This window comes from Methanoregula sp. (assembly GCF_052325125.1).
GTDB lineage: Archaea > Halobacteriota > Methanomicrobia > Methanomicrobiales > Methanospirillaceae > Methanoregula.
Genome location: NZ_JBKQWO010000032.1, coordinates 1 through 41,256, shown reverse-complemented (window position 1 = coordinate 41,256; position 41,256 = coordinate 1). Strand labels below are relative to the sequence as shown.

Sequence of the window (41,256 nt, the reverse complement as noted above, 5' to 3'; positions counted from 1 at the left end):
GAGAAATGACAAAGACGGTCTGTTCAGACTGTGGAAAAGAGTGCGAAGTCCCCTTCAAGCCAACTGAGGGAAGGCCGGTTTACTGCAGGGACTGCCTGCCCAAGCACCGGAAACCCCGGTTCTGATTACACAAATTTCATTCATTTTTTTCTTTTTGGGGTTTTTATTTTCGAGCGGATGCTCCGGCTCACTATATATAATACCTCAGGTGCTGCAATACTCCAATCATGGCAGGATCATGGCACGAGGCACTCGCCTGCGCCAGAGAGAAGAATCTCCCGCAGGTTTACCATGACTACGATACTGAGACCTATGGCGCATGCCGCACAGGTGAACCGCAGGGTAGTTTTGTGGCCGGTGTCTTTACCGAACACCGGTGTATCTGTATGCCGGCCCATCTGACAAACGAAGAACTTGCGGCAAAAGAAAAAAAATTCCGCGAGGAAAACCCGGACTGGTAAGCGGTGATAATCCGCACAATGCCCCCTCCTTGCAGCCCGGGCTCTCCCGCCCATAATGACTGCAGCCCAGGAATGCTAACGTTTCCGGATCTCTTCGCGGAACCGGTGGAGAAGATCGTACAGCATCATCCGCAGTTCAGCACCGACATCATCCCAGGATTTTTGGGACGATGATGATACGGGGAGGTCGGCTGCATATGCATGGACAACGGTATCTGACTCGTCGCGTATCTTCGCTTTGGCCCAAAGGTCGCAGATGATCTCGTAATATCCGCTCACAAGAACCATGATAAAAACTATCGGGACGATCACAAAGGAGAGCAGCCAGAAGTAATGGTAGATGTCATTTCCCGTGGCTGAATCAACCCATTGAAATACCCTGAGCACAAATGCGATGATAAAAACGCTGCCAATCGCCTTTATGATCGGGGCCGGCAGGTTCAGCGGGAAGGGAAATGCCCCGAATATGTCAGCGACAAATATGATAATACCGATGAGAAGCAGCAGCCAGAAGTTAGAGTTGAGGAATCCCACTCCTGATTTATAGAGATCATTGCTGATGTAATTGAGAAGGATATTTGCCAGTACGACCACGATCAGAAAAGAGATGATCCCGATCATCCGCGAGACAAAAACCCACCCGAGCGATTGCTGCTTGTTCGGCCACATAGATCCTCACGTCACGTGTAGTTCCTAATATTTATCCGGCGGGGTATAAAGTCCTCGTGCCGTTTGGGGCTGCTGGCACAATCGCTTTAACCCACCGTTCCGAAGATCCCTGTATGCGGATCAATTTCAAACGGTATGCACTCTACCTCCTCCGGTGGCAGGCAAGCACCCCGATTCTGGCCGGGGTCGGTATCCTCCTTGCCGCAATGGGGCAGATCGTGGCCGCCGTTGTTGCAAACCTGATCGGCGGATTGATCTTTTTCTGGGTTGACCAGTTTATCTTCACATCACAGTCGCTTGCTGCGCAGTGGGAGGTCAAAGAGAACATCACCTGCGTGGACTGCGGCAAAGTCGCGCGGGGGTACCGGCTGGTACGCTCGGGGGACTATGATAAAAGCGGGGATACCGCTCCCGAGTTCCGGTGCGAAGAGTGTTCGAAGAGGAAAACTGAAGCGCTCCGCAGCAAGGGTATAAAAGTGGAGTGAGCTGACCCGGAGGGGCGAACTTAGGAAACGCCGGGTCCCTGCCCTTTTCTGCACTGGTGCCAAAGCCTTTGATCACCCCGGTATCGATTTTTTATGGCCGTTTAATATTCCCGGATTATCTTCACTCTCACCGGGACCGGACACGGAAAACATTGATTTTACCTTTACATCAACTTACAGAAAATAACAATAATGTATAAATATGTACAATAACAACCGAATATAAGCATTTTAGCAGGAGGCCTGCGGAGATTGATCGCATCTTCGCATGATGCCTGTACCGGTGCTGATTGTTCAGGCAGGAACCTTCACACACCTCGTTCCTGCCCGGGGTACATTCATACAAACCGTAGGTTGGTGATGCCGATGGGATGGAGAAGGATACTATTCAAAACGCACTGAACCTGAATCTTGGGCCTGATGAATTCCTTACTGCGGTGAGCGACCAGCCAAAACCGCTGGTGATACCGCTCTGCGCCGAACTTTCGCTGCCGCACTGCTCGCCACTGGACGTGTTCCTGAAAACCCGGAAGGGAAACGGGTTCCTCCTTGAATCCATGGAAGGGAGCGAGAAGATCGCCCGGTACTCGTACGTCGGGATCGATCCCGCGTGCGTGGTCACCTTGGGCCGGGGCGTGACCATAACCGGCAGCGACATCTTTGTCGCGATCGCACGTGAACCGGAAGGCGAGAACCCGGTTGACCGGATCCGTTCCATTATCTCACGATTCAATTACGTGAACCTCAGGGCCCCACGGTTTTTCGGCGGCATGGTTGGATATTTTGCCTATGACATCGTCCACTCACTCTTCAGCCAGGTAAAAAACCACCATAGTAACACGTCCCCTGATACTCCCTATGCCCGGTTCATGCTCACGAAAGACTGCATCGTCTTCGATCATCTGGAACGAAAACTCTTCGTCTTCTCCAGCCCGTTTCTGACCTACGACACCGACCCGGCCACGGAATACCGGCGCTGTGCCGCGCACATTGCGGAGCTCGCCGGCCGGATCGCGTCGATCAACGAAACGCCAAAAACACCGGGAGCACCGGCCCAGACCATCAATAAAACTTCCCAAAATGCCGGGAAATCTCCCGCAGTCACGGACAACACCGGCCGCGAAGCGTTCACGCATGCGGTCGAAGAGATCAAAGAGCATATCGTGGCCGGGGATATTTTCCAGGCCGTTCTCTCGCGGAGAATGGAATGTGCGGTTGCATCGGACCCGTTCCCCATCTACGCGGCGCTGCGGACGATCAACCCGAGCCCGTACATGTATTACCTTGATTTCGGGGACGAGCAGGTAATCGGTGCAAGCCCCGAGATGCTCGTGCGGGTGGAGAAACGGCGCGTGACCACCGTCCCGATCGCCGGCACCCGGCCCCGGGGCCAGGATAAGAGCGAGGACAAGCGGCTTGCGCAGGAACTACTGCTCGACAAAAAAGAGCGGGCCGAGCACACGATGCTTGTCGATCTCGCGAGGAACGATGTCGGACGGGTCTGCAAATTCGGGTCGGTTGAAGTCTCCGAGTTCATGGGCATTGAGAAGTTCTCCCACGTCCAGCACATGGTCTCGACCGTGCACGGGACGCTCATGGACCACCTCGACTGCTACGATGCACTCAAGTCCTGTTTCCCGGCCGGGACGGTCTCGGGCGCCCCGAAGATCCGGGCGATGCAAATCATCGGAGAGACCGAGCCGGACGCACGCGGGCTCTACGCGGGTGCTGTCGGGTATATCGGCTTTGACCGGAACCTCGAGTTCGCTATTGCGATCCGCACAGTGAGCGTAAAGAACGGGAAGGCAGGCATCCAGGTCGGGGCCGGTATCGTTGCGGACTCGGTGCCCGAGAATGAATGGACCGAGACCGAGAACAAGGCTGCTGCAATGATGCGGGCGATCGAACGGGCAGGGGTGGCACCGTGAACGCTCCGACAGTCCTCATCGTGGACTGCTACGACAGTTTCACGTTTAACCTGTACCAGCAGGTAGGAAAACTCGGGGGCCGGCCCGTGGTCTTCACCTGCGACACGCCACTTTCGCAGCTGGAAAAAACCGGCTGCGACCGGATCATCCTCTCGCCCGGGCCCGGCACACCGGAGGATTCAGGCGTCTGCCTCGAGGTTCTTGACACGATGAGTAAAACGATCCCGACACTCGGTGTCTGCCTCGGCCACCAGGCCATCTGCACCGCATTTGGCGGCCGGGTCGTCCGGTCCGGCCACCTCATGCACGGTAAGACCTCGGAGATCAAGAGCGACGGCAAGGGTGTCTACGAGGGGCTGCCCTCGCCGTTTACTGCCACCCGCTACCATTCACTTGTGGCTCAAAGGGACACACTCCCGCCGGAGCTCCCTGTTGTGGCCGAGAGCCTCGATGACGGTTTTGTGATGGGCGTGCGGCACGCAAAATATCCCATCGAAGGCGTGCAGTTCCACCCGGAGAGCATCCTTTCGCATGATGGCGACATGCTCATGAAAAACTTCCTGTTCGGACCACGGCGGGTGGGCGCATGACCATAAAAGAGGCTATCGCAAAAGTGGTGGATGGTTGTGATCTTGCTTCACCGGAAGCGGCTGCAGTCATGGACACTATCATGGAGGGGGGGGCTACACCGGCGCAAATCGGCGGTTTTCTGACCGCGCTGCGCATGAAGGGGGAGACCCCGGTGGAGATCGCGGCATTTGCCCGCGTGATGCGGAACCATGCGGTCAGCATAAAACCACAGGTTTCCGGGGTTTTGGTCGATACCTGCGGCACCGGAGGAGACGGCGCACAGACTTTCAACATCAGTACCGCCGCGGCCTTTGTCGCCGCAGGAGCCGGAGTCCCGGTCGTCAAGCACGGCAACCGGGGCGTGAGCAGCCGTTGCGGGTCGGCGGATGTGCTCGCGGCGCTCGGGGTCACGATCGGAATTGACCCGGCGGCCCAGGCAAAAATTGTCCGGGAAACCGGGATGGTCTTTCTCTTTGCGCCAAGCCACCACCCGGCGATGAAACACGTGATGGCCGCACGCCAGGACCTCGGGTGCCGGACGGTTTTTAACCTCCTTGGCCCGCTTGCAAACCCGGCCGGGGCTGACGCACAGGTTCTCGGAGTCTACGCGGAAAAGCTCACCGGACCGGTTGCGGAAGTGCTGCACCTGCTTGGGGTCTCCCGTGCGATGGTCGTTTTTGGCAGCGGACTTGACGAGATCACGGTCACGGGAGAAACGAGCGTGACGGAACTTTACGGCGGCCGGATTACGAACTACACCCTCGCGCCGGAACAATTCGGGCTTGCCCGGGCCGCACCAGCCGATCTTACGGGCGGCGACCCGGAGGAGAACGCACGTATCCTCCGTTCCGTTCTTGCCGGGAAAAAAGGTGCTACACGCGACGTCGTGCTCATGAACGCCGGCGCTGCAATCTACGTAGGCGGCCGGGCCGGAACGCTCGCTGAGGGAATCCGGCTCGCAGCCGGATCGATCGATTCCGGGAAAGCAAAAGGAAAACTGGATGCACTGGTCACTGCAACGCGGGGTGCGGCATATGATCCTTGACGAGATTGTCCGCCGTACAAAAAAACGGGTGGAGAAACTCCCCGCCACCTTCCCGGAGCCGGACGGATTCCGGCACGCAAGCCTTGAAGCGGCAATCCGTTCTGCGGAAAAAAAGAACCCGGTGATCGCCGAGATCAAATGCGCCTCGCCCTCCGGAGGAGTTATCCGCAGGAACGTGGACATGGCAATGATGGCCGGCGTTCTTGCGGACGGGGGCTGTGTCGGGATCTCCGTTCTTACCGAGCCGTACTTCTTTGGCGGTTCGGGCGCGGATATCGCCCGGGTCAAGAAGGCGGTCAGCGTGCCGGTGCTGCGGAAGGATTTTGTCATCGACATGCGCCAGATTGCTGAGACAAAAGCGCTCGGGGCGGACGCGGTGCTCCTCATCGCGGGCGTTCTTGGCGACCGGCTGCCGGCATTTGTCGATGCCGTGTACGGTGCCGGCCTTGAACCGCTCGTGGAAGTGAGGAACGCCCGGGAGATCGAGTGCGCCCTCCTGACACGTGCGCAGCTGATCGGGATCAACAACCGGGACCTGACAACCATGACCATCGACCGGTCCACGACCCGTAACCTTTCGGAAAAATTGCGGGTCAATAACCGGCTGGTCGTATCGGAAAGCGGGATGCGTTCAGCGGACGATATCCGTGAGATGCGCCCGTACTGCGATGCGTTTTTAATCGGTTCGTCTCTCATGGCCCACCAGGCACCCGGAAAAAAACTGGAGGAATTCGTGTGCGCGTAAAGATCTGCGGGATTACAAGAGTTGTGGATGCACTATTCGCGGAAAAAGCCGGGGCCGACGCGATCGGGGTCGTCATGTGCTCGCCGACCTCGCGCCGCTCTGTGCCGGAATCAAAAACCCGGGAAATTTTTGATGCTCTCGGGCCGTTTGTGACCCGGGTCGTTGTCACGCACACAGAATCAAAAGACGATCTCAAAAAGATCCTCGCACTCCGGCCGGACGCGATCCAGATCTCGCACCCGTTTGTTTTTGAATCAGACCCGGGCGCCCGGGTGCTCCGAGTGATCGGACGCGGGGACAAGGTGCCCACGGACTGCAGCGCGATTATCGTGGACGAAAGTATGGGCGCAGGCCGGCATTTTGACCGGGCGTTTGCCCGCGAAGTGGTAAAAACATCTGCGGTGCCGGTCATCCTTGCCGGGGGACTCAATCCGGAAAATGTCGGAGACACGATCCGGGAGATCCGGCCCTACGCGGTCGATGTCGCAAGCGGCGTCGAGACAAAACCGGGAATAAAAGATCATAAAAAAATTGCAGCGTTTATTGCCACTGCACGGGAGGCATTATGACAGGAAAAGGACGGTTCGGGAAGTACGGCGGGCAGTATGTCCCGGAAACCCTGATGAATGCATTGATCGAACTCGAAGACGCGTACACAAAAACGACGCACGACCCGGCATTTGAAAAGGAACTTGCCGCATACCAGTCGGAATACGCGGGACGCCCGACGCCGCTCACGTTCTGCACAAACATGTCCCGGGACCTTGGCTTTAAGGTCTACCTGAAACGCGAGGATCTCGTGCACGGCGGGTCGCACAAGCTCAACAACACGCTTGGGCAGGCGCTTCTCGCAAAACGCATGGGCAAAAAGCGGCTGATCGCCGAAACCGGTGCCGGCCAGCACGGGGTCGCGACCGCGATTGCCGGGGCTGCACTCGGTTTTAAGGTCGAGGTCTTCATGGGCGAAGTCGACACACAGCGCCAGGCCCTCAACGTCTTCAGGATGGAACTGATGGGCGCAACCGTGCACCCGGTAACATCCGGGACCAGGACACTCAAGGATGCCACCAACGAAGCGCTCCGCGACTGGGTTGCGCGTGTCACGGACACGCACTACCTGATCGGATCGGTGGTCGGCCCCCACCCGTTCCCGACCATCGTGCGCGACTTCCAGTCCGTGATCGGGCGCGAGGCGCGCGAGCAGATCCTAAAAAAAGAGGGCAGGACGCCGGACGCCATCGTTGCCTGCGTCGGCGGCGGATCAAACGCGATCGGCATATTCCACCCGTTCCTTGCCGATGACGTGGAGCTGATCGGCATCGAAGCGGCGGGAAAAGGCATCGAAACGGGCGAGCATTCCGCGACGCTCTGTGCCGGCGATCCCGGCGTGCTGCACGGTACGCTCTCGTACCTGCTGCAGGACATAAACGGACAGGTGCTCCCCACGCACAGCGTGGCAGCCGGCCTCGATTATCCCGGGGTGGGCCCCGAGCACGCAATGCTCAGGGACTCGCACCGGGTGGCCTACCACGCTGTGCAGGATGACGAAGTGCTGGACGCGTTCCGGTATCTTTCGAAAACGGAGGGCATTATCCCGGCCCTTGAGTCTGCCCATGCGGTCGCGTATGTTCTTAAAAACTCGGACCGGTTCGACGAGGGGGATGTCGTGATCATCAACCTGTCGGGGCGGGGCGACAAGGATGTCGCCGGGATCGCTCCGGCACCGGGGGCGGCATGATGGGACGCATTGAATCTGTGTTTGCAGAAAAAAGCGAGACAGCGTTCATCGGTTTTGCCGTGGCCGGGGACCCGGACCAAAAGACCTCGGTCCGGATTGCAAAGGCGCTCATCGATGGCGGGACAGACATCCTTGAATTTGGCGTGCCGTTCTCGGACCCGGTCGCGGACGGCCCTACCATCCAGCGGGCGGACGACCGGGCGCTTGCCGCCGGGACCACGCCCGATACGATCTTTGAAATTGTCCGGGAAGTCCGGGGATATTCGGATGTGCCCATCGTCTTCCTGACGTACTACAACACGATCTACCGCCGGGGGATCGACCGGTTCTACCGCGAGGCGCACGAGGCTGGCGTTGATGGCATCCTCGTGGCTGATATGCCGGTCGAAGAATCGGAGGAGGTTGTGGAGATCGCTGCAAAGTACAGCATCGACCCGATCTTCCTTGTCACGCAGACTACGTCCGACGAACGGATGAACATCATCGTGCGCCGGGCACGCGGATATCTCTACCTGGTCTCGGTTCTCGGGGTCACCGGTGCACGAAAGACCGTGTCGCCCGAAGCCCTTGCACTCCTCCAACGGGTCAGAAAGCACACAAGCCTCCCGCTTGCCCTCGGATTTGGGATCTCGACACCCGATCACGTGAAGACCTGCCGGGAGGCCGGCGCCGATGGGGTCATTGTCGGCAGCGCCATCGTGGATATCGTGGAAAAAACCCTTGGCAAAACCATGGCGATGGAAAAAGAGCTCAGGCAGTATGTTGCCGGGATGAAAAAAGCGGCAGAAAACGAGGAGTAGCAGAAATCCCCCTCCGGATCCGGGCGAACGAATCCTAGACCCAGGGAACAATTCGATCTTTTTTTATCATCCATGGGGGAATATTAATCGATCTGGATTATGAAATCGGGATTCACTGTAATTCTTGTCCTTGGGCTCTGTGTTGCTGCCTGCATCATCCTTGCCGGCTGTACCCAGTCGTCCTCCACTGTACCGACAACAACCACCACACCTGCTGCGACGCCGACCCGCACCACCGGCATGGCCAACCCGGCTTCGGTCAACTGCGGCAATATCGGCGGCACCACCGAGATCAAGACGAACGCTGACGGCAGCCAGTACGGCATGTGTACGTTCCCGAACGGAACTACCTGCGAAGAGTGGGCGCTCTACCGTGGAGAGGGGTGCCAGGCCGCGAACGTCACCGTATAATCGCAAGAACAAACTCTTTTTATCTGTTTTGGCATTCAGGATCCGCGGGCACGTCATGAATTTTCACCTCCTGCCGGCATCTGCGTCCCGGATTACCGGGACCTGGATCTTCTGATATACCAGAGCACAGGGAAATACCCGCCATCTCTGGATGATTGATGTGCCCGGAAAACTGTGCCCCATTCAGGGTGACACAAACAACAAATTATTCCCGCAAAGCCGGCAAACAACATCATCATGCAGGCAGACATCCCCCGGGTCGTGATCGCCGGTACGCACAGCGGCTGCGGCAAGACTACGATCGCAAGCGGCCTGATGGCGGCGCTCGTGGCCCGGGGTATAACCGTCCAGCCGTTCAAGACCGGCCCGGACTTCATCGATCCCTCCCATCACACGCTCATCTGCGGCCGGCCGTCCCGGAACCTCGATGTATGCATGATGGGAGAGACCGGGATACGGCGGACGTTTGCCGCTGCTTCGACCGGTGCAGACATCGCAGTCATCGAAGGGGCCATGGGGCTTTTTGACGGGATGAAGGGTTCCGATACTGCAAGCGCTGCACACGTGGCCCGGATCCTCAAAGCACCGGTCATCCTTGTTGTCGATGCGCACGCGGTCTCACGCAGCATCCACGCGGTGGTCCGGGGTTTCCGTGACTTCGATCCCCGGGTGAAGATCGCCGGGATCATCTACAACCGGATCGGGAGCGACCGGCACCGGCAGATGATCGCAGAGGAGGAATTTGTCCCGGCGCTCGGCTGGGTGCCCCGGCAGCCGGAGAGCGAGGTAAAGAGCCGTCACCTCGGCCTTTTAATGGCGTCCGAATCGCCGGCGATGCAGACCTACGGCCGGGTGATTTCCGAAACGTGCGATCTCGACCGGATCCTCGGTGTCGCCCGGGCCGCACCGCCGCTCAATGTTCCGGCGCCTGTCGCACAAAAAACTCATGCGGCCCGGCACCGTCCGGTCATCGGGGTCGCACGCGACGCTGCGTTCTGTTTCTATTACCAGGACAACCTCGACCGGCTCGCCCGGGCCGGTGCGGAGCTCCGGCCCTTTTCACCGATGGCTGATACGGAGCCGGAGGTGGACGCGCTCTATATCGGCGGCGGGTATCCCGAGCTGCACGCAGAACCGCTCGAACGCTCGCGGTGCCGGCAGTTCATCCGCGAGCGGGCGGAAGTGGGCATGCCGATCTACGGGGAGTGCGGCGGGCTGATGTACCTCAGCGGCTCGCTCGAAGCGGATCGCACGTACGAAATGGCGGGCGTGCTCCCGGCCCGGGCGGTCATGACAAAAAAACTCCAGGCACTCGGGTACGTGAAAGGCGCTTTCGGGAATCGGCCCGGCCTCTGGACGGGAACGGTTGCGATCCGGGGGCACGAGTTCCATTACTCCCGGATCGAGTGCGATCCGGAGGTTCGTTTTGCGATCCGGCTCGGGCAGGGGGCCGGAATCGGGAACGGCAACGATGGGCTCACGGAATATTCCACCATCGGCGCATATACCCATGCATATTTCACTGATGCGTTCTGCCGGCGGTTCGTTGCGGCCGCTGCAGCGTTTAAAAAAACAGCAGGGAAACATTAAACGATGTATAAAAACACGCTTTCACCCTGTGCGGCCGATGCACTCTCCGGGACCCGGCAGCTCACGGTCGCGGGAAAACGGGTCGGGATCACCGGCCTCGATGCGGCCTTTGCAGCCGTAACTGCCCGGGGGCTTGTCGGCGATGCTGAGATCAAGGCGGAACTCATGCACCGGATCCGGGAGAACAATTACATCCCGCCGGCCCTTGCGGACGAGTACGCCGCAGCGATGCTGGCTGAATACCACCAGGCCACAATAAAATAATTGCGAGACGATTTTTTCCCGGTATCAGCCTTTTTAGGGAAATACTGCTGATGATCGGCCTCGTGAACGTAGCGCTGTACTTTAAAGAGAAATTGTATAAGGGCAGCAGTCCATCATCAGAAATGTGGACTATGAACAAGCCCCGTATCCTTTTTGTCTGCACCGCAAACGCGGCCCGATCGCAGATGGCTGAAGCCTACCTCCGGGCAAAGTACGGCGATAAATACGAGGTCTTCTCGGCCGGCTTCCGCCCTGCCGGCCGGGTGAGTACCCGTGCGATTGAGGTGATGAAGGAGATCGGGATAGACATCTCCGGCCACCAGCCAAAGTCGCTCGATACCTTCAAGGGCGTCCCGTTCGATCTTGCCGTCACGCTTTGCGACAACGCACATGCCGTCTGCCCCATGGTGCCGTCAGCGAAAAAAACGATCCACCACGGGTTTCCCGACCCGCACCTCACCCCGGGAACCGATGATGAGATCCTCGACGGGTACCGGAGGGTACGGGACGCAATCTGTGCGTGGATCAATGCGACGTTCGGGCCGGGGCTGCCGGGGTAAAACGGGGATTCTCCTCTGGAAAACCAGGCACGAACCGCTAAATAGTTCTCTTGAAGAATTATGAAAACCGGTAAAACGGTACGAGGGTTCCCCACCTCAGGGCCCCTCAGGGCCCTCCGGGCCACGGCGGGGCAAGGGAGTTTTTTAGTTACTGATCCGCCGCGGGGGCGTCCTTTCGGGGGCGGCGGCACGCAATCGTACCTGGTGTGGGAGAAACGATCTCTTTACCCTATTAAAAACGAGTCCATAGGAAATTATTACGGAGCGGGTTGATGCTTTTCCGGAGCTATGGCAATTTCGACCCGCCCTCTTTTTTGCACAAAGGTTCATCATGCCCCGCTCCCACCATTGAACTATTCGGCGCGTGGTTCCATGACCGGGCAGAGAACAAAAAAACGGGAGAACATCTACGCGGACTCGCTCGCGTTCCATGAAAAATACCGTGGAAAGATCGAAGTCCATTCAAAAGTCCGGCTGAAAAACCGGCATGATCTCTCGCTTGCCTATACCCCCGGGGTCGGGGCGGTTTCGGGGGAGATCGCAAAAGACCCGAAACTGGCCTGGAAGTACACGCTCAAGGCCAACACGATCGCCATTGTATCAGATGGTTCCCGCGTACTTTCACTCGGGAATATCGGGGGTTACGCCGCGATTCCCGTGATGGAGGGAAAAGCCCTCCTCTTCAAGAAGCTCGCCGGCATCGACGCCTTTCCCATCTGTTTTGAGAGTTACCACACGGAATTTGCCGACGACGTCAGGAACATCGCTCCGGTCTTTGGCGGGATCGCGCTTGAGGATATCGCGGCTCCCAAGTGCTTCGAACTCGAAGAGGCGCTGCAGGGCATCGGGATACCGGTGATGCACGACGACCAGCACGGTACCGCAGTGGTCGTGCTCGCCGCACTGCTCAATGCCTGCCGGGTGACAAAAAAGCAGTTCGGGGACCTGAATATCGTTCTCTGCGGGGCCGGGGCGGCAGGATTTGCCATCACCCGCATGCTCCGTCACATCGGTTACGACCCCGGGCTTTTCCCGAGCGTCAACGATATCATTGTCTGCGACACGCAGGGGATCATCCATCGGGACCGGGAGGGGCTGTATGCGAACAAGTACAAATTTATCATCGGGGAGGAGACCAACAGAGGCGGGCGGACAGGTTCGCTTGCCGATGCGATGGAAGGGGCGGATGTCTGTATCGGCGTCTCGGTGCCGGGGATCGTGACGCCGGCCATGATCCGGTCGATGGCAGACGACCCGATCGTCTTTGCGCTGGCAAGCCCCATGCCCGAGATCCTGCCAAAAGACGCTCTCCTCGCCGGGGCGGCCGTGGTCGGCACGGCACGCAGCGATTACCCCAACCAGATCAACTACGCGCTCGCTTTCCCGGGCATATTCCGCGGCGCCCTCGACGTGTGTGCGACCCGGATCTCCGATGAGATGAAAATTGCGGCCGCACACGCCCTTGCCGGGTACGTAAAAAGCCCCCGGCGGGAGCGCATCCTGCCCCGGTTGCTCAACCGGGGCGTGGTAAAAGCCGTGGCCGGGGCCGTGCGCGAAGCGGCAGTCGCAAGCGGCTGTGCCCGGGAGTTTTAAAAGATCGTCGCTTACGGCTGTTCCGGCCTGAGCACCCGGCACACCTGCTCCATGAGCGCATGGTGACGCCGGAGCTCAGCGCAGTACGTGCCGCTGCGCTCGCTTTTTTCAATCGGCACCCACGCGATCCCGCAGTCCGTATCCCAGAGTACGAGCCCTTCTGCCGGGGCCGGTGGGATCGGGCGGCGGGTCTTTTCGTTGAGCAGTAACAGGATCCCGTCCGCATCCTGCTCGCCAATGCCAACGGAAAAGAGCGCGGCCGCCATGCACCGTACCTGGTGCCAGAGGAAACTATGGGCGGTGACCTCAAGATAGGTGAACCTCCCGTCGAAGCCGGTACGGATCCCGAGGATCGTTCTCCATGGGTTCTTGTCGCCGACCCTGGCCAGGTTCGAGAAGTTGTGCTCGCCAAGGAACAGCCGGGCTGCTACCTCCATTGCCTGCAGATCGCGTACCGGTTCGGCGTAATAGTACCGGTAGGTACGGGACCGGGCATCGTACCGGGGATGAAAGGTATCGGATACCTCAGCTGATGCGGTACACCAGATATCGAGCGGCAGCTGATTGTTCAGGGCCTGCCGGGCGCGATCGGGATAGGACGTGGAAAATGCGACGATCTGCCCCCGGGCATGCACCCCCCGATCCGTTCTGCCGGCGGAATAAAAGCCTGCGGCCCGCCAGTCCGAAAAAAGGTCAAGACGCCGGCACGCGGCGATAAACTCGCCTTCGACCGTGCGGCTGGACTCCTGCTGCTGCGAGCCATAGAACCGGGTCCCGAGATACGAAACCCGGAATGCAAGCCTCACCGGACGCGGAACCGCCGGGTCAGCCGTTTGATCCTTCTCCATGTGTTGTTCAGCGACTGGCGGGTGTACGTGCGCAGGGGCGTTTTTCTCCCGCCGCAGGAAACCTGCCCCTTCCGGATGGCCGCAAAGATGGCCTGCATGTCCGGCTCTGCCTCGACAAATGTTCTCCCGAAACCCACGAAACGTGCGTTGTGGGCGTCGCTCCCCCCGACACAGGGCTTGTGCAGCCGTGCCGCGATCCGGCCTGCCTTCCGGTTGGCCGAACCGACAATGTAACGGCTGTTGAAGGCCTCGACCGCGTCCACGATGTTCATCGCGGCCCTGGCCCTCCGGGCGACACCGTGCCGCCACATGTGGTAGGGATGGGGAAGGATCACGAGCCCCCCCATGCGCCGGGCGATCCTGACCGTCTCGCGCACATCAAGCCCTGCGGGAATGACCTCGGTCACCCCCAGCACCAGCAGGTGGCCCTGCCGGGTCGAGACTTCGATCCCGGGGATCACGAGGACGGAACTGTTGCACGTGAGCGCCTTTTTTGCCCCATCGACACAGTCATGGTCGGTGATGGCAATCGCATCGAGCCCGACTGCCTCTGCCTGACGGAGTATCTCTTCGACACTGCTCTCGCCATCTTTGGAAAAATTCGTGTGCACGTGCAGATCGCAGGTCAGCATCTGATCATAGTATTTTTATCTCTCTGGTATTAAGAAAACGTATGCGAATCCTCCTCCCCACAGGTGCAGCTACCGCAGAAACGGTGCGCCGGGCAGCAGCCGGTTTCGATGCCGATGTGGTCGTGACAGGAAAGATTGCCTCGTTTCTGACCCCCCGTGCACTCCGGGACCTGATCGCAAAAGGCACGTACGATGCCGTCATGGTCTCGGGGATGTGCACCGTCTCGTTTGCGCAGGTAGAGCGCGAGACAGGGATGCCCGTGTACCGGGGGCCCCGGCATGCGGCTGACCTCGCGTGGGTTCTCCCGCTTGTAGGAAAGAGTCCGCTCTCGGGCACCGTACCTGCTGACGATTTCCTCGCGGCAAAAAATGCAGAGGATGCGATGCACCGGGTGGCGGACGCAGAGAACGCGGCTGAGCCGGAATTCGTGATCAGGGGAGTGAAAATCGGCGGGGCTTCAAGGATGAAGGTGCTCGCCGAGATCATGGACGCCCACTGGGTGGAGGATATCGCGGGTCGTGCAGAGCAGTATTTTTCCTGTGGGGCCGACATCGTCGATCTCGGCTTTGGCTTCGATGCGACTCAGGATGACGTGAAACGGGTCTTTTCCGCGGTGGATGGGATCGACAGGCCGCTTGCGGTGGATACGCAGGACCCGGCCCTGATCCGGGCGGCGCTCTTCCGGGCCGACCTCGTGCTCTCGCTCCAGGAGGCAAATATCCCGAAGGTGGGGAAGGACGTGGCCCGTGCGGGAGCGGCGGCCGTGGTAGTGCCCGGCGGGAGTACGCTTGCGAAAAACATCGCCCGGGCACGGCGCGCCGGGATCAGCTGCATCATTGCCGATCCCCTCCTCCAGCCGGTCGGTTCAGGACTGGTCGCCTCGCTTGCACAGTTTAAGGACTATGGCTGCCCGCTCTTCTTTGGCGCGGGAAACGTGGCCGAACTCCTCGATGCAGACTCGATCGGCATCAATGCGCTCCTTGCCGGCATGGCAAAGGAGGCCGGTGCCTCGATTATCTTCACGAGCGAACACTCGGACAAGACCCGGGGTTCGATCCGGGAGATGCGGCGGGCAACAGAGATGATGGCTCTCACCCGGGACCGGCCTTATCCAAAGGATCTCGGCATCGGCTTGCTGGTGCTCAAGGAGAAACGGCGCCGGCGCGAACCGCCGCTCGAATGCGAGACCCACATCCCGGCACGGCGGATGCCGGACGAGATCACCTACGACCCGAAGGGCAACTTCCGGATCGGGATCGAAGGCGACCAGATCGTTGCGGTGATCAACGGGAAGGCGGTGAAGGGAAAGCGGTGGCAGGACGTGCTCCACACGCTTCTTTCGGAAGGCCATGTCTCACTCCTCGACCATGCAGGATATCTTGGCCGGGAACTGTACAAGGCGGAACTGGCGATCCGGTACGGCAGGAGCTTCGAGCAGGATGGGGAGTTTTAGAGAGGAATCATAGCTCTCGCCGAAAATGTACGAGGGGGTCCCGCATCAGGGCCCCTCCCGGGGGAGGGCAGGGAAGTTTTTTGTTTTTTTTCTTGATCCGCCGCGGGAGCATCCCTTCGGGGGCGGCGGTACTCATCGCACCTGACGAACGAGCTGACGGTAACCTAACTAAATCAAAAGAGGGATAATGGGAACACATCCGGGTTCCCAGGCCGACACTTTTGATGATTAATAATGGGATTTTCAAAGAGACCGCTCCAGAATCAGCTTTACGCCCGAACTTTTTTCCTGCGTGAGACTTTTCGCGCGAAAAAAATTCCGGAAGATCGTTGTGAAATCCGGAAAAACCCTCTCCAAGGGACGTCTTACGACGGAAAGAAAGTGTATCCCGGAAATTTTTCCGGCCGATCGCGTTATGGCCGTGCGGTTTAAAATTTTTTCCGGCCAAAAAATTTTGGCGTGAACGTTCGTACAGCCGGATCTTTTTGCCGCGAAATTTTTTGGGCCGGATTTTTTCCGGTTTGAAATTTCTAAAATCCAAAAATTTTCCGGTCGAAAGTTGAAAAATCCAAAAAAAGTTGGTGCAAAAGTTGGAAAAAAGGGTGTAAGTTCGGCAACTGACTCACTTCCCCGTCGTAAATCCCACTCTATGACCTGGGCCATGGGATCAGAAACCCCGTACTTTTTTTGGCCGCGAAATTTGAAAATCGCAAAAATTTTTGGAATGAAAGTTCACCGGCCGTATTTTTTCCGGTTTGAAAATTGAAAAATCCAAAAAAATTCCGGACGAAAGTCCGTACGGCCAAATTTTTGAGATGAAAATTTGAAGTGCAGGAAAATTTCCGGGATCAGCCAGATTTCGTACAGGAAAAGATCCGGACAATATCATGCAGCCCCCGCTTGCGCCACCAGTCCCCCAAGGGGGACGGGGCGCTATTCGCGATGCCTCCCATGAAGAGAAACCATTCACTCGCGTACCCGAGCAACTCCCCTGCAAAAAAGGGGAGATGACACAGCGCAAGTCTCTCAAAAATAAGCCCGTAAAACCTTCCGATTCCAAAGGAACTGAAAATGAGCGCATATATCACTTTATTTGACAAAATAAGCCCGATTTGAGCCCCATATAATGGCCCTAGATGGGCCATAGAAGCCTTCCGGCAGCCTCTTTTTCCGGGATCGAAACAAATGCCCGTTTTACCTGAGATCGGCCCGTAAAACGCGTATACGTGAACTTTTTATTTCGTCCGTTTGCCAAAATAAGGCCAATATGGGCTTATTTTTAAACGGAGGCCAAATTGGGCTCCGATTGGATCCTGAAAAGGGTAATCCGGGCTCAATATGGGCCCGGATGGGAGGGAGTGGATCTGCCACCCTGTATGAGGTCTGGCGGAGGTAGTACCCCAATCAGGGAGTGAGGTGGGAGGTGCCCAAGATTATCGTGCCGGTTTTTCCGGAATCTCCAGCGCAGGTCCCGGACTTTTCCGTAAATATCCGGCCGGAACATTTCCTGTTCGAGCCCCGACCCATCAACCCTTTTATCCCAAAACCTCCCCATCACTATACATGACCACACAGGTACGTGCATCCCACATCCTCGTGACAAAAGAGGACGATGCAAACAGGATCAAGAAGAGGATCACCGACGGCGAGGACTTTGCCGCTGTCGCCAAGCGCTTCTCCTCGTGCCCATCGAAAAAGAACGGGGGAGACCTCGGCTGGTTTGGCAAGGGCCAGATGGTCCCTGAATTTGAAGCGGCCGCGTTTGCCGCAGAGCAGGGCTCGGTCATCGGCCCGGTGAAGACCCAGTTCGGGTACCATATCATCAAGGTCACCGGCAAGAAATAGGCGAAACCGGCCCGGCCTGAAACGATGAATTATAAATTTTTTCTTGGCATCGGCGTTGCAGTGGCGATCGTCATTGCCGGGGCTGCCGTCTATACCGGTTTTGCTCATCTCAACCTGGCTGATTCCGCGGAGCATGACACCCTGTACCAGGTCTCGACCATCAGCGCACTGATGCAGGGAGTGTATGACGGTACCGTTACCGTAGCCGAACTCAAAAAACACGGCGATTTCGGGATAGGCACCTTTGACCGGCTTGACGGTGAGATGATCGTGCTTGACGGCCAGGTCTGGCAGGCGAAGGCCGACGGTACGGTTGTCCCCGCAGCGGACGACCAGACCACGCCGTTTGCGACCGTGACCTGTTTTTCCCCCGATATCCGGCAGGCCACCCCCGATCATGCGATGAACCTTTCAGAGTTTGCAACTGCAATGGCCGCACAACTCCCTTCGCAGAACATGATCTACGCGGTAGAGATCCACGGCACCTTTCCCTCTGTGACCGTCCGGGCAATCCCGGGGCAGGAGAAACCGTACCCCAACATGACTGTCGCAGCAGCAGGGGAGAAGGTACATACGTATGCGAACGTTACCGGGACAGTTGTCGGGTTCTATACCCCGGTTTTCATACAGGACCTCAACACAGTGGGATACCACCTCCACTTTCTGTCCGATGATCATACCATGGGCGGGCACATCCTCGACATGACCGTACCTGCCAACAGCAGCGTCGAGTACGATATCACCCCGTATTATACTGTGGCTCTTCCGACTAGCGGTGCGTTTACCGGGACCAACCTGACTGCCAACATGAGCGGCGCGGTTGCCGCGGTCGAACAATAGCATCTTCTCCTGCCCGCTGCCCTGATAAAAACCCGACAACAATTTTTGATCGCTCCTGTTCATCAGCGTGCGCCAGGGGATTATTTTTCATACCATTACCGTGCGGGCCCGTATACCCGGGCAGCCCCTGGTCGGGGGATAATCCCGCGCGCCCCCTCCTTACTAGGTAACCGCATATGCTTCCTGCAGGGCCGCTCATGACAACACCTGCATGAGCAGCAGGTCCGGTGGGACCTGAAAAATCGTTCATTAGCGCACAGATCCCGGGAGGGGGAATGGTTCCGGGAGGGGCCTGAACCGGTTTTAACCGTTCCTGCACGTTCCCACTAAAAATAGACAGGCACACGGTTTTTTTGCCGGCCTGCAGTGTAACTGCAATGGCGATAATGTTAACCCGCGGGTAGGATCCTTAGTCTGTTTTTGCAAGTAATTGACCCCGCACGAGTTTCCAATTTATAAGAGACTGCTCAAAGAAGGGCGGACATGACAACTGCGGGAAAAATGCAGTTGCTCATCATGAGGGAATATATCATGAAAACTACACGAAAAATCGGACTCGTACCCGTAATCCTGTTATGTGCAGCCTTTGCCCTGGTACCTATGGTTGCCGCAGCAGGGCCCGGTCAGGGTCAGGCACAGGGCGGGGACCAGAAAGACAGCGACCTGATCGCAGCCTTCTTAAAATGGCTCAACGGCCAGTCCGGCTCGTAACGACCCGGACAATCTTTTGCTCCGGGCACTCGTGAGGGGGAAGAATGCCGGGCATTGAGGGACACAGGAGGTCCCGTATGCCCGGGAAACCCTCCACGGGAGGGCTGTCCACAGGGAACCATACTTATTGAAGATCCAACCGGGACTGCTCCCCTCCTTTTTGCGAGCCTTTTTTCTCATACCAGCACGAATGGATCGGTACAAGCGCCGGAACGCTTTTTTCGTGTGCCATCATGACCATTCGCGGGATCAAAAAAGAACTCCTTTCGCTGCTGCTCGAACTGGGGAAAAACAGCCACCCGAACGAGTTTGCCGCGCTCCTCACTGAGGATGACGGGGTGATCAGCGAACTCAACCTCCTCCCCGGCACGATCGCCGGGAGTGCGTCCGCCCAGGTCTTCTTTGACATGATGCCGCTTGGCACCCACCGCGCCGGAAGCGCCCACTCCCACCCGAGCGGCGTGCTCCGGCCGTCTGATGCGGACCTGAATTTTTTTCCCCGGGCCGGCAGGTATAACCTTATCATCGGCGCCCCGTACCGCGAGAATGACTGGAAATGCTTTACTGCGGACGGCGAGCCCTGTGAACTCGCGGTGATCGCATGACCTCCCGGCGCGTGGTTGCCACCGGCACCTTCGACATCCTCCACCCGGGGCACCTCTATTACCTTTCCGAGTCAAGGAAACTCGGCGACGAGCTCTTTGTAATTGTGGCCAGGGATGCAAACGTGAAGCACAAGCCCCACCCGATCGTCCCGGAAGAGCAGCGCCGGGCGATGATCGCCGCGCTCAAACCCGTGGACCATGCGATCCTCGGCGACCAGACCGACATGTTCCGCCCCATAGAGGAGATCCGCCCCGACATTATTACGATCGGGTTCAACCAGTACTTCGATGAGGAACATCTCAAAAGCCAGCTGGCGGCGCGAGGGCTTCGTGCAGAGGTAGTCCGTATCGGGAGATACGCGGATGGCGACCTCGCGAGCTCGCGCCGGATCGTCCAGCGGATCATCGACGCACGGGGCGGCGGGGATCAGCGCGGATAGAACGGGCAGTCTCGGGTCCTGCACTCCTTGTTCATGCCATAAAACTGGCAGGTGACGGCCGGGGAAACCGGGATCGTCACGCCCAGCTGTGCCTGTGCGAAGGCGACCGCTCCCTGAATTGCAAGGAACGTGTTGCGCTTGCAGCAGCGCGGGCCGCCGTGCATGGCGATTGTTTCAAGACTTTTTGCCACCACGAGGTTCGCCTGCTGCCACTCGCGGTGCGAGAGCGGCGTTGCGCCGGTAACAAGCGATATGAAGATCCCGGTGCCCACCGCAGCACCGCAGTCCCCCATAAAACCGCAGGCCCCGCCCCGGATCATGCCGGCGCGTTCCCGTGCCGTCGCGATCAGCTTTGCCTTCCGGTCCGGCTGGCCGGTAACATTGCAGTACGCCGCAAGGAGCACGGCGGGCACGAGGAAATGGTGCTCGGGACCGTGCATGTTGACGACCGGGTTCTGCATCAGGGTGATCGCCATCCTGAGAGGATCGGTTTCGGTGGTCTTCGCGCAGTACTGCTCTATCGCATCATCGGCGCCGAGACTGTGGCAGGCATCACAGACAAAGTGCCCGTCCTCGCAGACAGCATTGGTCGTCAGGACCCTGTGGCAGTACGCACACTCGTGCTGTTCGGGGGATTCGAGGTAGCGGAGCGGTTTGCCGCAGACCATGCACCCTGTGCGGTGATCGGACATAGGAACCTTCGTGTATTGTCATATGAGAGGGCAGCATGCAGGAAAACTTTATCGATCCGAGCGCGCATCCTCTGCATGAGGTGACCGGTATGCAGGACTGTGCCAGTGAAATGGAAAAACTCACCGTACTCGCCGGGGAGCGGGGCGCCCGTGCGAAACAGATCGATCCGGGTGATATTGTCGTAGCAGAATGGGTGAGGTTCAAGTGCCGCTACGGGTGCAAGGGGTACGGGAAGCACTTCGGCTGCCCGCCGTACGCCCCGGCGCCGGAGGAGACCCGGCGTATGATCGGGGAATACGAAACGGCGCTGCTGATCCGTTTTGACGGGGTTCCGGGGCACGGGGCATTCGGGCCCGATGATATCCCCGATGACTTCCACCCGTATTTCCGTGACCTGATCCTCTGGGTGAACGGGACAGTCCATTTTCTTGAGAAGACCGCTTTCTATGACGGGTTCTACAAGGCTTTCGGCTTTGGCGGCTATCCCTGTATCTGGTGCGAACACCAGCACTGCATAGCGGAGGAATCAGAAGGCGTCGTGGACGAGAGCCTGCGCCGGAAGTGCCGGCACATGGACCTGGTCAGGCCCAGCATGGAAGCTGCGGGGATAGACGTCTTTGCCACCGCAAAAAACGCCGGCTGGGACCTCGCCACGATCCCGTGCAAGAACATGGAGTACGGCAAGATCGTGCATTCCTATGTGCACTCGGTCGGGCTTGTGCTGGTAGAATGATCCGGTCAGTGGCCCGCACGCACCCGGTGCGGCGGCGGCGCGTGATGATGGCGCCTTTTTCCCCCGAACCCCCGTGAGAGCGACCCGTAGTACTTCGCGACAAACGACCCGACAAGGGAGGTCACGATCACCATCACGGCGATAGTGGCGGCAACCGGAGGAGAGCCGTAGAGCACGGCAAGTGCGATGGAGAACTCGCCCCGTGCGATCGTGTTTGCCCAGATCTCAAGACCCGACTTTGCCGATCCATAGAGCGCAATCCCGGTCAGGACGCCGGAGATCAGCTTGCTCGCGATGGCAAGGAGGCAGATGATCGCGATCACGCCGAGACCAACGCTCCCGGACAGGTTCATGGTGATCCCGAAGAAGACAAAGAAGATCACCAGGAATACGTCCTTGAACGGCCGGGCATGCTGCTCGAACGCATCCGGGTCGGTCGTCGCGAACGCGGCGCCAAGGGCAATTACCGCAAGGGTGTCGGGAATACCGAGGAGCTCGGCCCCCCCGGCAGTCGAGATCACGGCAACAAAGGTGAACAGGACGGGCAGTTCGTCATCGCGGTCGAGGATCGAGACCAGGAATTCCTTGCCATGCCGGGCGAGCACGTAGAGGATAGCCAGCACGAAGATGATCTTTGCGGCAAACAAAAGCAGGTTCTGGTTGCCGGCCGAGAGCATGGCAAGGGCGATGATCATCACGAGGTCTTCAAAGACCATCAGCCAGATGATGGTTTCGGACTCCCTCATCATCAGCCTCCGGTTCTCGATTAACGAGGTAATCGCCATCGCGGTGCTGGAAATGTAGAAGGCTGCGGCGACAATAAGTGACTGGACAAGCGAAAAGCCCAGCAGGTAGGCCGCGACAAACCCGATGATCATGTTGACGTTGAGGTCGATCATCCCGCTCGTGAGCACCGCGGACCGGTTGTCGGAGATCTTGTCGATCTTGAGGCCGAGGCCCACGAAAAAGAGCAAAAAGATCAGCCCCATATCGGAGAAGAAACTGCTGAGCTGGTCGGATGCGACGATCCCGAGGCCGGCCTGGCCGAGGACGACCCCGGCGATGATGTAGAACGGGATCGCCGGGATGGTCAGGTACTTGCTGACCAGCGCGAGCACGAGGCAGACAAAAAGGGCGATTATGATGCCTTCCATCAATCCACCATGATTTCGCGTTCGAATAATTTGAGCTGGTCGGTTTCCCCGATGACCAGTACGGCATCGCCGGTCTCGAACACGAACGATGGCGGGGGATTGATGATATTCATATCATTCCTGGAGACCGCGATCACGGTCGTCCCGGTCTTTGCCCGGATCTTAAGGTCTTCGATCGTCTTTCCTGCGATGGCCCGGGGGACGATATACGAGTGGAGGGTGATCCGGAGATCGGCAAGCGCCGAGAACGCGATCTCCACGCTCTCCTGGTCGGCCTCGATGATCGCCCCGGTGAGGATGTTTCCCAGCCTCCGCGCTTCCACCGGTGTCATCTCGGCGGCGCTCGGCGTGTGGCAGCCTTTCTGGAGGGTATACATCTGGATGACCCCGGTCTTTGTGAAAAATATCGCGACCGTATCACCCTTGTCTGTCTCGAATTCGTATTTTGTGCCGACACCGGGAAGGTTGAGGGATCGAAGAGCCATAGGAGACATTAGAGAAATGATCCTAAAATATATTACTCCTCCGCTGTCACGCCGCAACCGGAAAAGTCCGGCCTTTCTTTCCTGTCATCCGATCTTTTCCGGTTTTCATCAATCGTGGTGAACCAGCATCGCCTGCAGTTAAAAAATCCCAAGCACATAAATCCGATCGCTTCCCAGTACGGAAGAGAGAGATTATGACTGAGGATAATGAAGGGAGCAATGAATCCCATCTCACGAAGGGCCGGCTGGAGGCGCTTTCCGATGGCATTTTTGCGTTTGCGATGACACTCCTTGTCATCGGCCTGAGTGTGCCGGATAAGGCGACCCTGGTGCCAACAAATGCGTATGCCCTTCAGGTTCTCCTCGCCCTCTATTCCAGTTTCATGCACTATGTTCTCGCATTTCTTATCCTCGGGGCGTTCTGGCTCACCCAGCACATGCAGTTCCATTCAGTACGGACCCCCGACAAGCTGTTCACCTGGATTAATCTCGTAACGCTCATGTTTGTCGCACTCCTCCCCTTTTCGGCGTCATTTTCCGGCGCTTTTTCGAACGTCCCGGTCGGTGCGATGGTGTTTGAGTCCAACCTCCTTCTCATCGGCCTGGGTATATCCCTCCAGTGGTGGTACGCAACAAACGACCACCGGCTGACCGAGTCAACGCTGAAACCGGCATACATCAGGAAAGTCCGTTCCCGGAACCTCGTTGTCCCCGCGGTCTCCATCGCAGGCATCATATTCGCACTGGCGGGAAGTACCTGGAGTACAGCGATCTACATGACGCTCCCCTTTGTCTTTTATGGTGTAGAGTACATCTCCGGGTGACGACCGGAAAATAGGAAACCCTGGGCCCGGATCAGCGGGGATTGCCTGCAGACCACCCCGGGGACGGCAGGTTCACATGATTTTGGCGGGATCAGGCACCGGCGTATAAAACAAAAGTGTTATCCTTCCTGATATCCTCCTCTCCTAACGCAATGAACCTGATATCACTTCTTACAGCTTTTGTGCCATGGATCGCATTCACCCTTGTTGCTGAAGCTCCCCTGGGAAACCCCCTGATGTGCCTGACCCTCGCTTTTATTGTCGGTATTGTGCTCACCGTCCTGACGAGTTACCGGCAACTGCTCCAGGGGTATATCCTTTCCGTGGTCACGATTGTGTTTTTCGTTGTGTTCTTCATCCTGATCATCGGATTGAAGCTGTACCATCTCGCAAGTTACATTTCGGTACTCTCGATGCTGATCCTTACGCTCGTCTGCTGGGCGACGATGCTGTTCCGGTTCCCGTTCACCCTCCAGTACTCACGGGAAGGCGTGGACCCCGAACGTGTCAAGAGTGCGCCATTCATGCGGGTAAATTATATCATCACTGCGGTATGGGGAGTTGCATTCACACTCAGCACGGCTATTGACGCTTTCCTGCTGTTCCGACCGGACCCGGGCCTTATGTTCTGGGATAACTTAAAATGGGTTTTCATGGTACTCGCTATCGTCTTTACCGTGTGGTATCCGGCATATGTCCATAAGCAGAGGGCATTGCAGGCACTGGCAGAGCATTCTGATATCTTTAAAAAAATTGACTCTAAAGTTTCTGGTACGTTGAAAGGACGTCAGGAATAAAATCCGGGAAAATAAAACGGAGATCGTTCCCTCCTGATAACTATTTTTAGTGACAGAATGGAAAATGGCAATAAACGCGAAAAGAGTGTGAGCGTGAGAAGGGGTGAGAGGATCCCGCTCATGCATCTGACACAGATATCATTCAAGGGTTTTTTTGAGAGGCCGGGAGGACTACGGTTCGCACCGGACTAGTGCCGGGCACGAGACCTTTTTTTACAGGGGTTACCAGTCCTTCCCATACTAACTGTTGAAAGAACCGGTGTTTAAACACCCGACCGGGCGGGGTGAAAGTGATCACCCGGGGGTCTTTTCGGGAAACAGACAGCGACCGGCAAAACAGATCCTTTTTTGTCCATCCGTGATGATAAATAATGATAGATCCGCGATCATTGTTCGCGCTCATCCGTTCATTCCGATAACAGGTTTTGTGAGGAGTTGGTGATCATCGCAGAAATCCCGAAGGAAGAGTACATAAAAAAATGCACGTCCGCGTGCGCCGGGTGCAGTTCGTCCCTGACGCTGCGCTATGTCTTAAAAGCTTCCGGGCCTGACACCGTGCTTGTCGTGCCCGCATGCTGCACGAGCGTCATCCAGGGAATCTACCCCAACACCGCGGTGAACGTGCCGGTCTACAACGTCGCGTTTGCCGCGGCTGCCGCATGTGCATCGGGCATGACCGAAGCCTTCCAGGCAATGGGGAAGAAGACCCACGTGATCGTGTACGCCGGGGACGGCGGGACGCTCGATATCGGGATCCAGTCGATGTCGGGTGCCTTTGAACGGGGCACCGATTTCCTGTATATCTGCTACGACAACGAAGCCTACGGGAACACCGGCATGCAGCGCTCGGGCGCGACCCCGCTTGGCGCAAAGACCACCACCACCCCTACCGGCAAGACCGTGGAGAAGAAAGACATCGACGCGATCGCGGCCGCCCACCACCTCGAATACATGGCAACCGCGTGCAGCGCGTACCCGCAGGATATTTTCAAGAAGGTGGCAAAGGCGCTCACGTTCCGGGGGCCGACCTTCATCCATATCCTCGCCCCCTGCCCGCCCGGCTGGAGATACCCGACCGAGAAGACAATCGAGATGGGAAAACTTGCGGTCAAATCCGGCATGTGGGTGCTCTACGAACGTGAACACGGGAAACTTTCCATCAGCGCACCCTCGAAAGCGGCGATGAAAAAACCGCTGCCGCTCGAAGATTATCTCGCCCCGCAGGGCCGGTTTGCGGGCATCGACGCAAAATCGCTTGAGATCCTCAAACACCACCTTGCCGCCAACCTCAAAAAACTTGCCGCAGAGGAGGCAGAGCCATGAAGAAGATCGCAACGGGCAACAAGGCCATCGCGGAAGCAGTCAAACAGGCACTGCCGGCCGTGGTCGCGGCATACCCGATCACCCCCCAGACCGAGATCGTCGAGACGATCGCGGATTACGTGACGAGCGGCCAGATGAAGAGCCGGTATATCCCGGTCGAGAGCGAACATTCCGCCATGGCGGCCTGCATTGGGGCAGGCATCACGGGTGTGCGGACATTTACCGCGACAAGCGCCCATGGCCTGCTCTACATGCACGAGATGACCAACTGGGCGGCGGGAGCACGCCTGCCGATCGTGATGGCCAACGTGAACCGCTCGCTCGGGCCCGGCTGGAACATCTGGGCGGAGCACACCGATGCAATGCAGGAGCGCGATACCGGCTGGCTGCAGGTGTATGTCTCGACCGTGCAGGAGGCCTACGATACCACCCTGATGGCATTCAGGATAGCCGAACATAACGACGTCCTGCTGCCGGTGATGGTCAACCTCGACGGGTTCTCCCTCTCCCACATCATGCAGCCGCTGGACACCGTGGAGCCCGGGGACTTCATCCCGCCCCTTCACCTGCCTCACGCCATCGATACCAAAAACCCGGCCGGGTACGGCGGGCTCACCGGACCCGACCAGCACTTCAGGTTCCGGTGGGAGATCGAGCGCTCGATGCGCGACTCCGTTAAGGTGATCGCAGCAACCGAGAAGGATTTTGCAGACCGGTTCGGGCGGAAGTACGGGCCGACCGAGGAATACCGATGCGAAGACGCGGACGTTGTCCTCATTGCCATGGGGACGTTCGGGAAAGAGGCTGAAGTAGCCATCGACATCCTGCGAAAAGAGGGCATAAAGGCCGGGTCCATGCGCCTGCGCTGGTTCCGGCCGTTCCCTGACCTCGACCTTGCCGGGAAAGAGGTCGTGGTGATAGACCGGGACTACTCGTTCGGGTACGGCGGCATCGTCGCCCACGAGATCATGGCAAAGGGCCACTGCGAGGTCTACAGCGTGATCGCCGGTCTCGGCGGGCAGGAAGTAACGTACGATGACATGGCGGAGTTCGTCCGGAAACGCCGCATGGGCACAGAGTCCTGGTTCGGGGTGACCGGCAATGTTTGAGATCAGGATCCATTCCCGGGGCGGGCAGGGCGGCGTGACCGCTGCACGGCTCCTTGCGATGGCCGCACTCCATGACGGAAAGTACGCGACCGCGTGCCCGTTCTACGGTGCGGAACGCCGCGGGGCGCCGGTCGTTTCGTTTGTCAGGATCGATGACCACCCGATCAAGGTCTACAGCCAGATACGGGACCCGGACCTGGTCGTGGTGCTCGATGCGAGCGTGATGGATACTGTCGATGTCCTGAACGGGCTCAAGAAAGGTGGACGGGTGCTCATCAACAGCGCCCACAAAAAGGATTTTGCCGGGTACACGACTTTTCATGTCGACCTGACGGGAATCGCCCTGAAAGAAAAACTCGTGGTTGCGGGGAGCCCGATCCTCAACACCCCGGTGATTGGGGCGCTTGCAAAGATGGGGATCGTCTCGGCCGATTCTGCGAAAGCGGCGATCCGGGGAATGTTTACCGATGAGCGCAACGTCAATGCTGCCGAGGCTGCATACCGGGAGATGAGTGCATGAGCAGCACGAAAAAACGCGAGCGGCTTGCCGTGAGCAGGCCGACCGAAGGTGCAGCCGGGCAGACCGGCTCGTGGCGGGTGTTTAAGCCCGTGGTCAACAAGGAGAAGTGCAACGAATGCGGGCTCTGTGCGATGTACTGCCCAGACGGGGCGATCGATGACGATCTTATCGTCGATCTCAGATTCTGTAAAGGATGCGGTATCTGCGCCAACGAATGCCCCAAAAAAGCCATCGCCATGGTGCGGGAAGAGAGGTAACCCTGCATTCCCCGGTCATTTTTATAAAGAGATATTGTAAACGTTTTTGTTTTGGGGGGGGGCTGCCGGATACAGACATTGTCCCATCCCGGTGAACCTTTTTGTTTTCGACGATGAGATTCAATTCGCAACCTTTTTCACCAAGTGCCAGTATATACACTTTCCGGTGCAGGCCTCCATGAACGGCAGGTATTTTGGAGATACCCGGGATCTCTTCAAGTTCGATCTGGTGCGGCATATCATGAAATCGCTGCCCGACCTGGCAGGCTTTATTTTTGTCCCGATGCTGACCGGAACGGAGGCAGAAGGCTACCAGAAGAACTCGGCCAGAAAAGATCTGGAAAAGGCGTATCGCTCGGGAAAAGCAGGCAGCCAGAACCAGGAACTCCGGGAACACCTGACAAGGCTGCAGGAGATAGACGACGACCTTGAGTATATCACCGGGATCCGCACGTATTTCAATAAAGAGATGATCCTGATAGATATTCCCGGCAGGCGGCGGTTCACAAACCATGACCGCGACACCTACTTCCGGTCAGTCTTTAATGAATTTCCAAAAAATTCCCTGATCTTCATCGACCCGGATACCGGCCTCGGGGAAGAGAACCCGGATAAGAAGCACCTGCTTCTCCCGGAAGTAAAAACGGCCTACGACCGTATGGACAGCGGTTCTATCCTGATGATCTACCAGCATTTCCCTCGGGTAAAACACGAAGAGTACGTCCGGCGCAGGTGCATGCAGCTGGAAGAATGTACCGGAACGGAACCGGCCGTCATCACGGATAACGAGATTGTTTTTTTCCTGCTCGCAAAAAACCAGAAACTCGCTGCGCGCCTGAAAAATGTTCTCGAATGTTACGCAGATACGTACCCGGCGCTTCAGTCCCTGCACTGCAGTTGAGTAAACCGTTTTTTCAAAACCGGATCGTCCGTTACGGGCAGGTTGAATGCCCGGTGATAACACCTACTGGCCTGTCCTCAACAGGATCCCCCGCCATATATTCAAGATTGAACCGGTACAGGTGGGTGAAACGGCAGTTCCGGCACCGTACTGTGATGTTGCGGCACCCGACCGTCAGATCATGAAGTCCGTCAACACCACAGTTCCGGCACACAGCCGGCACCGCGAGGGACCAGACCGGCCAGGGCCCGGGTTTTGCAAACATCCCGGTTTCATCCACATCCTCAATGAGGGGCACGAAAACCCGTGTCGCACCGCAGGATTCGCAGGTGACATCGGCCAGATTGGGCTCTGCCCGTATATGCTGGTCTGCCATATTCCGGCAGTGGTAGCAGTCGGTACAGTATGTTGCGCTGATGAACCGGTCGCTCATAGAGGATACGTGTGCATCCGGGGCATCATTAACCTGTCGCAGCAGGGGGAAGGTCCCGGCCTGACTGCTCAGAAAAAATCACCGGATCAGGGCGATTGCACCACATGCACCTCAATTCGGGGGAATTTTGAGAAATCGGCAGAGGATTCAGGCAAAAAAAGTAAATTTATTTAATTATGAACATTTCATGTGTACTCCATATGAAACTGCTCATGGGATTTATTATCCTTCTTGTTGCACTGGTGGCAGTCACCGGGTGCACACAGACTGCATCACCTTCTGCACAGACTACAACAGAAACAACGGCCCCGGTCACCGAAGTCACTACGGTGGCCACTCCTGTTGTTACCACGATGGAGACTGCGGCTCCGGTCACAACAGAGACCCTTCTTGCAAATGTGACAGCGGCACCAGTGGCAAATGTAACCGCGGTGCCGAATGTAACTACCGTAGCAACGGTGGCTCCCGCCGTTACGCTCACTCCTGCCAGCGGCATCACCACGATCCACATCACGAGCAGCGGCTTTACCCCCCAGACCGATGTTGTGCTCCCGGGTACCGGCATCAGCTGGGTAAACGATGACAACGTTTCCCATTCGATCGCAACCATTGGAAATAACACCGGTATGATCAATTCCGGTCCTATTATTCCGGGCGGAGCGTTCGCGTATACTTTCAGCCAAAACTCAGGCACCTACGTGTACGTACTTGTGGAGAATAAAACCCTCCCCGGGACTATCATTGTCAAGGCGCCAAGCACCGCACTTTCCGGTTCACTTTACAGTTAATCACAAAAACACTTATTTTTCTTTTTTCGTTGAGATTTCCACGCTAGGGCGATCTTTTTGCAAATTATTGCAGAGAGCCCCGGAGTAATGATTCTCGGGAATCTGCAGATATTATCCTGAACTATCCTGGCACTTCTGAGGAGGGTTGCATGCACCCCTGGCCCGATCTCTCTCCGATATCCTTCACTGAGTGCCACTCCCCGACAGGGTCCCGTGCATCATTGCAGCGAACCCGAAAATTTCAGTCTGAAGCAACGGTCATGATCCCTCGGTTGCCTGGCAGATCGTCTATTGAAAAAACAGGGTCTCCCCTGGAACCGCGTTCTGACTTCATCATGATGCCACAGGAATGGATAAAGCCTGAATGAGGATTACACAGTCCCGGGGGTTTTTGCGCAACTCACCACACCGTGAAGGTTCAGGAATCCTCTGCTCCTCCTGGCTGCAGACAGAATCGCGTACAAACCCTGAAAAAATTCGAAAAGAGCGTCCGTGAACTTAAAAAATGCGGGGATTCTAAAGGGGAGGGGGTGACTCAATAGTCGCCCATACCACCCATGCCACCCATACCGCCCATGCCCGGCGGCATACCACCGGCACCGGGTGCCGGGCCAGGGGACTTCGAAGAGGCGATCACATCGTCAATACGGAGGATCATGATCGCTGCTTCTGCGGCAGATGAGATCGCCTGGGTCTTGACACGGAGCGGCTCGACAACGCCGGCTGCCTTCATGTCGGTTGCCTTGCCTTCGAAAACATCAAGCCCGAAGGTCTTCTTGCCCTTCTCGTGCGCTGCACGGATCTCGACAAGCATGTCGATCGGGTCAAGCCCTGCATTCTCTGCAAGGGTACGGGGGATAATCTCGAGAGCTGACGCGAATGCTTCGATGGCGAGCTGTGCCCTGCCGCCGACGCTTGCCGCGTACTCGCGGAGCCGCAGCGAGAGCTCGGTCTCGGGTGCACCGCCACCGGCGACGACCTTCTTGTCCTCGACAACGACCGCGACGACACGGAGTGCGTCGTTGATGGCGCGCTCAAGTTCGTCGACCACATGCTCGGTCCCGCCGCGGACGATGATCGAGACGGCCTTGGGGTTCTTGCACTGCTCGACAAAGGTCATCTCTTCTCCGGAAACCTTGCGCTCTTCAACGAGGCCGGCATGGCCGAGCTCTTCCTTGCTGATCGCGTCAATAGAAGAGACAAGGCTGCCGCCGGTTGCCCGGGCAAGCTTCTCCATATCGCTCTTCTTGACACGGCGGACGGCGAAGATGCCGGCCTTTGCAAGGTAGTGCTGGGCGATGTCGTCGATGCCCTTCTGGCAGAAGAGGACGTTTGCACCGCTTGCGACAATCTTGTCGACAATGCTTTTTACCATGCGCTCCTCTTCATCGAGGAATGCCTGTAACTGTTCGGGGTGAGTGATGTTGATTTCGGCGTCGACTTCGGTCTTCTTGAACTCGACGGCTGCATTCAGGAGCAGCAGCTTTGCATTCGTGACCTTCTTTGGCATCGCCGGGTGAACACGCTCCTTGTCGACAAGCACGCCCTCAACGATCTCGGAGTCCTCGATACTGCCACCGGTCTTCTTCTCAACCTTGATGTTGTCGGTGTCAACGGTGCCGTCTTCATCGGCAACCATGGTGACGGCCTTGACAACGAGGTCACAGAGCTTGTCCTTTGAGGCTTCTGCGCTCTTGCCGGTCATCGCGGTCTCGGCAATCTTCTTGAGCATCGCCTTGTCGGTTGCCTTGACATCGATGGCGATATCTTTTAGGAATTCCTGGGCCTTCTCTGCGGCCTGCCGGTATCCTGCAGCGATAATGGTCGGGTGGACATCCTGTTCGAGGAGTCCCTCGGCCTTCTTTAAGAGTTCCCCGGCGATAACGACTGCGGTAGTGGTCCCGTCGCCGACCTCATCATCCTGGGTCTTTGCGACCTCGACCATCATCTTGGCGGCCGGGTGCTCAATGTCCATTTCCTTTAAGATCGTGACACCATCGTTTGTGATCACGACATCGCCGATGGTATCGACGAGCATCTTGTCCATACCCTTGGGGCCGAGCGTGGTCCTGACTGCACTGGCGACAGCCATTGCAGCGGTGATGTTCATACCCTGGGCGTCACGGCCGCGGGTACGGTTGGTGCCTTCCTTAAGAATGAGAATCTGTTGTCCTCCAAGTTGTTGCGACATAAAATTATCACCACTTTTAGCACTAAAATTGGTTTGTGGTTCTATATAAAGATTCCTTGGAAAATCACTCGCCGAGCATGTCGAGGAGCTCAAAACCGTCCTCGATATCATGGAGGCGCTCCTCACCGATTACGAGCGTCCGGCCGATTTTTTTCTGGTGATGGTAATCGGTGATAATGCACATGGCATGCTTCTTTGCGATCTTCGAGAGGTTGCTGATGAGAGCGGCCCTTTTCACCACCTTCTGCGCCGTGCCGTAGCCGGTGAGAATCGTGTGCCTGTCGAAGGTAAGGAGGGCCTGGAATGGCGCGCCCCGGAGGGTGTGGAGCTGCATCCCGAGTTGCTCGAGGAATTCGATCGGGATGCCCGGGACCTGCCTTTTCTTTGGTTCTTCGGGCCCGGCCTCTGCAGGTTCACGCCGGACGATGTCGATGGACTCGACCACGCCCGTATTGAAGTACTCCTCGATCCGGATCGCGACATCAAGTGTCGTGCCCATCCCGCTCTCGTACTTGCTGATCGTGCGCCGGGACACCCCGAGCACCTGACCAAGATCGCCCAGCGACATGTTGCGCCGCTCCCGGAGAACCCGCAGGGCATCCCCGTTGATGTTCACGTACAGCCCGCCGGGCGAGGCGTACACGAGCGGCGGGATTTTCTCCACGAAATAATCGTACAGCGTCGCGATGCTGATCGCGTAGATGCCGTACCGGATGTAGACCGCCCCCCGCTCAAGTTCGGCTTCGCGTGCGCGTTCGCCGACAATCAAAGGTACGCCACCCAAGTGCTCTGCGATCATATCAAGGTCGAACGCCGCTTCCTCGCTCACCGAGTCGATATGCGCAACGACTTTTATCACGAGCAGGGTCCCGTTGTCGCGTGCGATGAGATCGAAACTCCGTGGCCGGAGGGTAAACTTCTCGGATACCTCAAAGCCGGCAGAGATCATCACACTGGTGACCAGTTGGAGCTGGCGTTCCTGGGACATGCAGTTACAAATGGATGGAGCGTGCCCATATATTAATATAGACATGCTGATCGGTATCGATGATACGGACTCACCGGCGGGCATGTGCACCACCTATCTCGGCGCGGTGCTGGCCCGCCGGTTGATCCATGACCACATGCGGGTCCGGGAGGCCCGGCTCGTCCGGCTCAACCCGAACGTGACGTTCAAGACCCGGGGAAACGCAGCGATCGCGCTCGACGTGGAGGGCGATCCCGGACGGGCGTTTTGTCTCGCGTGCGCCATCGTAGAGGAACTTGCCGATTTCTCCTGCGAAAAGACCAACCCCGGGGTCGTGGTCGTGGACCGGCGCCCGGATCCGGCATTCTACCGGAAAGCGGTAACGGATTTCTGCGAGATCGAAGAGGCTGTACGCGTCCTTGACGCAGCAGGCGCCCGGTACCGGGGCTGGAAGAACCGGCGCGGGCTTATCGGGGCAACCGCAGCCGTTTCCAGCGTCTTTGCCGATACGACCTATGAAATCCTCGCGTACCGGGACCCGGTCCGGTGGGGCACGCCCCGGGAGGTGGACAAAGAGAGCCTCTTTGCCGCGGAGGAAGCGACGTTCCCGCACACGTGGGATACCGTGGACGTTGCAAATCAGGTCGTGGTTTGCGTGCCGCACACACCGGACCCGGTCCTCTTTGGCATCCGGGGCGAGAGCCCGTCGTGGGTAATGGCGGCCCGATTTTTCATCCGGTCAGAAAAACCGGCGTTCGAACAGATCTGGGTGACGAACCAGGGGACCGACGCCCACCTCATTTCCGGGACCTGCGGGGCACTGCGGGAAGGACTCTCGTACCGGGTGCGTGGCGTTGTCGCCGGCCGACCCTCGACCGGTGCCGGCGGCCATGTCTCGTTTGTGATTCGGGACGGCAACGCAGAGGTCCGGTGCATGGCCTACGAGCCGACAAAAAATTTCCGGGACATAGTACGGGAACTCGTGCCGGGCGATGAGATCGTCGCGGTCGGGAGTTACAAGAAGGGGAGCATCAACCTGGAGAAGATGTGCCTCGTCGTTCCGGCGCGGGACCTCCTGACCCGGGCCCCGCTCTGCACCGCGTGCAGCAAACGCATGACAAGTGACGGGAGAGGCAAAGGGTTCAAGTGCCGGAAGTGCGGGGCGCACGCGATGGACCCGGAAATGCGGGAGAGCCCCCGTATGCTCACCGCCGGCTGGTATGAGGTCCCACCGACCGCACGGAGGCACCTTGCTAAGCCGCTGTGCCGGGGAGCTCCGGGATAAGAAAATCACCGGTATGCCCACTTCCGGAACCCCAGCCCGGGCAGCCACTCATAAATAATTGCGGGGGCTTGCATAAAAACTGACGGAGGGGACGTACACTACGGGAATCTTTTTGTATCATCGTACTCTTCTGTAGATCATCCACCGGTCAGTGTCGAAGCGATGATCTCCGTCCTCTATGTTGATGATGAGCAGGGTTTCCTTGAAATAGCACAGCTCTTCCTGGAGCAGTCCGGCGATTTCAGCGTCAAAACCGTGACCTCGGCACAGGAGGCTCTGGATTCCCCTGCCATCCGGTCCTGCGATGCCATCGTCTCCGATTACCATATGCAGGGGATGGACGGGATCACTTTTTTAAAAGCGGTCCGGGAGCGGTTCGGGGACATCCCGTTTGTCCTTTTTACCGGCCGGGGACGCGAGGAGGTCGTGATCGAGGCGATCAACAACGGTGCGGACTTCTATCTCCAGAAAGGCGGCGACCCGGAGGCCCAGTTTGCCGAGCTTGCGCACAAAATTCGTCAGGCGGTACGGACAAGACAAGCAGAACGCTCGCTCCATGACTCCGAGCGGCGTCTTTCCGATATCATCGATTTTCTTCCTGATGCCACGTTTGCCATCGACCAGTCCGGGCACGTGATCGCGTGGAACCGCGCCATCGAAGAGATGACCGGCATCCCTGCCCGCGATATGCTGGGCAAGGGAAACATTGAGTACGCGGTTCCGTTCTACGGGTCCCGGCGCCGGATTCTCATCGACATGGTCATTGAGCCGGATAAGAAAAATGAGGCGTTCTATCCGCATATCTATCGGATCGGCAACTCGATCACGGCAGAGACTGATCTTCCCAACCCGAAAGGTCACCGGATCTCGGCGCTCGGCAAGGCAACTCTGCTCTATAACCAGGCAGGAGAGATAACCGGGGCAATTGAGTCTATCCGGGACATCACGGAATTAAAAAAGAACGAGATGGAACTCCGGGCAGCGTATCAACAGGTCACAGCAACGGAAGAAGAGTTACGGTTGCAATACGATGACCTGCTGAAGGCAAACGAGCAGCTCACTGCTGCCAAACAGGAACTTCGCCGGCAGTTCGATCTGCTTGCAGAGAGCGAACAGATGCTCCGGGTGAACGAAGAGCGGCTGGTGATGGCGCAGAGTATCGGCCATGCCGGCAGCTGGGAATATCATATTCCCGCCAACAGGATCTGGGGGTCTGCAAACGCGCTTCGCATTTTCGGGTATCCCGCCGTAGCAGGAGACTTCCCGATAGCGGACATCGAAGCCTGCATCCCGGAGCGGGAACGGGTTCACCAGGTACTCGTTGACCTGCTGACCACGGGGCAGGAATATGATCTTGAGTTTGAGATCAATCCCGCTGACGGATCTGCCCCGAAGGTGATACATTCCATTGCCCGGCTCGAAAAGGATACCGGGGGCCATCCGGTCAGGGTTATCGGTGTCATCCAGGATATCACCGAACGCAGGAAAGCAGACGATGCCCTCCGGCGGGCGAACCGCCAGCTCAGTCTGCTTACCGGCATCACGCGGCACGACCTCCACAACAAGATTACGGTTATCCTCGGCTATCTTAAAATCGCAAAAAAGAAATGCACGGATCCCGGGCAGGCCGGGTACCTGGAGAAAATTGAATCCACCATTACGGCGATCCGGTCGCAGATCGAATTCACCAGGATCTACCAGGATCTGGGTACCCGTGATCCGCAGTGGATAGACCTCGAAACAGTCATGCCGCGTTCGCAGGTCCCGGCAACCATATCCCTGACTGCAGATACGGGGGGCGTGACCGTATTTGCAGACCCGATGTTTGAAAAAGTTTTTACAAACCTCCTTGACAATTCGATACGGCACGGCAAGCAGGTGACTGGAATCAGCGTGTCGTCCCGCAGGGATGGAGATGCGCTGGTGGTCGTCTGGGAGGACAACGGGGTTGGTGTCGCCGGTGACGAAAAGGAACAGATCTTCGAGCGCGGGTTCGGGAAACATACCGGGCTCGGGCTGTTTTTAGTGCGGGAAATTCTCGCCCTGTCCGGCATCACCATCAGGGAGACCGGAGAGCCGGGCAGGGGGGCCCGGTTCGAGATCAGGGTGCCAGACGGCGAGTACCGGATCGCTGCGAAAACACAATGGCATCTGATACACGAAAATTTTCCCTCTTGACAGGGACGGGTGGACAACTGTTTAATCGAGCCGGGTTTGAGAGAGAAAATCCGCGGGCAGGAAAGCATATGGCCCGCCGGTTCATTCTTTTTTAAAACAATAAACCGCGCTATTCAGGTTTTGTCAGTGAGAGAATGCATGAAAGGAAAACAACCGGAAGATCTCCGCAACGGGTGGAAGGCGTGTGCGGAAAAAATGGGCTACCACTGCGCGGAAAATACCGATCCGACACTTCCCTTTGACGGCCTGATGTACCGGGAGACCGTGATGGTGGCCGTGAGACTCAAAAAAGTCCGGTACGGAATCGGTGATAATTGCATCATCGAACAGAAATTCCCGGACGATCTCGAGGCACTCCGGACCCTCCCGCTCCCGCCGTACGTGCTCCGCGAGCTCTGGATACGGACGCAGAACGAGCGGGCGTACCGACGGTTCTATGTTCTCCCAGGCACCACCGCGGAGATCGAGGAGAATACAAAAGAAGGGTACCGGAACACCCATTTCCGGGAGGCATACTGGAAGAAGGCACCGTTCAGGATTGTAATACCCCTCCGCAAGGAGGAGGGGGGGAAAAGCTGAAGTCAAAAAAGCCCTATACGGGCTCCGTTTGCCAAACGGACGATCCGCATTTCCGGCTGGAGTGGAAATGGTGTCCACGCCCGTGAAAAAGTCCGCGGAAAAGAACGATTTTTAAAAACTGTTGGAATTTAGGGGTTTTTGAACCTGCAATACAGAAGCGTTCCGGCGCCCCCTGTTTTTGGGGGTATGCTTCAGGTAGTTTTTCGGGAAACTGGCCAATAGGAGGCCATTTTGGGGCATCTGTTTTACGGGGGGGATTTTATCGTCGTAAGGGCCTCTTCCACAACGGCAATTTCATCGACTGCGAGCCCGTAGATCCCGTACACGAGCGAGTCGATCTGCTTATCGGTGGAATCGATTTCCTGCTGGATCAGCCGCTTTTCCTGATCGGTCTTCGCGAGACTCAGGTGTTTGTGCAGATCCAGCATCCCGGTCACGAGCGCGACCATACGATCATGCCGGGCTTTGTCGTTGCGGTCATCAAAATCCGGGGTGACGACCGGGAACCGGCCGATGATCTCCCCGGGTCGGTGGTCGTCTGCTGTAAAGGTCTCCTCCCCAAATTTGCGGAGCACGAACGCGGCGAGCCGGCTGTTGAGCAGTCCCAGAAGGTACGGACTCCCGGACGGGATGATACCGGCCTCCCGGCTGAACACAGTCCGGTTGCCGCCGAGCGTGAAACGAGGCGGGAACACCCGGGCCGTAAAAATAATCCGGTCTTTCTCCCCCCGCCACGCGTCCGGATCGCTCGCAACCTCCCACCAATAATCGCCCTGCGATCTCTGGTCTTTTAAGAGCGCCTCATGCTCTTTGAGGTGTCGGGTAATGCCCGGGTGCCTCTTCTTCAGCCACTGCCACGCGTGGCCGGCTGCCGCGGGATGCTTATCGATCCATCCCTGCGGGATGAAAATACAGAATTTTTGTGGCGATGAGATCCAGAACCTTCCGATTTTTTCCCCGGCAATGTACGGAAGTACCAGAGTTTTGCAGCGAGGATCCATACGGATCAGCTCTTTTTGCTCATGCTCACCGATTACGAGCGCAGATTCCGGTTCAACCGCAATGCCATGCCGGATCTCGCCGAGAATGTAGTCCTGAAGCGGCGTCCCGGCCCGGGAAATTTTTTCAAGCACCCGTTCCATTCTCGTGTCACGAAGCCTCCAGCCCCCGGCCGAAAGCACCTGCTGGTCAACCGGAAATCCCGGGCAGTCCCCGGGGGCAGCCGGGTTCGGCCCTGCGAGCCTGGCGACAAACGGGTGTGCAGGAGGGGCGTTCTCAAGCCGGAGGAAACAGGTGCCGTCACCGGCAATCACAATCTCATCGATCTGCCTGCCGAGCAGCAGTTCCCGCAAGGGTGTACCGGACTTCACGTGGAGCCAGCAGTCGCCGGTTATGTACCCGAGCACGCCCCGGGGGCGCAGGAGCGCGAGGCTTTTCTCGATAAAAAATGCTGACCGGGTGGCCCCGGGGTCGTAGACGGTATAATGCCGCCGGACGTACTGCTGCCACCATTCACGCGCCGGCACCGGGCCATCCGGTGGGCGGCTGATCACCGCATCGAACCCGCCCGGCGCAAGAATTTCAAAAAAACCCTCCTGCCAGTCGAAAGGCTGGATCGCGTGGCGCTCCCGGCCCGGGCAGAACGCCCATGATTCATCTTCCATAATATCGGGACCAACGAGAGCATTCCCGCACTGAACCGTGCCCGAAAGGATGCGGTTCAGATCACGGAACACGATAAAAAAACCGCCGGGCAGGGTCCTGGCATCTTCCCCTTCGCAGGCTGCAAAGGCGAGCAGCATCCGGGCGGCCGCAACCGCATGGGGATCGGGATCGAGGCCGTGAAGTGTGTGCTGCAGGAGATCTGTTCTCTCCGCGACCGTGTACTGCTTACCATGCAGTGGCGGGACGAGCCCATGGAACGCCCGGATCAAAAGAGCCCCGGCACCGCACGCGGGATCGAGGATGCGCAGAGGGAGCGGTTCGTCCGGGGACCGGTCGGCAAGAGCGGCGGCAAGGGTCTGTTCCACCGCGTAATCCAGGAGGGAAGGAGAGGGAGTTGCATGCCCGATGCCGGCATCCGGCCGGTCAACAATGATCGCCTGGTGGGCGGCAGACCGCCGGATCGTGCGGGCAAGGTACCGGTCGAAGACCCCGGCGCACCCCTCAAGGGAGAGCAGGGAAAAATCGTACGGCCGGTCCGCGGACAGGAGCCGGGCAGTTATTGTTTTTATCACCGGGTCATCGATCGCGGGACGTTTCCCGGCGGATTGTTTGTGCCGGGCAGGGATGTCCGGATATTCCTCCGGCCCGGCCCAGAGATCACCGGCGTCCGCAAAAAATTCCGCAAGCCGTCGATCGCTGTCCTCTGCATCGAGTACCTGCCGGAGATACCCGGGAATGATGAGGTGGCGGTCTTCTGCGATGGCGAGGATGCAGAACCGGAACAGGGTACGGTGCACTGCAAGCGCGATCTCGGCACTCCGCACCCCAATGTTGTTCCGGGCGATGCTCCGGGCCAGCTGTTCGCGCCATGCTGACAGGTCGTGGAGGAGGGAGGTCCCGGCACCGGGCGGTGAGAGTCTGTCCCTATGTTTACCCGGATCCGGATCAGGACACCGCATACTGTAATATTCGGCGTGATCGGGGCAATAATGTTGTTGGGCGCGGGGCAGCCAGGCTGGCAAAGGAAAAAGGAAAAATCCGGGTCAGGTACGTCCGGAGAGGGGAGATGATGACATCGCAGGGTTACCCAGGTGTCCGGATAACAAGTGCAGAAAGCGAGAGTTCCCCATTTCCCGTACCGACGCGGTTGCAGCGCCAGTGAACACGAGGCGGACATCGGCCCTTCCTGCAGGATAGTCCCGGCCGGAACGGCAGGCATTAGCGGGAAACACAGCATCCAGAGGTTATTTTCCACCGTATCCTCATCCCCGGTCGTCCCCGGGACCAGTTAGCGGAAATGGGATACCTTCCCAAACTCAGACTGGTTTTTTCCAAGAATGTAAGGTGAGAGGGGAGATGCATACATCCTGATCTGAGATCCTCAGCCATTCCTTTGGTCCACGCGGGTTTGGCGTTCCGGATCAGTCACGGTGGAACTTTCCGAATCTCAAAAATGCATAAAATCACCTGTTTCTGTTCGATGAAACCTGGATTGCCATCCGGATCATGTTCACCAGATGGTTGATCTGCTTTCCCAAATCCCTGTTTTTGGAGATGAGGCCAACAGACCCGTACAGTGCAGCAGCCCGCGCAAGTTCTTCAATAGTCTCCGCATCAGAAAAAAGGATAAATGGCGTCAGGTCCCCCCATGCCCTGAGGATTTTCAGAAATTCAAGGCCGTTTATCTCCGGCATATCGTAATCGGAAACAATAACATCGGCGGGGGTTACCGTAAGCCACTCCAATGCTTCTTTTACAGATGAAAGGGGATGGAGGGATATCCCATACTTATGGGAGAGGTGGCAGACTAATGAGGAAAAGTCGGGATCATTTTCAACATAGATCACGGATATCATGTAAGAACCGTGGACGAGGAAATAAAGAACCCACAATTCGGCCCAGTGTCTGTCCACCTTATGAGATCATCCTTCCTGTTTTCCTTTCTGGCCATGTGGTCGGCATCCGGCAGATGTATCAGCACCCTCATTTCTGCTTTTTCCTGAAGTGCAGGATTGCGTAGATTCCCCCGATGATAGCCGCGATCAGGACGGAGAGGTAGACCGGATTGGACACGATGGCCGCAAAGCCGGTCAGGTTTTCCACATCGATCGAGACCTTCATCGGGTCGGAGATGTAGGTA

45 protein-coding genes are annotated in these 41,256 nt (G+C 57.7%); 33 read left to right on the top strand and 12 right to left on the bottom strand.

The window, feature by feature from the left end; genetic code table 11:
* Together ACLQMU_RS07480 and ACLQMU_RS07475 are read left to right on the top strand one after the other, a co-directional pair.
* Window positions 1-125: CxxC-x17-CxxC domain-containing protein (locus tag ACLQMU_RS07480; protein WP_373007013.1), on the top strand; the 125-nt coding region annotated here is incomplete at its 5' end.
* Window positions 126-227: 102 nt separating this feature from the next.
* A complete protein-coding gene (locus ACLQMU_RS07475; RefSeq protein ID WP_422148218.1) occupies window positions 228-461 on the top strand; it encodes a hypothetical protein in 234 nt (77 codons plus the stop codon).
* Window positions 462-536: 75 nt separating this feature from the next.
* Here the strand turns inward: ACLQMU_RS07475 and ACLQMU_RS07470 are convergent, their stop codons facing one another.
* Complete coding sequence (locus ACLQMU_RS07470) at window positions 537-1,130, bottom strand: hypothetical protein (protein ID WP_422148219.1); 594 nt, start codon at window positions 1,128-1,130, stop codon at window positions 537-539.
* A gap of 113 nt (window positions 1,131-1,243) precedes the next feature.
* Between ACLQMU_RS07470 and ACLQMU_RS07465 the strand changes: the two genes are divergently transcribed.
* The 13 genes from ACLQMU_RS07465 to ACLQMU_RS07405 all read left to right on the top strand — a co-directional run bounded on the left by ACLQMU_RS07465 (window position 1,244) and on the right by ACLQMU_RS07405 (window position 12,859).
* On the top strand, window positions 1,244-1,615 hold the full coding sequence (locus ACLQMU_RS07465; RefSeq protein ID WP_422148220.1) for a hypothetical protein: 372 nt from the start codon (window positions 1,244-1,246) through the stop codon (window positions 1,613-1,615).
* A gap of 371 nt (window positions 1,616-1,986) precedes the next feature.
* Complete coding sequence (gene trpE, locus ACLQMU_RS07460) at window positions 1,987-3,543, top strand: anthranilate synthase component I (protein WP_424039341.1); 1,557 nt, start codon at window positions 1,987-1,989, stop codon at window positions 3,541-3,543.
* A complete protein-coding gene (locus tag ACLQMU_RS07455; protein ID WP_424039340.1) occupies window positions 3,540-4,133 on the top strand; it encodes an anthranilate synthase component II in 594 nt (197 codons plus the stop codon). The genes trpE and ACLQMU_RS07455 overlap by 4 nt, the downstream gene beginning before the upstream one ends.
* On the top strand, window positions 4,130-5,158 hold the full coding sequence (gene trpD, locus ACLQMU_RS07450) for an anthranilate phosphoribosyltransferase (RefSeq protein WP_422149722.1): 1,029 nt from the start codon (window positions 4,130-4,132) through the stop codon (window positions 5,156-5,158). Before ACLQMU_RS07455 ends, trpD begins: the two co-directional genes overlap by 4 nt.
* A complete protein-coding gene (locus ACLQMU_RS07445; protein WP_424039338.1) occupies window positions 5,148-5,903 on the top strand; it encodes an indole-3-glycerol phosphate synthase TrpC in 756 nt (251 codons plus the stop codon). The genes trpD and ACLQMU_RS07445 overlap by 11 nt, the downstream gene beginning before the upstream one ends.
* On the top strand, window positions 5,894-6,472 hold the full coding sequence (locus ACLQMU_RS07440) for a phosphoribosylanthranilate isomerase (RefSeq protein WP_422149720.1): 579 nt from the start codon (window positions 5,894-5,896) through the stop codon (window positions 6,470-6,472). Before ACLQMU_RS07445 ends, ACLQMU_RS07440 begins: the two co-directional genes overlap by 10 nt.
* Window positions 6,469-7,641, top strand: a complete 1,173-nt coding sequence (gene trpB, locus ACLQMU_RS07435; protein WP_424039336.1) for a tryptophan synthase subunit beta — start codon at window positions 6,469-6,471, stop codon at window positions 7,639-7,641. Before ACLQMU_RS07440 ends, trpB begins: the two co-directional genes overlap by 4 nt.
* A complete protein-coding gene (gene trpA / locus ACLQMU_RS07430; RefSeq protein ID WP_422149094.1) occupies window positions 7,638-8,441 on the top strand; it encodes a tryptophan synthase subunit alpha in 804 nt (267 codons plus the stop codon). The genes trpB and trpA overlap by 4 nt, the downstream gene beginning before the upstream one ends.
* A gap of 99 nt (window positions 8,442-8,540) precedes the next feature.
* Window positions 8,541-8,852: a putative hemolysin gene (locus ACLQMU_RS07425; RefSeq protein WP_422149093.1), complete on the top strand. Its 312-nt coding sequence runs from the start codon at window positions 8,541-8,543 to the stop codon at window positions 8,850-8,852.
* Window positions 8,853-9,089: 237 nt separating this feature from the next.
* On the top strand, window positions 9,090-10,442 hold the full coding sequence (locus ACLQMU_RS07420; RefSeq protein WP_424039334.1) for a cobyrinate a,c-diamide synthase: 1,353 nt from the start codon (window positions 9,090-9,092) through the stop codon (window positions 10,440-10,442).
* Between the two features lie 3 nt (window positions 10,443-10,445).
* Window positions 10,446-10,706, top strand: coding sequence for an NAC family transcription factor (locus ACLQMU_RS07415; protein ID WP_424039333.1), 261 nt, complete (start codon window positions 10,446-10,448; stop codon window positions 10,704-10,706).
* A gap of 50 nt (window positions 10,707-10,756) precedes the next feature.
* Window positions 10,757-11,266 carry an arsenate reductase ArsC gene (locus ACLQMU_RS07410; protein WP_424039331.1) on the top strand — a complete coding sequence of 170 codons (510 nt, stop codon included), beginning with the start codon at window positions 10,757-10,759 and terminating at the stop codon, window positions 11,264-11,266.
* 288 nt (window positions 11,267-11,554) lie between these two features.
* The gene (locus ACLQMU_RS07405) at window positions 11,555-12,859 is read left to right on the top strand and encodes an NAD(P)-dependent malic enzyme (RefSeq protein ID WP_443673637.1); all 1,305 of its coding nucleotides are present in this window, start codon (window positions 11,555-11,557) and stop codon (window positions 12,857-12,859) included.
* Between the two features lie 11 nt (window positions 12,860-12,870).
* On the opposite strand, the gene truA is transcribed toward ACLQMU_RS07405, so the two are convergent.
* Together truA and ACLQMU_RS07395 are read right to left on the bottom strand one after the other, a co-directional pair.
* Window positions 12,871-13,707, bottom strand: a complete 837-nt coding sequence (gene truA, locus ACLQMU_RS07400; RefSeq protein ID WP_443673636.1) for a tRNA pseudouridine(38-40) synthase TruA — start codon at window positions 13,705-13,707, stop codon at window positions 12,871-12,873.
* A complete protein-coding gene (locus ACLQMU_RS07395; RefSeq protein ID WP_422149088.1) occupies window positions 13,662-14,339 on the bottom strand; it encodes a CehA/McbA family metallohydrolase in 678 nt (225 codons plus the stop codon). Before ACLQMU_RS07395 ends, truA begins: the two co-directional genes overlap by 46 nt.
* Before the next feature lie 41 nt (window positions 14,340-14,380).
* On the opposite strand from ACLQMU_RS07395, the gene ACLQMU_RS07390 reads away from it, so the two are divergent.
* Entirely contained in the window at window positions 14,381-15,793 is a 1,413-nt protein-coding gene (locus ACLQMU_RS07390) for a dihydropteroate synthase-like protein (RefSeq protein ID WP_424039327.1), read from the top strand.
* Between the two features lie 7 nt (window positions 15,794-15,800).
* Here ACLQMU_RS07390 and ACLQMU_RS07385 read toward each other — a convergent pair whose 3' ends face one another.
* Window positions 15,801-16,334, bottom strand: coding sequence for a hypothetical protein (locus ACLQMU_RS07385; protein WP_443673635.1), 534 nt, complete (start codon window positions 16,332-16,334; stop codon window positions 15,801-15,803).
* Between the two features lie 1,022 nt (window positions 16,335-17,356).
* Here ACLQMU_RS07385 and ACLQMU_RS07380 point away from each other — a divergent pair.
* The 5 genes from ACLQMU_RS07380 to ACLQMU_RS07360 all read left to right on the top strand — a co-directional run bounded on the left by ACLQMU_RS07380 (window position 17,357) and on the right by ACLQMU_RS07360 (window position 20,234).
* Window positions 17,357-17,638, top strand: coding sequence for a peptidylprolyl isomerase (locus ACLQMU_RS07380; protein ID WP_424039324.1), 282 nt, complete (start codon window positions 17,357-17,359; stop codon window positions 17,636-17,638).
* Window positions 17,639-17,662: 24 nt separating this feature from the next.
* Window positions 17,663-18,478, top strand: coding sequence for an acetolactate decarboxylase (budA, locus tag ACLQMU_RS07375; protein ID WP_424039322.1), 816 nt, complete (start codon window positions 17,663-17,665; stop codon window positions 18,476-18,478).
* A gap of 531 nt (window positions 18,479-19,009) precedes the next feature.
* Window positions 19,010-19,189 (top strand): hypothetical protein, encoded by a 180-nt coding sequence (locus ACLQMU_RS07370; RefSeq protein ID WP_422149887.1) that lies wholly within the window; start codon window positions 19,010-19,012, stop codon window positions 19,187-19,189.
* A 233-nt stretch (window positions 19,190-19,422) separates the two neighbouring features.
* A complete protein-coding gene (locus ACLQMU_RS07365) occupies window positions 19,423-19,794 on the top strand; it encodes a Mov34/MPN/PAD-1 family protein (protein ID WP_424039272.1) in 372 nt (123 codons plus the stop codon).
* Window positions 19,791-20,234: an adenylyltransferase/cytidyltransferase family protein gene (locus ACLQMU_RS07360; RefSeq protein ID WP_422149885.1), complete on the top strand. Its 444-nt coding sequence runs from the start codon at window positions 19,791-19,793 to the stop codon at window positions 20,232-20,234. The genes ACLQMU_RS07365 and ACLQMU_RS07360 overlap by 4 nt, the downstream gene beginning before the upstream one ends.
* On the opposite strand, the gene ACLQMU_RS07355 is transcribed toward ACLQMU_RS07360, so the two are convergent.
* The gene (locus ACLQMU_RS07355; protein ID WP_424039273.1) at window positions 20,222-20,926 is read right to left on the bottom strand and encodes a DUF5714 domain-containing protein; all 705 of its coding nucleotides are present in this window, start codon (window positions 20,924-20,926) and stop codon (window positions 20,222-20,224) included. The two genes, ACLQMU_RS07360 and ACLQMU_RS07355, sit on opposite strands and share 13 nt — an antisense overlap.
* An 89-nt stretch (window positions 20,927-21,015) precedes the next feature.
* Between ACLQMU_RS07355 and ACLQMU_RS07350 the strand changes: the two genes are divergently transcribed.
* Complete coding sequence (locus ACLQMU_RS07350; protein WP_424039275.1) at window positions 21,016-21,660, top strand: DUF2284 domain-containing protein; 645 nt, start codon at window positions 21,016-21,018, stop codon at window positions 21,658-21,660.
* A 5-nt stretch (window positions 21,661-21,665) separates the two neighbouring features.
* Here the strand turns inward: ACLQMU_RS07350 and ACLQMU_RS07345 are convergent, their stop codons facing one another.
* A complete protein-coding gene (locus ACLQMU_RS07345) occupies window positions 21,666-22,814 on the bottom strand; it encodes a cation:proton antiporter (RefSeq protein WP_443673634.1) in 1,149 nt (382 codons plus the stop codon).
* Window positions 22,814-23,299 carry a cation:proton antiporter regulatory subunit gene (locus ACLQMU_RS07340; protein ID WP_422149882.1) on the bottom strand — a complete coding sequence of 162 codons (486 nt, stop codon included), beginning with the start codon at window positions 23,297-23,299 and terminating at the stop codon, window positions 22,814-22,816. The genes ACLQMU_RS07345 and ACLQMU_RS07340 overlap by 1 nt, the downstream gene beginning before the upstream one ends.
* Window positions 23,300-23,493: 194 nt before the next feature.
* On the opposite strand from ACLQMU_RS07340, the gene ACLQMU_RS07335 reads away from it, so the two are divergent.
* From ACLQMU_RS07335 to ACLQMU_RS07305, 7 genes are all read left to right on the top strand, one after another.
* Entirely contained in the window at window positions 23,494-24,123 is a 630-nt protein-coding gene (locus ACLQMU_RS07335) for a TMEM175 family protein (RefSeq protein ID WP_422149881.1), read from the top strand.
* Window positions 24,124-24,275: 152 nt separating this feature from the next.
* Window positions 24,276-24,920 carry a hypothetical protein gene (locus ACLQMU_RS07330; RefSeq protein ID WP_422149880.1) on the top strand — a complete coding sequence of 215 codons (645 nt, stop codon included), beginning with the start codon at window positions 24,276-24,278 and terminating at the stop codon, window positions 24,918-24,920.
* 444 nt (window positions 24,921-25,364) lie between these two features.
* On the top strand, window positions 25,365-26,243 hold the full coding sequence (locus ACLQMU_RS07325; RefSeq protein ID WP_422149889.1) for a thiamine pyrophosphate-dependent enzyme: 879 nt from the start codon (window positions 25,365-25,367) through the stop codon (window positions 26,241-26,243).
* Window positions 26,240-27,352, top strand: coding sequence for a transketolase C-terminal domain-containing protein (locus ACLQMU_RS07320; protein WP_424039280.1), 1,113 nt, complete (start codon window positions 26,240-26,242; stop codon window positions 27,350-27,352). The genes ACLQMU_RS07325 and ACLQMU_RS07320 overlap by 4 nt, the downstream gene beginning before the upstream one ends.
* A complete protein-coding gene (locus tag ACLQMU_RS07315) occupies window positions 27,345-27,872 on the top strand; it encodes a 2-oxoacid:acceptor oxidoreductase family protein (RefSeq protein WP_422149878.1) in 528 nt (175 codons plus the stop codon). The genes ACLQMU_RS07320 and ACLQMU_RS07315 overlap by 8 nt, the downstream gene beginning before the upstream one ends.
* Window positions 27,869-28,129: a 4Fe-4S binding protein gene (locus ACLQMU_RS07310; RefSeq protein ID WP_422149877.1), complete on the top strand. Its 261-nt coding sequence runs from the start codon at window positions 27,869-27,871 to the stop codon at window positions 28,127-28,129. Before ACLQMU_RS07315 ends, ACLQMU_RS07310 begins: the two co-directional genes overlap by 4 nt.
* 178 nt (window positions 28,130-28,307) lie before the next feature.
* Entirely contained in the window at window positions 28,308-29,030 is a 723-nt protein-coding gene (locus ACLQMU_RS07305) for a hypothetical protein (protein ID WP_424039283.1), read from the top strand.
* Window positions 29,031-29,061: 31 nt separating this feature from the next.
* Here ACLQMU_RS07305 and ACLQMU_RS07300 read toward each other — a convergent pair whose 3' ends face one another.
* Window positions 29,062-29,463: a hypothetical protein gene (locus ACLQMU_RS07300; protein ID WP_422149875.1), complete on the bottom strand. Its 402-nt coding sequence runs from the start codon at window positions 29,461-29,463 to the stop codon at window positions 29,062-29,064.
* Between the two features lie 200 nt (window positions 29,464-29,663).
* Between ACLQMU_RS07300 and ACLQMU_RS07295 the strand changes: the two genes are divergently transcribed.
* Window positions 29,664-30,251, top strand: a complete 588-nt coding sequence (locus tag ACLQMU_RS07295; RefSeq protein WP_424039285.1) for a cupredoxin domain-containing protein — start codon at window positions 29,664-29,666, stop codon at window positions 30,249-30,251.
* 535 nt (window positions 30,252-30,786) lie between these two features.
* On the opposite strand, the gene thsA is transcribed toward ACLQMU_RS07295, so the two are convergent.
* A complete protein-coding gene (thsA, locus tag ACLQMU_RS07290; protein ID WP_424039287.1) occupies window positions 30,787-32,442 on the bottom strand; it encodes a thermosome subunit alpha in 1,656 nt (551 codons plus the stop codon).
* A gap of 64 nt (window positions 32,443-32,506) precedes the next feature.
* A complete protein-coding gene (locus ACLQMU_RS07285; RefSeq protein ID WP_422150373.1) occupies window positions 32,507-33,430 on the bottom strand; it encodes a transcriptional regulator in 924 nt (307 codons plus the stop codon).
* 43 nt (window positions 33,431-33,473) lie between these two features.
* Here ACLQMU_RS07285 and ACLQMU_RS07280 point away from each other — a divergent pair, with 43 nt between their 5' ends.
* The 3 genes from ACLQMU_RS07280 (at window position 33,474) to ACLQMU_RS07270 (ending at window position 37,451) form a co-directional block, all read left to right on the top strand.
* Window positions 33,474-34,694 carry a TiaS agmantine-binding domain-containing protein gene (locus ACLQMU_RS07280; protein WP_424039289.1) on the top strand — a complete coding sequence of 407 codons (1,221 nt, stop codon included), beginning with the start codon at window positions 33,474-33,476 and terminating at the stop codon, window positions 34,692-34,694.
* Window positions 34,695-34,856: 162 nt separating this feature from the next.
* The gene (locus tag ACLQMU_RS07275) at window positions 34,857-36,872 is read left to right on the top strand and encodes a PAS domain S-box protein (protein ID WP_422150371.1); all 2,016 of its coding nucleotides are present in this window, start codon (window positions 34,857-34,859) and stop codon (window positions 36,870-36,872) included.
* Between the two features lie 138 nt (window positions 36,873-37,010).
* The gene (locus tag ACLQMU_RS07270) at window positions 37,011-37,451 is read left to right on the top strand and encodes a hypothetical protein (protein WP_424039292.1); all 441 of its coding nucleotides are present in this window, start codon (window positions 37,011-37,013) and stop codon (window positions 37,449-37,451) included.
* 245 nt (window positions 37,452-37,696) lie between these two features.
* On the opposite strand, the gene ACLQMU_RS07265 is transcribed toward ACLQMU_RS07270, so the two are convergent.
* Both ACLQMU_RS07265 and ACLQMU_RS07260 read right to left on the bottom strand, forming a co-directional pair.
* Window positions 37,697-40,075, bottom strand: a complete 2,379-nt coding sequence (locus tag ACLQMU_RS07265) for an Eco57I restriction-modification methylase domain-containing protein (RefSeq protein ID WP_424040464.1) — start codon at window positions 40,073-40,075, stop codon at window positions 37,697-37,699.
* Window positions 40,076-40,579: 504 nt separating this feature from the next.
* Window positions 40,580-40,963 carry a response regulator gene (locus ACLQMU_RS07260; protein WP_424040462.1) on the bottom strand — a complete coding sequence of 128 codons (384 nt, stop codon included), beginning with the start codon at window positions 40,961-40,963 and terminating at the stop codon, window positions 40,580-40,582.
* Window positions 40,964-41,256: the final 293 nt, after the last annotated feature.

What these genes read in the sequence shown, in the direction of transcription:
- ACLQMU_RS07475 (WP_422148218.1), top strand. Translation starts at nt 228, where the DNA reads ATGGCAGGATCATGGCACGAGGCACTCGCCTGCGCCAGAGAGAAGAAT.
- ACLQMU_RS07470 (WP_422148219.1), bottom strand. Translation starts at nt 1,130, where the DNA reads ATGTGGCCGAACAAGCAGCAATCGCTCGGGTGGGTTTTTGTCTCGCGG.
- ACLQMU_RS07465 (WP_422148220.1), top strand. Translation starts at nt 1,244, where the DNA reads ATGCGGATCAATTTCAAACGGTATGCACTCTACCTCCTCCGGTGGCAG.
- trpE (WP_424039341.1), top strand. Translation starts at nt 1,987, where the DNA reads ATGGAGAAGGATACTATTCAAAACGCACTGAACCTGAATCTTGGGCCT.
- trpD (WP_422149722.1), top strand. Translation starts at nt 4,130, where the DNA reads ATGACCATAAAAGAGGCTATCGCAAAAGTGGTGGATGGTTGTGATCTT.
- ACLQMU_RS07445 (WP_424039338.1), top strand. Translation starts at nt 5,148, where the DNA reads ATGATCCTTGACGAGATTGTCCGCCGTACAAAAAAACGGGTGGAGAAA.
- trpB (WP_424039336.1), top strand. Translation starts at nt 6,469, where the DNA reads ATGACAGGAAAAGGACGGTTCGGGAAGTACGGCGGGCAGTATGTCCCG.
- trpA (WP_422149094.1), top strand. Translation starts at nt 7,638, where the DNA reads ATGATGGGACGCATTGAATCTGTGTTTGCAGAAAAAAGCGAGACAGCG.
- ACLQMU_RS07425 (WP_422149093.1), top strand. Translation starts at nt 8,541, where the DNA reads ATGAAATCGGGATTCACTGTAATTCTTGTCCTTGGGCTCTGTGTTGCT.
- ACLQMU_RS07420 (WP_424039334.1), top strand. Translation starts at nt 9,090, where the DNA reads ATGCAGGCAGACATCCCCCGGGTCGTGATCGCCGGTACGCACAGCGGC.
- ACLQMU_RS07415 (WP_424039333.1), top strand. Translation starts at nt 10,446, where the DNA reads ATGTATAAAAACACGCTTTCACCCTGTGCGGCCGATGCACTCTCCGGG.
- ACLQMU_RS07410 (WP_424039331.1), top strand. Translation starts at nt 10,757, where the DNA reads ATGATCGGCCTCGTGAACGTAGCGCTGTACTTTAAAGAGAAATTGTAT.
- ACLQMU_RS07405 (WP_443673637.1), top strand. Translation starts at nt 11,555, where the DNA reads ATGGCAATTTCGACCCGCCCTCTTTTTTGCACAAAGGTTCATCATGCC.
- truA (WP_443673636.1), bottom strand. Translation starts at nt 13,707, where the DNA reads ATGGAGAAGGATCAAACGGCTGACCCGGCGGTTCCGCGTCCGGTGAGG.
- ACLQMU_RS07395 (WP_422149088.1), bottom strand. Translation starts at nt 14,339, where the DNA reads ATGCTGACCTGCGATCTGCACGTGCACACGAATTTTTCCAAAGATGGC.
- ACLQMU_RS07390 (WP_424039327.1), top strand. Translation starts at nt 14,381, where the DNA reads ATGCGAATCCTCCTCCCCACAGGTGCAGCTACCGCAGAAACGGTGCGC.
- ACLQMU_RS07380 (WP_424039324.1), top strand. Translation starts at nt 17,357, where the DNA reads ATGACCACACAGGTACGTGCATCCCACATCCTCGTGACAAAAGAGGAC.
- budA (WP_424039322.1), top strand. Translation starts at nt 17,663, where the DNA reads ATGAATTATAAATTTTTTCTTGGCATCGGCGTTGCAGTGGCGATCGTC.
- ACLQMU_RS07370 (WP_422149887.1), top strand. Translation starts at nt 19,010, where the DNA reads ATGAAAACTACACGAAAAATCGGACTCGTACCCGTAATCCTGTTATGT.
- ACLQMU_RS07365 (WP_424039272.1), top strand. Translation starts at nt 19,423, where the DNA reads ATGACCATTCGCGGGATCAAAAAAGAACTCCTTTCGCTGCTGCTCGAA.
- ACLQMU_RS07360 (WP_422149885.1), top strand. Translation starts at nt 19,791, where the DNA reads ATGACCTCCCGGCGCGTGGTTGCCACCGGCACCTTCGACATCCTCCAC.
- ACLQMU_RS07355 (WP_424039273.1), bottom strand. Translation starts at nt 20,926, where the DNA reads ATGTCCGATCACCGCACAGGGTGCATGGTCTGCGGCAAACCGCTCCGC.
- ACLQMU_RS07350 (WP_424039275.1), top strand. Translation starts at nt 21,016, where the DNA reads ATGCAGGACTGTGCCAGTGAAATGGAAAAACTCACCGTACTCGCCGGG.
- ACLQMU_RS07345 (WP_443673634.1), bottom strand. Translation starts at nt 22,814, where the DNA reads ATGGAAGGCATCATAATCGCCCTTTTTGTCTGCCTCGTGCTCGCGCTG.
- ACLQMU_RS07340 (WP_422149882.1), bottom strand. Translation starts at nt 23,299, where the DNA reads ATGGCTCTTCGATCCCTCAACCTTCCCGGTGTCGGCACAAAATACGAA.
- ACLQMU_RS07335 (WP_422149881.1), top strand. Translation starts at nt 23,494, where the DNA reads ATGACTGAGGATAATGAAGGGAGCAATGAATCCCATCTCACGAAGGGC.
- ACLQMU_RS07330 (WP_422149880.1), top strand. Translation starts at nt 24,276, where the DNA reads ATGAACCTGATATCACTTCTTACAGCTTTTGTGCCATGGATCGCATTC.
- ACLQMU_RS07320 (WP_424039280.1), top strand. Translation starts at nt 26,240, where the DNA reads ATGAAGAAGATCGCAACGGGCAACAAGGCCATCGCGGAAGCAGTCAAA.
- ACLQMU_RS07315 (WP_422149878.1), top strand. Translation starts at nt 27,345, where the DNA reads ATGTTTGAGATCAGGATCCATTCCCGGGGCGGGCAGGGCGGCGTGACC.
- ACLQMU_RS07310 (WP_422149877.1), top strand. Translation starts at nt 27,869, where the DNA reads ATGAGCAGCACGAAAAAACGCGAGCGGCTTGCCGTGAGCAGGCCGACC.
- ACLQMU_RS07305 (WP_424039283.1), top strand. Translation starts at nt 28,308, where the DNA reads ATGAACGGCAGGTATTTTGGAGATACCCGGGATCTCTTCAAGTTCGAT.
- ACLQMU_RS07300 (WP_422149875.1), bottom strand. Translation starts at nt 29,463, where the DNA reads ATGAGCGACCGGTTCATCAGCGCAACATACTGTACCGACTGCTACCAC.
- ACLQMU_RS07295 (WP_424039285.1), top strand. Translation starts at nt 29,664, where the DNA reads ATGAAACTGCTCATGGGATTTATTATCCTTCTTGTTGCACTGGTGGCA.
- thsA (WP_424039287.1), bottom strand. Translation starts at nt 32,442, where the DNA reads ATGTCGCAACAACTTGGAGGACAACAGATTCTCATTCTTAAGGAAGGC.
- ACLQMU_RS07285 (WP_422150373.1), bottom strand. Translation starts at nt 33,430, where the DNA reads ATGTCCCAGGAACGCCAGCTCCAACTGGTCACCAGTGTGATGATCTCT.
- ACLQMU_RS07280 (WP_424039289.1), top strand. Translation starts at nt 33,474, where the DNA reads ATGCTGATCGGTATCGATGATACGGACTCACCGGCGGGCATGTGCACC.
- ACLQMU_RS07275 (WP_422150371.1), top strand. Translation starts at nt 34,857, where the DNA reads ATGATCTCCGTCCTCTATGTTGATGATGAGCAGGGTTTCCTTGAAATA.
- ACLQMU_RS07270 (WP_424039292.1), top strand. Translation starts at nt 37,011, where the DNA reads ATGAAAGGAAAACAACCGGAAGATCTCCGCAACGGGTGGAAGGCGTGT.
- ACLQMU_RS07265 (WP_424040464.1), bottom strand. Translation starts at nt 40,075, where the DNA reads ATGCGGTGTCCTGATCCGGATCCGGGTAAACATAGGGACAGACTCTCA.